The organism is Sphingomonas kyungheensis, assembly GCF_037120395.1.
Classification (GTDB): domain Bacteria; phylum Pseudomonadota; class Alphaproteobacteria; order Sphingomonadales; family Sphingomonadaceae; genus Sphingomonas; species Sphingomonas kyungheensis.
In genome coordinates this window covers 733168-789312 of record NZ_JBBBDM010000001.1, presented here as the reverse complement: position 1 = coordinate 789312, position 56145 = coordinate 733168, and the positions used below count along the sequence as shown (strand labels likewise).

The 56145-nt window shown below is 69.1% G+C and carries 58 protein-coding genes and 1 pseudogene (2 of these 59 cut by a window edge); 11 read left to right on the top strand and 48 right to left on the bottom strand.

The genetic code is table 11. The features are described from left to right. The 8 genes from queE to V8201_RS03715 form a co-directional block, all read right to left on the bottom strand. Window positions 1-297, bottom strand: the 5' end (the start) of a protein-coding gene (queE, locus tag V8201_RS03750; RefSeq protein ID WP_336544498.1) for a 7-carboxy-7-deazaguanine synthase. It extends 336 nt beyond the left edge of the window; the window shows 297 of its 633 coding nt (coding positions 1-297); its start codon is at window positions 295-297; its stop codon lies beyond the left edge, outside the window. A gap of 4 nt (window positions 298-301) precedes the next feature. Continuing rightward, a complete protein-coding gene (gene queC / locus V8201_RS03745; RefSeq protein WP_336544497.1) occupies window positions 302-991 on the bottom strand; it encodes a 7-cyano-7-deazaguanine synthase QueC in 690 nt (229 codons plus the stop codon). 178 nt (window positions 992-1169) lie between these two features. Then, window positions 1170-2078, bottom strand: a complete 909-nt coding sequence (gene hslO / locus V8201_RS03740) for an Hsp33 family molecular chaperone HslO (protein ID WP_336544496.1) — start codon at window positions 2076-2078, stop codon at window positions 1170-1172. A 68-nt stretch (window positions 2079-2146) separates the two neighbouring features. After that, entirely contained in the window at window positions 2147-3064 is a 918-nt protein-coding gene (gene argF, locus V8201_RS03735) for an ornithine carbamoyltransferase (RefSeq protein ID WP_037532921.1), read from the bottom strand. Between the two features lie 43 nt (window positions 3065-3107). Then, on the bottom strand, window positions 3108-4304 hold the full coding sequence (locus V8201_RS03730) for an aspartate aminotransferase family protein (RefSeq protein ID WP_271299221.1): 1197 nt from the start codon (window positions 4302-4304) through the stop codon (window positions 3108-3110). Window positions 4305-4416: 112 nt separating this feature from the next. Then, window positions 4417-5070 (bottom strand): sigma-70 family RNA polymerase sigma factor, encoded by a 654-nt coding sequence (locus tag V8201_RS03725; protein WP_037532917.1) that lies wholly within the window; start codon window positions 5068-5070, stop codon window positions 4417-4419. A 94-nt stretch (window positions 5071-5164) separates the two neighbouring features. Next, complete coding sequence (locus tag V8201_RS03720) at window positions 5165-5302, bottom strand: hypothetical protein (RefSeq protein WP_037533272.1); 138 nt, start codon at window positions 5300-5302, stop codon at window positions 5165-5167. Between the two features lie 408 nt (window positions 5303-5710). After that, window positions 5711-6520, bottom strand: a complete 810-nt coding sequence (locus tag V8201_RS03715; protein ID WP_037532915.1) for a response regulator — start codon at window positions 6518-6520, stop codon at window positions 5711-5713. 267 nt (window positions 6521-6787) lie between these two features. Here V8201_RS03715 and V8201_RS03710 point away from each other — a divergent pair, with 267 nt between their 5' ends. The 3 genes from V8201_RS03710 (at window position 6788) to V8201_RS03700 (ending at window position 8967) form a co-directional block, all read left to right on the top strand. Beyond that, entirely contained in the window at window positions 6788-6955 is a 168-nt protein-coding gene (locus tag V8201_RS03710) for a NepR family anti-sigma factor (protein ID WP_161773120.1), read from the top strand. A 53-nt stretch (window positions 6956-7008) separates the two neighbouring features. Further along, entirely contained in the window at window positions 7009-8556 is a 1548-nt protein-coding gene (locus tag V8201_RS03705) for a sensor histidine kinase (protein ID WP_037532913.1), read from the top strand. Between the two features lie 276 nt (window positions 8557-8832). Then, a complete protein-coding gene (locus V8201_RS03700; RefSeq protein ID WP_037532911.1) occupies window positions 8833-8967 on the top strand; it encodes an entericidin A/B family lipoprotein in 135 nt (44 codons plus the stop codon). Window positions 8968-9057: 90 nt separating this feature from the next. Here V8201_RS03700 and tatC read toward each other — a convergent pair whose 3' ends face one another. The 29 genes from tatC to V8201_RS03555 form a co-directional block, all read right to left on the bottom strand. After that, entirely contained in the window at window positions 9058-9843 is a 786-nt protein-coding gene (gene tatC, locus V8201_RS03695) for a twin-arginine translocase subunit TatC (protein ID WP_336544495.1), read from the bottom strand. Continuing rightward, window positions 9840-10259: a Sec-independent protein translocase protein TatB gene (gene tatB, locus V8201_RS03690; protein WP_336544494.1), complete on the bottom strand. Its 420-nt coding sequence runs from the start codon at window positions 10257-10259 to the stop codon at window positions 9840-9842. The genes tatC and tatB overlap by 4 nt, the downstream gene beginning before the upstream one ends. A 26-nt stretch (window positions 10260-10285) precedes the next feature. Continuing rightward, complete coding sequence (locus tag V8201_RS03685) at window positions 10286-10525, bottom strand: twin-arginine translocase TatA/TatE family subunit (protein ID WP_037532905.1); 240 nt, start codon at window positions 10523-10525, stop codon at window positions 10286-10288. Window positions 10526-10552: 27 nt separating this feature from the next. Next, on the bottom strand, window positions 10553-11131 hold the full coding sequence (gene scpB, locus V8201_RS03680) for an SMC-Scp complex subunit ScpB (RefSeq protein ID WP_037532903.1): 579 nt from the start codon (window positions 11129-11131) through the stop codon (window positions 10553-10555). Further along, entirely contained in the window at window positions 11128-11856 is a 729-nt protein-coding gene (locus V8201_RS03675; protein ID WP_037532901.1) for a segregation and condensation protein A, read from the bottom strand. The genes scpB and V8201_RS03675 overlap by 4 nt, the downstream gene beginning before the upstream one ends. Before the next feature lie 10 nt (window positions 11857-11866). Next, window positions 11867-12868, bottom strand: a complete 1002-nt coding sequence (locus V8201_RS03670; protein WP_336544493.1) for a glycoside hydrolase family 3 N-terminal domain-containing protein — start codon at window positions 12866-12868, stop codon at window positions 11867-11869. Between the two features lie 313 nt (window positions 12869-13181). Beyond that, window positions 13182-13898, bottom strand: coding sequence for an SPOR domain-containing protein (locus V8201_RS03665; protein ID WP_271299226.1), 717 nt, complete (start codon window positions 13896-13898; stop codon window positions 13182-13184). Then, complete coding sequence (gene argS, locus V8201_RS03660; RefSeq protein ID WP_336544492.1) at window positions 13898-15622, bottom strand: arginine--tRNA ligase; 1725 nt, start codon at window positions 15620-15622, stop codon at window positions 13898-13900. The genes V8201_RS03665 and argS overlap by 1 nt, the downstream gene beginning before the upstream one ends. A 123-nt stretch (window positions 15623-15745) precedes the next feature. Next, entirely contained in the window at window positions 15746-16924 is a 1179-nt protein-coding gene (locus tag V8201_RS03655) for a deoxyguanosinetriphosphate triphosphohydrolase (protein ID WP_037532896.1), read from the bottom strand. Continuing rightward, window positions 16921-19029 (bottom strand): SPOR domain-containing protein, encoded by a 2109-nt coding sequence (locus V8201_RS03650; RefSeq protein WP_336544491.1) that lies wholly within the window; start codon window positions 19027-19029, stop codon window positions 16921-16923. Before V8201_RS03650 ends, V8201_RS03655 begins: the two co-directional genes overlap by 4 nt. Window positions 19030-19211: 182 nt before the next feature. Then, the gene (gene ftsZ, locus V8201_RS03645) at window positions 19212-20687 is read right to left on the bottom strand and encodes a cell division protein FtsZ (protein WP_336544490.1); all 1476 of its coding nucleotides are present in this window, start codon (window positions 20685-20687) and stop codon (window positions 19212-19214) included. A gap of 112 nt (window positions 20688-20799) precedes the next feature. Next, window positions 20800-22062 carry a cell division protein FtsA gene (gene ftsA / locus V8201_RS03640; RefSeq protein ID WP_037532891.1) on the bottom strand — a complete coding sequence of 421 codons (1263 nt, stop codon included), beginning with the start codon at window positions 22060-22062 and terminating at the stop codon, window positions 20800-20802. Continuing rightward, window positions 22062-22991, bottom strand: coding sequence for a cell division protein FtsQ/DivIB (locus V8201_RS03635; protein ID WP_051583318.1), 930 nt, complete (start codon window positions 22989-22991; stop codon window positions 22062-22064). The genes ftsA and V8201_RS03635 overlap by 1 nt, the downstream gene beginning before the upstream one ends. Beyond that, entirely contained in the window at window positions 22988-23926 is a 939-nt protein-coding gene (locus V8201_RS03630) for a D-alanine--D-alanine ligase (protein ID WP_037532890.1), read from the bottom strand. Before V8201_RS03630 ends, V8201_RS03635 begins: the two co-directional genes overlap by 4 nt. After that, window positions 23926-24834 carry a UDP-N-acetylmuramate dehydrogenase gene (murB, locus tag V8201_RS03625; RefSeq protein ID WP_200870366.1) on the bottom strand — a complete coding sequence of 303 codons (909 nt, stop codon included), beginning with the start codon at window positions 24832-24834 and terminating at the stop codon, window positions 23926-23928. Before murB ends, V8201_RS03630 begins: the two co-directional genes overlap by 1 nt. Next, on the bottom strand, window positions 24813-25013 hold the full coding sequence (locus V8201_RS03620) for a hypothetical protein (RefSeq protein ID WP_037532888.1): 201 nt from the start codon (window positions 25011-25013) through the stop codon (window positions 24813-24815). The genes murB and V8201_RS03620 overlap by 22 nt, the downstream gene beginning before the upstream one ends. Next, the gene (gene murC / locus V8201_RS03615; RefSeq protein WP_271300892.1) at window positions 25010-26425 is read right to left on the bottom strand and encodes a UDP-N-acetylmuramate--L-alanine ligase; all 1416 of its coding nucleotides are present in this window, start codon (window positions 26423-26425) and stop codon (window positions 25010-25012) included. Before murC ends, V8201_RS03620 begins: the two co-directional genes overlap by 4 nt. Next, window positions 26425-27582: an undecaprenyldiphospho-muramoylpentapeptide beta-N-acetylglucosaminyltransferase gene (gene murG, locus V8201_RS03610; RefSeq protein WP_037532883.1), complete on the bottom strand. Its 1158-nt coding sequence runs from the start codon at window positions 27580-27582 to the stop codon at window positions 26425-26427. Before murG ends, murC begins: the two co-directional genes overlap by 1 nt. Further along, a complete protein-coding gene (locus tag V8201_RS03605; RefSeq protein WP_037532882.1) occupies window positions 27567-28799 on the bottom strand; it encodes an FtsW/RodA/SpoVE family cell cycle protein in 1233 nt (410 codons plus the stop codon). Before V8201_RS03605 ends, murG begins: the two co-directional genes overlap by 16 nt. After that, window positions 28796-30091 carry a UDP-N-acetylmuramoyl-L-alanine--D-glutamate ligase gene (gene murD, locus V8201_RS03600; RefSeq protein WP_336544489.1) on the bottom strand — a complete coding sequence of 432 codons (1296 nt, stop codon included), beginning with the start codon at window positions 30089-30091 and terminating at the stop codon, window positions 28796-28798. The genes V8201_RS03605 and murD overlap by 4 nt, the downstream gene beginning before the upstream one ends. After that, a complete protein-coding gene (gene mraY / locus V8201_RS03595) occupies window positions 30088-31158 on the bottom strand; it encodes a phospho-N-acetylmuramoyl-pentapeptide-transferase (RefSeq protein ID WP_037532876.1) in 1071 nt (356 codons plus the stop codon). Before mraY ends, murD begins: the two co-directional genes overlap by 4 nt. Then, a complete protein-coding gene (locus tag V8201_RS03590; RefSeq protein WP_336544488.1) occupies window positions 31158-32552 on the bottom strand; it encodes a UDP-N-acetylmuramoyl-tripeptide--D-alanyl-D-alanine ligase in 1395 nt (464 codons plus the stop codon). Before V8201_RS03590 ends, mraY begins: the two co-directional genes overlap by 1 nt. Before the next feature lie 37 nt (window positions 32553-32589). Beyond that, the gene (locus tag V8201_RS03585; RefSeq protein ID WP_336544487.1) at window positions 32590-34005 is read right to left on the bottom strand and encodes a UDP-N-acetylmuramoyl-L-alanyl-D-glutamate--2,6-diaminopimelate ligase; all 1416 of its coding nucleotides are present in this window, start codon (window positions 34003-34005) and stop codon (window positions 32590-32592) included. A 10-nt stretch (window positions 34006-34015) separates the two neighbouring features. Beyond that, the gene (locus V8201_RS03580) at window positions 34016-35728 is read right to left on the bottom strand and encodes a peptidoglycan D,D-transpeptidase FtsI family protein (protein WP_037532864.1); all 1713 of its coding nucleotides are present in this window, start codon (window positions 35726-35728) and stop codon (window positions 34016-34018) included. Beyond that, the gene (locus V8201_RS03575; RefSeq protein ID WP_037532862.1) at window positions 35725-36351 is read right to left on the bottom strand and encodes a hypothetical protein; all 627 of its coding nucleotides are present in this window, start codon (window positions 36349-36351) and stop codon (window positions 35725-35727) included. The genes V8201_RS03580 and V8201_RS03575 overlap by 4 nt, the downstream gene beginning before the upstream one ends. After that, the gene (gene rsmH, locus V8201_RS03570) at window positions 36348-37289 is read right to left on the bottom strand and encodes a 16S rRNA (cytosine(1402)-N(4))-methyltransferase RsmH (protein ID WP_037532859.1); all 942 of its coding nucleotides are present in this window, start codon (window positions 37287-37289) and stop codon (window positions 36348-36350) included. The genes V8201_RS03575 and rsmH overlap by 4 nt, the downstream gene beginning before the upstream one ends. A 5-nt stretch (window positions 37290-37294) precedes the next feature. After that, window positions 37295-37795, bottom strand: coding sequence for a division/cell wall cluster transcriptional repressor MraZ (locus V8201_RS03565; protein WP_037532856.1), 501 nt, complete (start codon window positions 37793-37795; stop codon window positions 37295-37297). A gap of 299 nt (window positions 37796-38094) precedes the next feature. Next, window positions 38095-38349: a hypothetical protein gene (locus V8201_RS03560; protein WP_051583317.1), complete on the bottom strand. Its 255-nt coding sequence runs from the start codon at window positions 38347-38349 to the stop codon at window positions 38095-38097. Window positions 38350-38438: 89 nt separating this feature from the next. Then, entirely contained in the window at window positions 38439-39407 is a 969-nt protein-coding gene (locus tag V8201_RS03555; protein ID WP_037532851.1) for a cysteine synthase A, read from the bottom strand. Window positions 39408-39580: 173 nt separating this feature from the next. Here V8201_RS03555 and V8201_RS03550 point away from each other — a divergent pair, with 173 nt between their 5' ends. The 4 genes from V8201_RS03550 to aat all read left to right on the top strand — a co-directional run bounded on the left by V8201_RS03550 (window position 39581) and on the right by aat (window position 42219). Continuing rightward, window positions 39581-39967 carry a hypothetical protein gene (locus V8201_RS03550; protein WP_037532850.1) on the top strand — a complete coding sequence of 129 codons (387 nt, stop codon included), beginning with the start codon at window positions 39581-39583 and terminating at the stop codon, window positions 39965-39967. Window positions 39968-40070: 103 nt separating this feature from the next. Next, window positions 40071-40784, top strand: a complete 714-nt coding sequence (locus tag V8201_RS03545) for a ParA family protein (RefSeq protein WP_037532847.1) — start codon at window positions 40071-40073, stop codon at window positions 40782-40784. Window positions 40785-40820: 36 nt separating this feature from the next. After that, window positions 40821-41435, top strand: coding sequence for a glutathione S-transferase (locus V8201_RS03540; protein ID WP_336544486.1), 615 nt, complete (start codon window positions 40821-40823; stop codon window positions 41433-41435). Between the two features lie 46 nt (window positions 41436-41481). Beyond that, on the top strand, window positions 41482-42219 hold the full coding sequence (aat, locus tag V8201_RS03535; protein WP_037532842.1) for a leucyl/phenylalanyl-tRNA--protein transferase: 738 nt from the start codon (window positions 41482-41484) through the stop codon (window positions 42217-42219). A gap of 35 nt (window positions 42220-42254) precedes the next feature. On the opposite strand, the pseudogene V8201_RS03530 reads toward aat, so the two are convergent. The 5 genes and pseudogenes from V8201_RS03530 to V8201_RS03510 form a co-directional block, all read right to left on the bottom strand. After that, window positions 42255-42488, bottom strand: a pseudogene (locus V8201_RS03530) (DUF2155 domain-containing protein); the annotation flags it as partial. 200 nt (window positions 42489-42688) lie between these two features. After that, on the bottom strand, window positions 42689-43084 hold the full coding sequence (locus V8201_RS03525) for an NADH:ubiquinone oxidoreductase subunit NDUFA12 (protein ID WP_037532840.1): 396 nt from the start codon (window positions 43082-43084) through the stop codon (window positions 42689-42691). Window positions 43085-43153: 69 nt separating this feature from the next. Further along, entirely contained in the window at window positions 43154-43651 is a 498-nt protein-coding gene (locus tag V8201_RS03520) for a DUF192 domain-containing protein (RefSeq protein WP_037532836.1), read from the bottom strand. Continuing rightward, on the bottom strand, window positions 43648-44253 hold the full coding sequence (locus V8201_RS03515) for a cold-shock protein (protein ID WP_037533264.1): 606 nt from the start codon (window positions 44251-44253) through the stop codon (window positions 43648-43650). The genes V8201_RS03520 and V8201_RS03515 overlap by 4 nt, the downstream gene beginning before the upstream one ends. Window positions 44254-44317: 64 nt before the next feature. Then, window positions 44318-44842 carry a regulatory protein RecX gene (locus V8201_RS03510; RefSeq protein WP_373276448.1) on the bottom strand — a complete coding sequence of 175 codons (525 nt, stop codon included), beginning with the start codon at window positions 44840-44842 and terminating at the stop codon, window positions 44318-44320. A 105-nt stretch (window positions 44843-44947) separates the two neighbouring features. Here V8201_RS03510 and V8201_RS03505 point away from each other — a divergent pair, with 105 nt between their 5' ends. Together V8201_RS03505 and V8201_RS03500 are read left to right on the top strand one after the other, a co-directional pair. Next, entirely contained in the window at window positions 44948-46723 is a 1776-nt protein-coding gene (locus V8201_RS03505; protein WP_336544484.1) for a fatty acyl-AMP ligase, read from the top strand. A gap of 371 nt (window positions 46724-47094) precedes the next feature. Further along, entirely contained in the window at window positions 47095-49437 is a 2343-nt protein-coding gene (locus tag V8201_RS03500; RefSeq protein ID WP_051583316.1) for a putative bifunctional diguanylate cyclase/phosphodiesterase, read from the top strand. 4 nt (window positions 49438-49441) lie between these two features. On the opposite strand, the gene V8201_RS03495 is transcribed toward V8201_RS03500, so the two are convergent. Genes V8201_RS03495 through V8201_RS03470 form a run of 6 tightly spaced genes read right to left on the bottom strand, consistent with a single transcriptional unit; the run spans window position 49442 to window position 54628 of the window. Beyond that, the gene (locus tag V8201_RS03495; protein ID WP_037532830.1) at window positions 49442-49786 is read right to left on the bottom strand and encodes a DUF3140 domain-containing protein; all 345 of its coding nucleotides are present in this window, start codon (window positions 49784-49786) and stop codon (window positions 49442-49444) included. Window positions 49787-49845: 59 nt separating this feature from the next. Further along, complete coding sequence (locus V8201_RS03490) at window positions 49846-51225, bottom strand: hypothetical protein (RefSeq protein WP_336544483.1); 1380 nt, start codon at window positions 51223-51225, stop codon at window positions 49846-49848. A 7-nt stretch (window positions 51226-51232) separates the two neighbouring features. Further along, window positions 51233-52627 carry a dihydrolipoyl dehydrogenase gene (gene lpdA, locus V8201_RS03485; RefSeq protein ID WP_037532826.1) on the bottom strand — a complete coding sequence of 465 codons (1395 nt, stop codon included), beginning with the start codon at window positions 52625-52627 and terminating at the stop codon, window positions 51233-51235. Window positions 52628-52651: 24 nt separating this feature from the next. Beyond that, the gene (locus V8201_RS03480; protein WP_336544534.1) at window positions 52652-53002 is read right to left on the bottom strand and encodes an acyl-CoA thioesterase; all 351 of its coding nucleotides are present in this window, start codon (window positions 53000-53002) and stop codon (window positions 52652-52654) included. Window positions 53003-53043: 41 nt separating this feature from the next. Beyond that, the gene (locus tag V8201_RS03475; protein ID WP_037532819.1) at window positions 53044-53244 is read right to left on the bottom strand and encodes a hypothetical protein; all 201 of its coding nucleotides are present in this window, start codon (window positions 53242-53244) and stop codon (window positions 53044-53046) included. Between the two features lie 7 nt (window positions 53245-53251). Then, window positions 53252-54628 carry a pyruvate dehydrogenase complex dihydrolipoamide acetyltransferase gene (locus V8201_RS03470; RefSeq protein ID WP_336544482.1) on the bottom strand — a complete coding sequence of 459 codons (1377 nt, stop codon included), beginning with the start codon at window positions 54626-54628 and terminating at the stop codon, window positions 53252-53254. A 111-nt stretch (window positions 54629-54739) separates the two neighbouring features. Between V8201_RS03470 and V8201_RS03465 the strand changes: the two genes are divergently transcribed. Continuing rightward, window positions 54740-55195, top strand: coding sequence for a universal stress protein (locus V8201_RS03465; RefSeq protein WP_037533255.1), 456 nt, complete (start codon window positions 54740-54742; stop codon window positions 55193-55195). Between the two features lie 49 nt (window positions 55196-55244). Next, a protein-coding gene (locus V8201_RS03460; protein ID WP_037532814.1) for a M20/M25/M40 family metallo-hydrolase crosses the window boundary here: on the top strand, window positions 55245-56145 show its 5' portion. 386 nt of this gene lie beyond the right edge of the window; only the first 901 of its 1287 coding nucleotides appear in the window; it begins with the start codon at window positions 55245-55247; its stop codon lies beyond the right edge, outside the window.

The following is a 56145-nucleotide window of genomic DNA, read 5'->3' as shown; positions in this document are numbered from 1 at the left end:
GTCGACCTGCAACATCGGCTCGCCGCCGGTCAGTACGACGAAACGGTCGCCCTGCCCCGCGCCCCAAAAGCCGATCACCGCCGCGACGAGCGCATCGGCATCGGCGAACTTGCCGCCGCCGAGCCCGTCGACGCCGACGAAATCGGTATCGCAGAAGCGGCAGACCGCGCTCGCCCGGTCCTGCTCGCGTCCGCTCCACAGGTTGCAACCGGCAAAGCGCACGAACACCGCGCGCCGCCCGGCGTTGACGCCCTCGCCCTGCAGGGTGAGGAACATTTCCTTGACCGCATAGGACATCGGATCAGGGCCGGACGGCGTAGACCGTCGGGTCGGCGATACCGGCCTCCTCGAAGCCCTTGGCGCGCAGCCGGCAACTGTCGCAATCGCCGCAATGCACGCCGCCCGGTGCGGGATCGTAGCACGACCAGCTCAATCCCATGTCGACGCCCAGTCGGCTGCCCTCGCGGACGATATCCGCCTTGGTCATATGCTGGAGCGGCGCGTGGATCTTGAACGGCTCGCCCTCGACCCCCGCCTTGGTGGCGATCTCCGCCAGGCCTTCGAAGGCGGCGATGAATTCGGGGCGGCAATCGGGATAGCCGGAATAATCGAGCGCGTTGACGCCGATAAACAGGTCGCGCGATCCCGCCGCCTCGGCCCAGCCGAGCGCGAGGCTGAGGAAGATCGTGTTGCGCGCCGGCACGTAGGTGACGGGGATGCCCTCGCCGACGCCGTCCTTCGGCACGGCGATATCGTCGGTCAGCGCCGAGCCGCCGAAGGCCGACAGATCGAGCGGCAGCACGATATGCCGTTCCGCGCCAAGCGTCGCGGCGACACGGCGCGCGGCGGCGAGTTCGACCCGGTGACGCTGGTTATAATCAACCGACAGCGCGAGCAGGCGATAGCCCGCCTCGCGCGCGCTGGCGGCGGAGATCATCGAATCGAGCCCGCCCGAGACGAGCACGACGGCCAGAGGGGCCTCGTTGGACATGGTCATGATCTCCGCGGCGCTAGGCCAAAGCGGAGCAAAAGAAAAGGGCCGCGGATCAGGCGGCCCTTTTGAAGGAGAGGGACGCGACCAGCATCCCCAAGGAGAAAAGCGTACCGGTAGAAACTGGTACACCCCGTCATTAGGCCGCCCGCCCTAAAAAGAGATTAACGCCGCGGCGTCAGGCGACCGGGCCCGCCTCGGCGGGCACCGGGAATTTGACCGCGCAGAAGGCGCAATCGACGTGGATCAGGCCATTCTCATCGGCCATCTCGCGCCGCTCCTCCGGCGAGAATTTGGCGATGACGCTGGCGATATAGTCCCCGTTGCAGCGGCAGCCGCGCGACAGCGGGGTCGCGGCGAGAACGCGCACGTCGGGTTCCTCGTTGAACAATCGCCAGATCAGCGTTTCGAGCGACAGCGACGGATCGGCAAGTTCGTCGGCGCCCATCGTCTGCCCGAGCGCCTCGACATGCTCCCATTCGGGATGATCGAGCCGCGTGTGCAACCGCTCGCGGCCGACCTCGCCCTCGGGCAGATGCTGGAGGAACAGACCGCCGGCGACCGTGCGCCCTTCCCCGTCGCGACCGATGCCGACGCGGACGAGGCTGGGGATCTGCTCCGACTGGACGAAATAGCTTTGCGCCGCCTCGGCCAGCGTCTCGCCGTCGAGCGGGACGATGCCCTGATAGCGTTCGCCGGTGGCGGCGAGATCGAAGGTGATCGCCAGATAGCCCTGACCGAACAGGGCGAACAAGGTCGGCTGTTCCGGCGCGGCCGCGAGCCGATCGGCGTCGTAATCGATATAGCCGCGCACCTCGCCGCCGCGATAGTCGCAGACCATCAACTGCACGACGCCCTGTTCGGTGCGCGTCTGCATCGTCAGCTGCGCGGTCGGGTCCTTGAGCGTCGAGCCGATCAGCGCGACCAAGGTCAGCGCCTCGGCGAGCAAGGCCTCGATCGCCGGCGGATAGGTGTGCGCGGCAAGCACCGCGTCGAGCGCCGGCCCGAGCCGCACGATCCGTCCGCGCGCCGAGCGGGAGGGAATCGCGAAACCGAGCGCGCGATCGATATCATGGGGTTGTTGCATAAGCGGAAAATGGGGGGTCGATGCGGATCGGTCAACCGCGGGCACTGGCCTGCCCCGCCCCCGCCGCGTCAGCCGATCTGGCCGAACACCCAGCGCAGCACCGCCTTCTGGGCATGGAGGCGATTGCCCGCTTCCTGCCAGATCAGCGACTGCGGACCGTCGATCACCGCGTCGACCACCTCCTCGCCGCGATGCGCGGGGAGGCAGTGGAGGAAGCGCGCATCGGGCTTGGCGCGCGCCATCAGCGCTTCGTCGACCTGATAGGGCATCATCGCCGCGAGCTTGGTTTCGGCATGCGCCTGGCCCATCGAAATCCAGGTGTCGGTGACGATCACGTCCGCGCCCTCCACCGCCTCCTGCGGCGAGGCGACGACGCGCGCGCGGCCCTGTCCCAAGGCGACATCCGCCTCGCTCGGCATGAAGCCCTGCGGACAGGCGGCGACGACGTCGAACTGCATTAGCCCCGCCGCCTCGATCAGCGAGGCGAGCACGTTATTGCCATCGCCGAGCCACGCCATCTTGAGCCCGGGCAGCGCCTTGCCGTCTTCGAGGATGGTCTGGAGATCGGCCATGATCTGGCACGGATGCGATTGATCGGTGAGGCCGTTGATAACCGGCACGGTCGCATGCCGCGCCATGTCCTCGATCTTGGCATGATCGTCGGTGCGGATCATGATCGCGTCGACATAGCCCGACAAGACGCGTGCCGTATCGGCAATGCTCTCGCCGCGACCGAGCTGCATCGATCCCGCATCCATGACGATCGAGCTGCCGCCAAGCTGGCGGATCGCCATGTCGAAGCTGACGCGGGTCCGGGTCGAATTCTTCTCGAAGATCATCGCCAGCACATGGCCGGCGAGCGGCGCGTCGGCATCGGCCCGTCCCTTGGGAAAGCCGGCGCGTGCCGCCTTGCGGTCGATCGCCTCGGCGAGCATCGCGGCGACGCCATCGGCCCCGGCGGCGGTGAGGTTGAGGAAATGGCGCATATCGGTCCTTCCGTCCCTCTCCGGCGGCGGAGAGGGGATCGTCTCAATCGTCGCTGGCGGGGACGAACACCCGCGCGGCGGCGCTCAACTTGTCGATACATTCGCTGACGTGCGCATCCTCGATCACCAGCGGCGGCAGCATGCGGACGACATTCTCGCCAGCCGCGACCAGCAACAGCCCGTGATTGTCGCGGGCATGCGCGACGAACTCGCGCGGCTCGACCCCGGCCTTGAGCTTGAGGCCGAGCATCAGCCCCTTGCCGCGCACGCTGTCGAAGATCTGGTCGTGATTGGGGATCATCTGCTCGAGCGCGCCGCGCAGCCGCTCGCCCATCGTCTCGACCCGGGCGAGGAAACCGTCGGCGAGCATGACGTCGAGCACCGCCTGCCCCGCCGCCATCGCGAGCGGGTTGCCGCCATAGGTCGAGCCGTGCGTACCGATCACCATGCCGCTCGCCGCCTTTTCGGTGGCGAGGCACGCGCCGAGCGGGAAGCCGCCGCCGATGCCCTTGGCGACCGACATGATGTCCGGCTCGATGCCGTAATGCTCATAGGCCCACATCTTGCCGGTGCGCCCGTAGCCGCATTGCACCTCGTCCAGGATCAGCAGCAGGCCATGCTCGTCGCACGCCTTGCGCAGCCCGGTGATGAACTCGGGCGTGCCGACCGAGACACCGCCCTCGCCCTGGATCGTCTCGACCATGAAGCCGGCGGTGGTGTCGTCGATCAGCGCCAGCGCGGCGTCGAGATCGTTGAACGGCGCATAAGCGAAGCCGGGCAGCAGCGGTTCGAAGCCGTCGCGCATCTTCGGCTGGTTGGTCGCCGAGATCGCGCCCATCGTCCGGCCGTGGAAGGCGTTGTTGAAGGTGATGATCGTCGTACGCTGCGGATTGCCTGCGGCATAATGATAGCGGCGCGCGGTCTTGATCGCGCATTCCACCGCCTCGGTGCCCGAATTGGTGAAGAACACCGTGTCGGCGAAGCTGTTTGCGACGATCCGCTCGGCGAGCGCCTCGCCCTGCGGCGAGCCGTAGAGATTGCTGACGTGCATCAGTGTCGCCGCCTGTTCGGCGATCGCCTTGACGAGATGCGGATGGCCGTGGCCGAGCGCATTGACCGCGATGCCTGCCGCCATGTCGAGATAGCGGCTGCCGTCCTCGCTGATCAGATAGCAGCCTTCGCCGCGGACCGGACGCACCCCGCACCGTGGGTAGACGGGCATCAGCGGGGTCATGGTCACGGGACGTCTCCTGTCTCTCGAAACGAGAAAGGGCGGCCCTTGCATGGACCGCCCGATCTCGTCTTACCGGTGGCGACCGGGCCGGGTCAACACCCGCCCGACGCGCGCGTCGTCAATGACCGCGGCTGAGTTCGTCGACCTCACCCATGATCGTATCGAGCGCGGTCTTGTTGACGTCGGTCTCATGCTCGCGACGCGACGGCAGCGAGCCTTCGCTGAGGATCGCCTCCAGCGCGACGCGACCGCGCGCGACTCGGCTCTTGATCGTGCCGACCGCGACCTGACAGATTTCCGCCGCTTCCTCATAGGCGAAGCCGCCGGCGCCGACGAGGATCAGCGCCTCGCGCTGCGGCTGCGGCAGATGGAGCAGCGCGCGCTGCATATCGCCCAGTTCGACATGGCGGTCCTGGCTCGCGGGCGCGGCGAGGATGCGGTCGGCGACGAGATCGTCCCACTCGCCCTTGAAGCGCGCACGCCGCATCTGCGACAGGTAGAGATTGCGCAGGATGATGAAGGTCCAGGCGCGCATATTGGTGCCGGCCTGGAACCGCTGCCGCGCCGCCCAGGCCTTGAGCAATGTTTCCTGCACCAGATCGTCGGCGAGATCACGGCTGCCCGACAGCGAACGGCCGAACGCGCGCAGGTGCGGAATCACCTGGGCGAGCTGTTTCTTGAACTCCGGATCAGACAGCGCGACATGTTCCACCGGCGCCACGGGTGCGTCGTCGTCTTCGTAATCATCGGTACGCGTAGCGGGCTGGGTCATGCAATTCCGTTCAAAGCCGGGGACATCATCGCCGCCTCGAGGGGCAAGATAAGGGTCCGCGCCGGCAAATGCCAGTGAGACGGGGTGAGCCGTTTTACCGCAAGATAAGAAAGGCGAAGATCACGATGATCAGGACGAGCGAGATCGCCAGGACGTAGCGGGTAACCCCCGGTGTCGACCCCGCCCGCGCTTCGGTTTTGGAGACATGGATGGGTTCATCGGGATCAGCCATGAACGTCAAACACATGACATCCGTTTTGGGTCCGAAACTTTCTGCGGCGGCGGCCTGCCGGCGCTCCCGCCAAATCTGGACGCCTGCGAAAAGCTCGACGTCACCCCAGACGAGCCGTCACTCCGGATCTGGTCCGAGGTCCACCGCGTCGCACAACCAAAGGCTTATGCTCCTGCGGAACCGTGGATGCCGGAACGGGCTCGGCATGACGGAGGGCGTTGCGTAGAGGTATCGCCGAGGCGGAAGCCAAGGCCCTCCGCTCACCGCCTGCCGTCGTTCGGCTTGACCACCGTATTTCCGCCTGCGCGCGAATACGGGTCCTGAGAGTGCCACCCTTTGCAGAGATCTCGTCTGCGAAGAAGCACACGTGGACGGAGCAAAGCCCCGACCACGCGCACCTCACAATTGTCAGACGGCCGCCTGCGGCACCGTCGCTTCGTCGAAGAACAGCGCCTGGCTGATCGCCGCCTTCACCGTCGAACGCTGGAACGGCTTGGTGATCAGGAAGGTCGGCTCGGGCCGTTCGCCGGTGAGCAGACGCTCCGGGAACGCGGTGATGAAGATCACCGGCACTTCGAATTCGGCGAGGATGTCCTTGACCGCGTCGATCCCCGAACTGTCGTCGGCGAGCTGGATGTCGGCGAGCACCAGACCCGGGCGATCCTCCATCGCCAGCGCCACCGCCTCGTCGCGGGTGACGGCGACGCCGGTGACTTCGTGACCGAGATCGCGGACGATCGTCTCGATGTCCATCGCGATGATCGGCTCATCCTCGATGATGAGCACGCGCGCGCGCGTCTGCTTCTCGATCTCGGCGAGCGCTTCCGACACGAGCGATTCGACTTCGCTGGTATCGACCTCGATCAGATAGGCGGCATCCTCGGGCGTGAAACCTTCCATCGCGGTGAGCAGCAGCGCCTGACGCGACAGCGGCGTCATCCGCGCGAGGCGCGCGCGGGCGACCGCTTCGGTGCCCTCGGCATCGCTCTGCGAGGTCTGCTCCTCACCATCGGAATTGGCAGAGGCCCAGATGCCCTGGAACATGCGATACAGGCCGAGCCGCGGATCGACGTCGCGGGGAAACTGGTCCGGCGCCGCGACGATCGCTTCGAGCGTGGCACGGACATATTTGTCGCCCTGCTGCTGGCTGCCGGTCAGGGCCCGGCCATAGCGCCGCAGGAAGGGAAGGTGCGGTGCGAGTTGCTGTCCAAGCGACATGGGTGGTGATCACTCCCTGAAGATTTGCCCGAGGGGGCTGAGAATCGAGCGGACGCCTGATCTGTGCGGGCGGCGACCGCTTTGCAACGCTGTTTGTCGAAGAGCCCGGCGGCTACGGTGGCCGCCTGGAAAATTCGCGCTATGATGGAACTAACGAAGGCGAATTTGGTTTCATCGCCGTTCGAATGGGTCCGTCGCAGCCGCGAGGGCCGTGTTCATCCGTAATGCGTCGATTGCCCGGCTTCAGCGGGCCACCAGGGGGACAGGTTGGAATTGCCCAGCGACAAGGACAAGAAAACGTCGTCCAAAAAGTCTCCTGCGAAGGTCCAGAGCAAGGATCGTGATATGGGCGCAGCGCTTCGCTCCGCCTATCAGCGGACGATTGACGAAAGCGTTCCGGACGAGATGCTCGACCTGCTGAACAAGCTCGCCTAACAGCGGGCATGGCCACCTCGCACGCCGCCGCCTCCACCACACGACGCGCGGCGATGGCCCCGGTGTCGGCGCTGTCGCGCTTCCCGACCGGCGCCAAGCTGTTCGTCATGCTCAGCGTCGCGCTGCTGCTGCTCGCGCTGATCGCGATCGGCGCCACCTTGCAGACCGGGCGGACCGCGGACGCGGAGGCGCGCGCACGACTGCGCATCGCCGCCAATGAAAGCGCTCGCAGCATCGCGATCGAGCTGATCGGCGACATGACCGCGTTGCGCGTCGCGGTGAATGCCTTGGAAGCCGATGCGGGGGATGCGCCGAGCTGCGCCCGTGCGCAGGGCGTGTTCGCGCAACAGGCGACGACCGGCACGCGCTTTTCGATCATCGACCGGCGCGGCCGGCTGTTGTGCGGCGAGGCTTTCCATTCCGACGTGCCGATCGACACCAGCACTGCGGTCGGCGCGGCGATCGTCCCCGATCAGGGCCTGATCCTGTCGGTCGCCGGGCCGCGTCGCGGGCCGAGCGCGCGCGTCTTCTTCCCGCGTGCCTTCCTCACGCGCCTCGCCACCCCGACCAGCCGGGCGGTGCCGCTCGCCAGCGCGCTGGTTCACGACGACACGACGCTCGAACTCGCCGCCATTCCGGACCTCGGCCCGCTCGACCGGCTCGATACGGTCGAGACCGATCTCGGCCTCGGCGGACTGACGTTGCGGACCAGCACCCGCAGCGCGCCGATCACCTCGTCCTTCCTCGTCGCGCTGATGCTGCCGCTGTTGATGTGGGCGGCGGCGGCGGGCCTGTCGTGGTTCATCGTCGACCGGCTGCTGATCCGTCCGCTGCGGCTGCTGCGCGCGAGCGTCGCCGCCTATACGCCCGGCGAGGTGATCGATCCCGGCAAGCTCGGGCCGCTCCCCGCGCAGGAGATCCGCGAGCTCGGCGACACCTTCCGCGCGATCAGCCGCACCGTCGCGCTGCACGAGGCGGGGCTCGCCGAAGCGGTGGTGCGGCAGACCAAGCTGACGCGTGAGGTGCATCATCGCGTCAAGAACAACCTGCAGGTCATCTCCAGCCTGATCAACTTCCACGCGCGCGGTGCGCCCAGCGCGGATGCGACTGCGGCCTATGCCTCGATCCAGCGCCGCGTCGATGCGCTGGCGGTGGTGCACCGCAATCATTTCGCCGAGATGGAGGACAATCGCGGGCTCAACCTGCGCGCGGTGATCGGCGAACTCGCCTCCAACATCCGCGCCACCGCGCCGGAGGGCGCGTCGAGCCTGTCGATCGCGCTCGACGTCGACCCCTATCTGGTCAATCAGGACGTCGCGGTCGCGGTCGCCTTCCTCGTCACCGAGACGATCGAACTGGCGATGAACTGCGACCGGGCGGCGCAGATCCGCGTTGCCGTCAAGCCGGGCGACGATACGCAAAAGGCCAAGCTCCGGGTGGTCAGCCGCGCCTTCGTCGCCAGCGAGGCGCTCGAAACGCTGCTCTCGACCCGCTACGGCCGCGTGATCGAAGGGCTGTCGCGGCAGCTGCGCGCGCCGCTGCATCACGATCCGATGACCGGCGCCTATGAGATCGCGATCGCCGTCCTGGGACGCGACTGAGAGCGGAAAAAAATAATCGTCCGGCCGCGCGATTTATTGCGGAACCAAGCCCGCGGGTCAGGGTTGAGCAGTACGGATCGCGACTTTATGCCCCCCCGCTTTCGCGATCCACGACATAGGCCCGAAAGCGCTCACCCTCCCCCCCCCCGGTGATCGCTTTCGGGCCTTATCCTTTTCTACCCAGTGCCGCTGTTTGTTGCCGCCATCGGTTCCGCGTCCGGAACGAATGGCGCGTCCGATCATTCGAGCTAGCGGTATTCATGCCCAGGAGGTTTTATGCGTAAGGTTCTCGGAATGGTGGTGGTCGCGGGTGCGCTGATGGTCAGCGCCTGCAACACGGTCGAAGGCGTCGGCAAGGACGTCAAGTCGGCCGGCAGCACCGTCGCGAAGACTGCCGACGACGCCAAGTAAGCAAAACCCGTTCGGGTGAACGAGCCCCCGTCGGTCATCCGGCGGGGGCTTTTTCGTGGCTGCGATCGGCGGCGCGCGACGCGCCCGCCGTCAGACCTCGACGATGTCGGTGCCCGCCTCGCGCGCGCGTTTGCGCTCGGTGAACCAGATGCCGATGATCGCGATCTCGTAGAGCAGGATCAGCGGCACGGCGAGCAGCACCTGGCTCATCAGATCCGGCGGGGTGAGCACCGCGGCGACCGCGGTCGCGCCGACGATCGCGTAGCGGCGCGCGCCGATCAGCTGCTTGCGGGTGACGATGCCGGCGCGTTCGAGCAGCATCAGCAGTACCGGCAGCAGGAAGGCGATGCCGAAGGCGAAGAGGAACTGCATGACGATCGACAGGTAATTGCCGATCGCCGGCAGCGCCTGCTGATGCACGCCGCCGACATCGCCCTGGAAGCCGAGCAGGAAATGCAACGCCATCGGGATCGCCATATAATAAGCGAGCGCCGCGCCGCAGATGAACAGCACCGGGGTCGCCAGCAGGAACGGCAGCAGCGCCCGCCGCTCCTTGCGGTAGAGACCCGGCGCGACGAACTGCCAGAGCTGGTTGGCGATCACCGGGAAGGAGATCATCACCGCGGCGAAAAAGGCGACCTTGAGCTTGACGAGGAACGCCTCGAACAGCTGCGTGTAGATCACCGTCTTCTGCCCGGCGTGGAGCAGCGGCTGGACGAGGAAGCCGAAGATGTCCTCGGCGAACCAATAGCTCACCCCGAAGGCGACGACGATCGCGGCGATGCAATAGAGCAGCCGCCGGCGCAGTTCGATGAGATGGTCGAGCAGCGGCGCGCGGCTGGCGTCGATCTCGTCTTCGACGACCGGATCGCTCATGACGGCGTCACGTCGGTCGGCGGCGTCGAAAGATGCGGCGCCGGCCGCGGCTCGGTGGCAGGCACGACGACGGGCTTTTCGACCATCACCGGCGCATCATGCTCCTGATGGTCGGGCGCGGCGTGATCCGGCAGCGGCGTCGCCGGCTCAGCGGCGGCAGCGGATTCCGCGTCGGAGGTGGCGGGATGCTCGGCCATGATCCGCGCATTCTCCGCCGCCCAGCGCTTCTCCATCTCTTCCAGCTCGGCCTCGCGCACCATATTGTCGAAACCCTGGCGAAAGCTGCGCGACACACCGCGCGCCTTGCCGACCCAATAGCCGACGACGCGCATCGCCTTGGGCAGGTCCTTGGGGCCGATCACCACCAGCGCCACGATGGCGACCAGCAGGAACTCGCTCGAATCGATGTTGAACATCGGATGCGGTCAGGGGATCGCGGGAATTAGCGGTCGTCGCGGACGCGCTCGCCGTCACGATCGAACGCCGGCTCGGCGGCCTTCTGCGCCTCGATCCGCGGCGCCGGCTTGGCAGGACCGTCGCCGTCTTCCTCGGCCATGCCCTTCTTGAAGTTCTTCACGCCCTTGGCGACATCGCCCATCAGGTTGGAGAAGCGGCCACCGCCGAGCAGCAGGATCGCGACGACGGCGAGGACGAGCAGATGGATCGGGCTGAAGCTGCCCATGGCGTATCTCCTAGAATGTCCCCTTATCTAATCGCTATCCGCCGCCTTTGCCACCTCCAATGCTTCCTCGAGCGCGAGGTCGACGGGATCGAGCAAGCCGGCGGCGCGCAGATCGTCGATCCCGGGCAGATCGCGGCGGCTGGAGAGGCCGAAATGGGTGAGGAAGTCGGGCGTCGTCGCATAGAGCAGCGGCCGGCCGGGCAGTTCGCGCCGCCCCGCCGGGCGTACCCAGCCGGTCTCCATCAGCACGTCGAGCGTCCCCTTGGCGGTGGCAACCCCGCGGATCGCCTCTATCTCGGCGCGGGTGACGGGCTCGTGATAAGCGATGATCGCCAGCACCTCGATGCCGGCCCGGCTCAACCGGCGCACCTCGTCGCGGTCGCGGCGGAGGAGATGGGCGAGGTCCGCCGCCGTCTCGAAATGCCAGCGCTCGCCCCGCCGCACCAGGGCGATGCCGCGCCCGGCATAATCGCGTTCGAGCTGTGCCAACGCGGCACGGACGTCGACGCCGCCGACATAGGCGCGGATCGAATCGACCGACAGCGGCTCGGCCGCGGCGAACAGCAGCGCCTCGACCGCGCGCACCGCATCGTCGGGCGGGGTCATCGCACCGCGCGGAGCAGGAGCGGCGCGAACGGCGCCTGCTGGCGCAATTCGACCCGTCCCTGTTTGGCGAGTTCGAGCGCGGCGAGGAAGGACGAGGCGAGCGCCGACTTACGCAGCCGCCCCGATCCATCGGGCAAAAAGCTCTCCAGCGTCGCCCAGTCGAGCGTCATGCCGACCAGCCGCGCGACCCGCGCCAACGCCGCTTCCAGGGTCATCACCTCGCGATCGGCGACGACATGCATCACCGGCCGGGTCCGCGCGCTCACCCGGCCATAAGCGGCGATGAGGTCATAGATCTCCGCCCGCCATTGCGCATGGCGGATCGTGCGCAGCCCCTCCGGCGCGGCACGCGGAAAGACGTCGCGGCCGAGCCGATCGCGCGCCATCAGCCGCGCCCCCGCCTCGCGCATCGCCGCCAGCCGTTCAAGACGCAATTGCAGGCGCAGCGCGAGTTCCTCGGGGTCGGGCTCCTCGTCGTCGGCGACGCGCGGCAGCAACAGCGCCGACTTGAGGTAGGCGAGCCACGCCGCCATCACCAGATAATCGGCGGCGACCTCGAGTTGCAGCGTCTGCCGCTGCCGGATGAAGGCGAGATATTGCTCGACCAGCGCGAGGATCGACAGCTTGCGCAGATCGACCTTTTGCGCGCGGGCGAGCGACAGCAGCAGGTCGAGCGGCCCTTCCCATCCCTCCAGATCGAGCGTGAGTTGCTCGGGCTCCGCCATCGCCGCCGGATCAGACCAGGGCGAGGAAGGCGTCGCGGCGCGCGATCAGCTCGGCGAAATCACCCTGGCCCGGCGTCACGCTCGCCATCGCGCGGTCGAGGCGGCGACGCGCGGCGTCGGTGATCTCGGGCAGACGGTCGGCGATCGCGACCATCTCGTCCATCCGCGCCCAGCAGTCGAGCACGAGGTCGCAGCCCGCGGCGATCGACGCCGCCGCCTTGTCGCCGGCGCTGCCCGACAGCGCCTTCATGTCGATATCGTCGGTCATCAGCAGCCCGTCGAAGCCGATCGCGCCGCGGATCACCTGCTCGATCACCACCGGCGACAGCGTCGCGGGACGCTCGCGGTCCCACGCCTCGAACACGATGTGCGAGGTCATTCCCATCGGCGCGTCGGCGAGGGTGCGAAACGGTTCGAGGTCGATCTCCAACTCGTCGGCGCTGGCGGTGACGGTGGGCAGCAGATGATGGCTGTCGACCCGCGCACGACCATGACCGGGCATATGTTTGACGACGCCGACGATTCCGGCCGCGGCCAGCCCCTCCAGCATCGCGCGGCCGAGCGCGGCGACCGGCATCGGGGCGCTGCCATAGGCGCGGCAGGCGATCGCCTCGGTCGTGTCGGGCTGCGCGACGTCGAGCAACGGCGCGCAATCGACGGTGATGCCGACCTCGGCCAGCATCAGCCCGAGCGCCTCGCCATTGGCGCGCATCGCCTGGATCGCCGACATCGGCGCGACCTCATAGAGCGCGGCGAAGGCGGGTCCGGCGGGGAAGGCGGGCCAGTGCGGCGGCCCCATCCGCGCGACGCGTCCGCCCTCCTGATCGATCAGGATGGGCAGATCGTCCCGCCCGGCGAGCGCCCGCAGCGAATCGGTCAGCGCGCGCAACTGGGCGCGATCCTCGATGTTGCGCTTGAACAGGATATAGCCGGCGGGCGCCGCCGCGGCGAAGAAGGCGCGCTCGCCGGGGGTGAGAACCGGACCGGCGAGACCGAAGATGACGGGCTTCATCGTCGCTGGTTAGCGCGCGCAGGCGGAAGAAGCGAGTGGGGGTTCGGGGGAGCGGCGCGACGCCCCTGCCCCACTCGACCGTAAATCGCGACGGCAGCGAGCCGGCCGGCGGGATCGGAGGAGGGCCGTCCCGACCACCACACCACCCCGGCGGAGGCCGGAATCTAATTGGGTGAACGCCGAGGAAGCCCGGCGACGGTCATCCAGCTGGGCCCCGGCCTCCGCCGGGGCGGTAACGAAATCGAGAAGACTAGCGCCATCGCCACGCTGGCGAAGAGACATCATCCTCCCGCATGATCGCCACGCCGCCCCGTCAACTTGCGACGAAGCAGCTTTCCCCGGCGACGCGCAGACGGCCGCAGATGTCGGCCGCCTGGTTGGCGCTGCCGGCGTTGACGCGCAGGCGGTAGAGCGTGCGGCCACCGGTGGCGACCGACTGGACCGACTTGCCGAGCGGCGCGAGGTAGCTGAACCGCTTGGAGAAGCCGTCCCACGCACTGTTCGCGAGCGCTTCGCTGGGATAGGCGCCGAGCTGGACGAGCGAGCCGCCGCCGCCGCTGGCAACCGGCCGCGCCTGGACGCTGACCGGCGGCGCGGCGACGAGCTTGCCGCTCGACGCCGGCACCTGCGCGACGGCGTTGCTGCCGCCCGGCCCCGCCGGCTTGGCGCTCGGGGTGACGCGGTGGCCGTCGATCGGCTTCTCGGGGACCGCCGACAGGTCGATCGAGCCATTGCCCGCCTTGCCGGCGCTGGTCGCGATCGCGGCATCGCCCTCGCCCTTGACCTTGAGGCCGCCCGGTTCCTCCGGACGCACCTTATAGTCGCCCGGCTGCGCGGCGATCAGCTGACCGTCGGCGGAGGCGCGCATCTGCACCTTGTAGATGCCGAAGATGATCGCGGCGAGCGCCGCCAGGCCGACGACGACGAGCGCGATCGTCTTGCCGATGGGGGCGCGACGCTCCTCATCCGGCTCGACCGTTTCGAGCCACGGCAGCCGATCCTCGTCGCGTAACTCCAACCCGTCCCCCATCACTTCATCTCCGAAACCGCGACAACACCCATGATGCTGAGACCGTTACGAATAATCTGTGCAATCGCCGTCGCCAAGGCGAGACGCGCAGCGGTGACGGCGGCGTCGTCGGCGACCAGGAAGCGGCGCTCGGGCCGGTCGTTGCCGACATTCCAGGCAGCGTGGAAGGCAGCAGCTAAGTCATACAGATAGAAGGCAATTCTATGCGGTTCGCGCGCTGCCGCGGCGGTTTCGACGATGCGTGGGAATTGCGCGGCGAGCTTCACCAGCGCCAGCTCTTCCGTATCAAGCCGGGACAGGTCGGCCGCCTCCGCAACGATCCCCGCCTCTTCGGCGCGGCGGTGCAACGAGGCGACGCGGGCATGGGCATATTGGACGTAGAAGACCGGATTGTCCTTCGACGCCTCGACCACCTTGGCGAAGTCGAAGTCCATCTGCGCGTCCGACCGGCGGGTCAGCATGGTGAAGCGGACGACATCCTTGCCGACCTCGCGCACCACGTCGGCAAGCGTGACGAAATTGCCGGCGCGCTTCGACATCTTGACCGGCTCGCCACCGCGCAGCAGCCGCACCATCTGGACGAGCTTGACGTCGAAGCGCGTCTTGCCGCCGGTCAGCGCCGCGACCGCCGCGACGATCCGCTTGACGGTGCCGGCATGGTCCGCGCCCCAGATGTCGATCAGCTGGTCGGCGCCCTGCGCCTTCTGGAAATGATAGGCGAGATCGGCACCGAAATAGGTCCACTGGCCGTTCGACTTCTTGATCGGCCGGTCCTGATCGTCGCCGAAGGCGGTCGAGCGGAACAGCGGCAGCTCGACCGGCTCCCAATCCTCGGGCGTCTCGCCCTTGGGCGCTTCGAGCACGCCGTCGTAGACGAGGCCGCGCGCGCGCAGCTCCGCCTCCGCCGCCTCGGGCTTGCCCGCCGCCTGCAAGTCCGCCTCGGACGCGAACAGATCGTGGTGGATGCCGAGCAGCGCGAGATCGTCCTTGATCATCACCAGCATCGCCGCGACCGCGCGGGTGCGGAACAGCGCGAGCCATTCGCTCTCCGGCGCGTCGACGTAGCGATCGCCATATTCGGCGGCCAGCGCCTGACCGACGGGGACGAGATAGTCGCCGGGATACAGGCCTTCGGGAATGGTGATCGTCGCGCCGAGCGCCTCGCGGTAGCGCAGGTGCACCGAGCGCGCGAGCACGTCGACCTGCCCGCCGGCGTCATTGACGTAATATTCGCGGATCACCGTATGTCCGGCGAATTCGAGCAGGGCGGCGAGCGCATCGCCGACCACCGCGCCGCGGCAATGGCCCATGTGCATCGGCCCGGTCGGATTGGCCGAGACATATTCGATGTTGACCGTCACCCCCTGCCCCTGCGTCGAGCGGCCGTAATCGTCGCCCGCCGCCCGGATGGTCGCGAGCTCGTCGCGCCAGGCGGCGTCGGTAAGCCGCAGGTTGATGAAGCCAGGGCCGGCGACGCTCGCCTCGGCGACCTCGGGCAGCTTGCCGAGTTCGCCGGCGAGCGCCTCGCCGAGCGCGCGCGGGTTGAGCCCGGCGGGCTTGGCGAGCACCATCGCCGCATTGGTCGCGAGATCGCCATGCGACGCGTCGCGCGGCGGCTCGACCGTGACGTTGCGGCGATCGATCCCCTCCGGCAGCGTGCCGGCGGCGGTCAGCGTGTCGAGGGCCGCGGCGACATGCGCGGCAAAGCGGGTGTAAAGCGTCATCAGCGTCCGTTCGGTGGAAGGGGATCGCTCTAGCTTAGTCGCGGGGATGGTTCAAATGCGGGCGTTATCGCGTGCGTCGGCGCGGCTCTTCGCCCGGCACCGGGCTGACCCATGACAGCGGTCCTAGAAGCCTTCCGGCAGTGCGATGTCGCCGATCAGCGCACGATAGCGGGAAATCGCATAGCGGTCGGTCATGCCGGCGATGAAGTCGGCGATGTGGCGGCTTCGGTCGGGTTCGGCATTAGGCACCTCCTCCGCCCATTCGGGGCTCATCGCGCTCGGGTCGTCGCGATAAACGGCGAACAGGCCGGCGACGATGCCATGCGCCGCCTCCGCCGCGGCGAGCTGGCGCGGATGATGGTAGAGATTGGCGTACATGAAGCGTTTGAGGTCCCGCTCCTCCTCGCGCATCGTCGCGGAAAAGCCGCAGAGTGCGACGCCCGCCTGACGGACGTCGTCGGCGCTGGTCACGCCCGAGGCGGCGATACGGGCGCGCGTCTCCTCGATCAGGTCGTTGACCATCGTGCCGATCTGGCTGCGGATCAATTCGCTCGCCAGCCGCTTGGGCGCGACGTCGGGGAAGCGTGCGCACGCCGCCCGCCAGCCGCGCGCCACCACCGGTACCTCGAGCAGCTGGTCGAGCGTCAGCAGCCCGGCACGCAGACCGTCGTCGATATCGTGATTGTCATAGGCGATGTCGTCCGCCAGCGCCGCGACCTGCGCCTCGAGACTGGCGTGGCTGGTGAGATCGAGCGGGAAGTCGGCGTCCGCGGCGCGCAGCGCCCAGCCGGGATGCCGCACCGGCCCGTTATGCTTGGCCAGTCCTTCAAGCGTCTCCCACGTCAGATTGAGCCCGTCCCAGCGCGGATAGGGCCGTTCGATCCGCGTCAAGGTGCGCAGCGTATGGCCGTTGTGATCGAAGCCCCCGGCCTCGGCGAGCGCCGCGCGCAACGCATCCTCGCCGGCATGGCCGAACGGCGGATGGCCGATATCGTGCGCCAGACACAGCGCCTCGGTCAGATCCTCGTTGAGCCCGAGCACGCGCGCGATGGTGCGGCCGATCTGCGCGACCTCGAGACTGTGGGTCAGGCGGACGCGAAAGTGATCGCCGTCCGGTGCCATGAACACCTGCGTCTTGTGGCGCAGCCGGCGGAAGCTGATCGAATGGATGATGCGGTCGCGGTCGCGCTGGAAATCGTCGCGTGGGCCGCGCACCGGCTGCGGCGCGATCCCGTTCTGTTCCTCGTGAAGGCGACCTCTGCTGCGCGCCGGGTTGGAAGCCCAGGGCGCGCGCACGCTCACTTGCCCGATGATCCGCCGCTGCCGAGCCGGCTCACCACCTGCCCGGCGTCGCTGGTGAAGGTGAAGGTCGACACGCCTTCCTTCTTGAGCTGGTTGACGAAGCTGCGCGCCTCCGCATCGGTCTTGAACGGGCCGACGAGGACGCGATTGGTCGCGCGCAGCGGCGTCGTCCAGGCGCTGCGGCTGCCGAACACCGCCGGCGCCTTGGCCTTGACCGCGCTATAGGCCTTGGCGAGATCATTCTCGTTCGCGCCGCCGGCGACCTGGACCCAGATCCGTGCCGGATTGGCGCGGGCGAGCCGCTTCTCCTCGGCAGCGGCCTTGCGCTCCTCCGCCGCGGCCTTGGCGTCGGCGGCCTTCTTCTCGTCGGCGAGTTTCTTGGCGGCGAGCGCCTTCTTGTCCGCCGCGGCCTTGCGGTCGGCGGCGCGCTTGTCGGCCACGGCCTGCGCCGCGAGCGCGCGCTCGGCGGCGGCGTCGCGCTCCTCCTTGGCCTTGGCTTCGGCGAGGACGCGCGCGGCGGTGTCGGCGGGCGGCACCGTCGCTGGCGCGGCGCGGGCCGGCTCGACCACGCCCAGTTCCGACGCCGGGATCGACAGGCCGGCGACGATCCGCGCGAGCACGCTGTCCGCCTCGGCGCGCGAGGGCGGCGCGGTGAAGTTCGGCGCGGCTGCCGGGGTCGTCGCCGGTGTCGAGGCGGTTTGCGTCGTCGCCGTCGCAGGCGCGCTGACGAAGCCGGGTGCGGGTGTCGGTTTGATTGACGCAACCGGTGCTGGCGACGGCGTGACGGTCGCGGCCGGCGTGCTCGTGAAGCCCGGCGCGGGGGCGTTCGTCACCGCGGTGGCGGTGGCCGGCGTCGCGGCTTCTGCGGCGGCCGGCGTATAACTGGTGGCGGGCGCGCGCGTTGGCGACGGCACCGCGGCGGGCAGCGTCGCGCGCGGCTGCACCGCCGCGAGTTGCACCGGTGCGGTGGTCGTCGCGGGGGTCGGCGTCGGCGTCGGGGTAGCGCTGCGCACCGGAACGGCCGGCGCGTTGCCGGCATAGGTCACCGGCGCGCGCGTCGTCGTCGGCAGCGGCTGGATGCGGGTCAGCGCGGCGGCCGCCTGCTGGTAGCTCGGCGGCGGCGCGACCGCAGCAGCCGCCACAGGCGCCGGCGTGGGTGTGGGCGCGGGTGTTGCACTGCGCGCCGCCCGGCTGTTGGCGGCAAGCGCCACCCGCTCGTCACGACCATTGCTGCGGCGGCGCTTGCCGGTCTGCACCGCGGGCGCGGGCTGCGCCGCGGCCACCGCGACCGGTAGGACTTCGGGCGCGAGATAGGGCAGCGCCGGCGCGAGCCGCGCGTCGGCGATCCGCTCGGGCGTGCTGTGCACCTCGCCGAAATGGACCGCAAAGGCGCGGTCGGCGGCGGGCAGCGTCGGCAGCCGCTGGAAGAAGGGCAGCAGACCCTGCGCCATGCCCGCCGGCAGCATCGTCGTCGCGATCTTCTCGGCGCCGGCCTGATCGCCGCCCATCGCGAGGATGAAGGCGCGGATGCGCCAGGCGCTGCGATCGGTCTTGCGAAGCAGCGGATCGAGCTGTTCGAGCGCGGCGTCGCGCTTGCCCGAAATGCCGAGCGACAGGGCGTAGCGCTTGACGATCTCGTCGTCCGGGCGCGTCTTGAGCGCGAGCCGATAGTCGCGTTGCGCGCGCTCCTGCTGGCCGATCAGATCGTAGGCGAGGCCGCGATCGCCCGCGAAGCCGCGCGGATCGGCCCCCGCCGCCTCGGCCTGCGCGAAATAGCGCAACGCCTCGCCGGGCCGTTCGGAGCGGACCAGGATCGCGCCCTCGCCAACCTTGATCCGCGGATCGCTCGCCGCGATCTTCTCGGCGCGCGCATAGAGCGAGGCCGCGCCGCTGAGATCGCCGAGCGACAGCGACAGATCGGCCGCGGCGATCAGTGCGTTGAGGTCGCGTGGATTGGCGGCCAGCGCGCGCATCTGCTCGGCGAGCCGGTCGGCATCGGTGGTGCCGGGCAACGCCTGCACCACTTCCTGGGCGGACAGAACGGCAGGCGCTGTCGCCAGCACGCAGGCGGCGGACGCGAGAAGGGCGAGGATCGAAGGGCGCATGGGGTCTGGGCGACTAGAGCCGAGCGGTGCTGAACCGGCAATGTCCGGGCCGCGCCGCCGCGGCGAACGGTGGCTGCGCGGCGACGAACCCTCGCCTGTGGGCGCTGCGGGGGGATGGGACCAGCCCGACGCCGCCCCGCCCGATCCCGAACGGATCGGCGGCGCGGAGTCGAGGAACAGCGTTACTGGTTGTTCTGGCGATGCAGGAAGCGCGGGATGTCGATCGGGTCCTTGGCCTCTTCGCCGCTGTCGTCGCGCGCCGGTCCGCGCGCGGCATTGGACATCCGCTCGAACAGCGTGCCGCCGAGCTTGACGCGCGGCTGCGGCGTGACGTCGGGCGTTGCCGCCTCGCTGCCGGGGGCGATATAGCGGCGTGCCGGCTCGGGCGCGGCGGCGCGCGAATAGGGCTCGCTATACGGCTTGGGCTGCGGCGCCGGGGGCACGATCGTCTCGGCACCGAGCACCAGCTCGTCGTCGCTCGCCGCCGGCTCCGGCTTGACCGCGTCGGTCTGCTGGAGGTCGAGCGGCGCGGGCGCCGGTGCGGGCGCAGCGACGGGCGCGGGCGCCGCCGGGGCTTCGGGCGCGCTCGTGCCGGTCGGGCGGAACGAGGTGCTGTCGTCGGTCTTGCGGCCCATGCCGAAGCTGAACGACTTGGTCGCTTCCGGTGCCGGCGCGGCAGCGCCCGGCTTGACCTCCGAATCGATGCCGGTGGCGACCACCGACACGCGGATGCGGCCTTCCAGCTCGGGATTGAACGCCGAGCCCCAGATGATGTTGGCATCGGGATCGACCAGATCGCGGATGTGATTCGCGGCTTCGTCGACTTCGAGCAGGCGCATGTCGTCGCCGCCGGTGATCGAGATGATGACGCCCTTGGCGCCCTGCATCGACACGCCGTCGAGCAGCGGGTTGGCGATCGCCTTCTGCGCCGCCTCGAGCGCGCGATTGTCGCCGCTTGCCTCGCCGGTGCCCATCATCGCCTTGCCCATCTCCTGCATCACCGAGCGGACGTCGGCGAAGTCGAGGTTGATGAGGCCGGGCATGACCATCAGGTCGGTGATGCCGCGCACGCCCTGCTGCAGCACCTCGTCCGCCATCTCGAACGCTTCCTTGAAGGTCGTGTTCGCATTGGCGATCAGGAAGAGGTTCTGGTTGGGGATGACGATCAGCGTATCGACGTACTTCTGCAGCTCCTCGATGCCGCCGTCGGCACTCTTGGCGCGGCGGTTGCCTTCGAAGCTGAACGGCTTGGTCACGACACCGACGGTAAGGATGCCCATGTCGCGCGCCGCCTTGGCGATCACCGGCGCCGCCCCCGTACCGGTGCCGCCGCCCATGCCGGCGGCGATGAAGCACATGTGCGCGCCCTCGAGCCGCTTGGCGAGGTCGTCGATCGTCTCTTCCGCCGCGGCGCGGCCGATCTCGGGCCGCGAACCGGCGCCGAGGCCCTGGGTGATCTTCGCGCCGAGCTGGATGCGGTGCGGCGCGATCGACGACTTGAGCGCCTGCGCATCGGTATTGGCGACGAGGAAGTCGACGCCCTGCACGTCCGCCCGCATCATGTTGGCGATGGCGTTGCCGCCGGCGCCACCGACGCCGATCACGGCAATACGGGGGGTCAGTTCGTCGACCTCGGGAGTGATGAATTCGATGCTCATGGCCTAACTTTCTCCGCCCCATCCGGGAAAACGCGCCGGGACACTGATTTAACCTTTTGCCTCAACGACTCATGCGGTGCCACTGAAAACGCGCCTAAGCCGTCATCGGCGTTCAATAATTTGCCCGCGCCGCCTGGATGAGCTTGCGCATCATGCCCATGCCACGCTGGCGATGAACCGTAGTTTGCTGGGGCGCGACCCCGCGCAGATCGATCGGATCCGCCGCCGCGTAGAAGGCGAGCCCGGCCAGCGTCGCGAAGGCCGGGCCGCCATGCGCCTCGGGCAAGGCGGTCAGCCCGCGCGGGCGGCCGATCCGCACCGAGCGGCCGAGCGCCTGCTGCGCATAATCGGCGATGCCCTTCAACTCGGCGCCGCCACCGGTCAGCACCACCTGCCGCCCGACCGGCCCTTCGAACTTCAACTGGGCGAGCGATTTGCGAATCTCGTCCATCTGATGCTCGAGCCGCTGGCGGACGATGCCGATCAGCTGCGCCTTGGTGATCTGCATGCCGCCGTGCACGTCGTCCTCGGCGGCGATCGGCATTACCGGGATCATCTCGTGATTGTCGCGCGGGCTCGCATTGGCGGAGCCGTGGAAGCACTTCATCCGCTCGGCCTGCGCGCGGCGGGTGCCGAAGGCGGAGGCGATGTCGTCGGTGATGTCCTGCCCACCCATCGGAATCGAGCAAAGGCCGACGAGCATGCCGCCCGCGAACAGCGAGACGTTGGTGATCCCCGCCCCCAGCTCGACCAGGGCGACGCCGAGTTCGCGCTCCTCGTCGGACAGGCAGGCGAGCCCGGTCGCGACCGGCGAGGCGATGATCGACTTGACCTCGAGATGCGCCGAGCGGACGCACAGATCGAGGTTGCGCACCGGCGATCCGTCCGCCGCGACGACGTGGATGTGGACGCCGAGCCGGTCGGCATGGAGGCCGAGCGGCTTCTTGACGCCGGTCAGCCCGTCGAGCGTGTAGAGCGCCGGCTGCGCGTGCAGCACCATCCGCCCCTGCGGGTCGATCGAATTGCGTCCGGCCGTGAGCAACGCGTCGATGTCCTGCTGTTCGACGCGATGGCCGCCCAGTTCGAACTCGACCTCGGCGACGTCGCTGACCAGCCCGCCGGCGGAGAAGCCGACCCAGACGTTCTCGATGTTGATGCCGGCGATCCGCTCCGCCTGCTCGACCGCCTCGCGCACCGCCGCCTCGGTCGCGCCCATGTCGGCGATATAGCCGCGCTTGACGCCGCGGCTCTCGCGCTGGCCGGTGCCGAGCACGATCAGCTCGCCGCCGTCGCCCTTCTGCGCGATCATCGCCGAGACCTTGGACGACCCGATGTCGAGCGCCGTGATCAAACCTTCCGGTGCAACCTTCGCCATTACCCCTCAGCCCCCGCTCGCGTGTTGGTCGTGTCGGTCGATGGTGTCGCCACCTCGCTCGGGTCCGGCACGTTATGCGCCATGCTCGCCCCCGGCTTGCGTGCGACCAATTTGCTCGGATCGCGCATGTCGAACCGGATCCAGCCGCGCCCGAGCAGCGGCCGTGCGCCGTCCAGCTCGGCGAATTTGAGCAGTGCCGCGGGCGCGCCATCCTCGGGCAGCGCGAGCGTCTCGCCGCTGTCGAAGGTCAGGTCCCAGCGGCGGTTGCCGATCCAGGTCGCCGCCTTGACGCGCGGCTTGAGCGCGGGCGCGGCGGCAAGCAGCGCCTGATAGCCCGCCTCCTGCCGGTCCGCGCCGGGGCCGATCACCAGCGGCAGGTCGGGAATGGCGTCGGGCCGAACCGGTTCGAGCAGCACGCCGTCCTTGTCGATCAGCGTCAACTGGCCATTGTCCTGCCACACCGCCGCCGGGCTGCGCTCGACGATGTCGACCAGCAGCGTATCGGGCAGCCGGCGCGAGACGTGCGCGTCGGCGATCCAGCCGTAGCGCAGCAGCTTCTGGCGCACCGCCTCCAGATCGACGAGCGGCATCGCGCGGCTCTGCTGATCGAGCGCGACCGCATAGACGCTCATCCGGTCCATCCGCTTGAGGCCGGTCACCTCGATCTGCTCGACGCGGAAGCCCGCCTGCCCCGCCCCTTCGGCGATGGCGGAGCCGATCATGCCGGGGATGCCGATCCACGTCACCGCGGCGAGCGCGAGCGCGATGCCGCCGCCGGTGATCGTCCAGGTCGCCGCCTTGCGGATCGTCTCCTCGCTGACCGGCACGGCGGCGACGGCGCGCTCGAACAGCGACGCCTTGCGCACCGGCTGCTTGCGCCGGCCGGTCGGCCGCTTGGGCGGCGGCCCGCGTTTGATCGTCCGGCTCATCCCGCACGGACCTTGAGCGCGCCGTCGCGCAGCGCCTCGTCGACGATCGCCTGGACGAGCTCGGCATAGCTCATGCCGATATGCCGCGCCTGTTCGGGGACGAGGCTGAGCGGCGTCATCCCCGGCTGGGTATTGACCTCGAGCAGGAACAGGCCGTCGACGCCGCGTTCGTCGTCCCAGCGGAAATCGGAACGCGACGCGCCCTTGCAGCCGAGCAGGCGATGCGCTTCGAGCGCGAGGCTCTTGCAGGCGTCGGCGATCACATCGGGAATGTCGGCGGGGCAGACGTGTTCGGTCAGGCCGTCGGTATATTTGGCGTCGAAATCGTACCAGCCGGTCTTGGGCTTCAACTCGGTGACGCCGAGTGCCCGCTCGCCAAGCACCGCCGTGGTCAGCTCGCGGCCGCGGACATAGGGTTCGGCGAGCAATTCGCTGAATTCCTGCCACGGACCGGCGACGTCGCGCCCGATCGGATTGCCGTAATTGCCGTCGTCGGTGACGATCGCGACGCCGACCGACGAGCCTTCGTTGACGGGTTTGAGCACATAGGGCCGCTGCAACGGATCACGCTCGAAGATCTCGGCGGAGCGGACGATGCGGCCGCCGGGCATCGGCACGCCGGCGGGGACGAGCACCTGCTTGGTCAGCACCTTGTCGATCGCGATCACCGACGTGGCGAGGCCCGAATGGGTATAGGGGATGCCCATCAGGTCGAGCATGCCCTGCACGCTGCCGTCCTCGCCCGGCGAACCGTGCAGCGCGTTGAAGACGAGATCGGGCTTCGCCTCGGCGAGGCGCAGCGCGACATCGGCCTGCATGTCGATCCGGGTGACGCGATGGCCGAGCGATTCGAGTGCGTCGGCACAGCCGTTGCCCGATTGCAGCGACACCGGCCGTTCGGCGGACCAGCCGCCCATCAAGACCGCGATGTGCATCACTTCGCCACCCCGACCCGCTGAATTTCCCATTCCAGCGTCACCCCCGAATGCGCCTTCACCTTGTCCCGTACCTCTTCGCCCAAGGCCTCGATTGCCGCCGCGCTGGCGGTGCCGAGGTTGAGCAGGAAATTGCAATGTTTCTCCGACACCTGCGCATCTCCGCGGGTGAGCCCGCGACAGCCGGCGGCGTCGATCAGCGCCCAGGCCTTGTGGCCGGGCGGGTTCTTGAAGGTCGATCCGCCGGTCTTCGAGCGCAGCGGCTGCGACGCCTCGCGCTCGGCGGCGATCCGGTCCATCTCCGCGGCGATCGCGGCGGGTTCGGCGGCGTGGCCGCGGAAGGTCGCGGCGACCACCACCGCGCCGGGCGGCAGTTCGCTGTGCCGATAGGTATAGCCGAGCTGGCCAAGCGACAGCGTCCGGCGTTCGCCCGAGCGCAGCACCACCTCCGCCTCGACCAGCACGTCCTTGACCTCGCGGCCATAGGCGCCGCCGTTCATTCGCACGAAGCCGCCGACCGTGCCGGGGATCGAGCGCAGGAATTCGATCCCGCCGATCCCGGCATCGCGCGCCGTCGACGAGACGAGGATACCGCTGGCACCGCCGCCGCAGCGCAACGTCGTCGCGTCGATCCGCTGCACCTGCGCGAACGCCTTGCCGAGCCGCACCACCACGCCCGGCACGCCACCGTCGCGCACGATCAGGTTCGAACCCAGCCCGAGCGGCATCACCGGCACCGCCGGGTCGCAGTCGCGCAGGAAGGCGGCGAGATCGTCGGCATCCTGCGGCTCGAACAGCCATTGCGCCGCGCCGCCCGCCTTGAACCAGACGAGCGGCGCCAGCGGCGCGCGCTCGGTCAGGCGCCCGCGCACGGCCGGCAGGTCGATCACCACGGGCCGACGCCCCATAGTCGCGTCCACGCCTGGAAGGCGGCGAGATTGGCCTCGGCGGCCTTGCGCGTCGCCTCCTGCGCCTGGACGAGCGCCTCGCCCGCGCCGACCGCCTGGCCGCTCGCCTCGAGCGTCTTGCGCTGCGCGTCGAGCATCTGCTTCTGCAGGGTGATCCCCGCGTCGAACCAGTCCTTCATCGCCGCTCTCCGATCGCCTTGGCCAGCCCCGCCGCCCATTTGGTGATGTCCCCCGCGCCGAGGCAGACGATCATATCGTCCGCCTGCACGGTCGCGGCGAGCTCCTCCGCCAGCGCGGCGGCATCGGCGACCGTCGCCGCAGAGCGGTGGCCGCGGCGCTTGAGGCCGTCGACCAGCGCCTGCGCGTCGACTCCCGCGACCGGCGCCTCGCCTGCGGCATAGACCGGCGTGACGAGGACGCGGTCGGCATCGTTGAACGCGGTCTGGAAGTCTTCCATCAGATTGCCGAGCCGCGAGAAGCGATGCGGCTGGACGACCGCGATCACCCGCCCCTTCGCGCCCTCGCGCGCCGCGGCGAGCACCGCGCGGATCTCGACCGGATGATGGCCGTAATCGTCGATGATCGTAACGAAGCCGCCGTCGACCGCGACCTCGCCGACCTTGGTGAAGCGGCGCTTGACCCCGCCGAAGGCGGAAAAGCCCTGCTGGATCGTCGCATCGGGGATGCCGAGCTCGAGCGCGACACCGATCGCGGCCAGCGCGTTCTGGACGTTGTGGCGACCGGGCATCGGCAGTTCGATCCCCTCGATCGTGCGCACGCTGCCGTCGCGCTCGCGCACCACGCAGGCGAAGCGGTTGCCGCCCGGCACCGGCGTCACGTCGACGCCGCGGATATCCGCCTGCGCCGAGAAGCCATAGGTGACGACGCGGCGGTCGCGCACCCGCGGCAGCACGTTCTGCACCTCGGGGTGATCGAGGCAAAGCAGGGCCGCGCCGTAGAAGGGCACGTTCTCGACGAATTCGACGAAGGCGTCCTTGACCGCGTCGAAGCTGCCATAATGATCGAGATGTTCGGGATCGATATTGGTGACCACCGCGATCGTGCCGTCGAGGCGCAGGAAGCTGCCGTCGCTCTCGTCCGCCTCGACCACCATCCAGTCCGACGCGCCGAGCCGGGCGTTCGAGCCATAGCTGTTGATGATGCCGCCGTTGATGACGGTCGGATCGACTCCGCCCGCGTCGAGCAGCGCTGCGACCATCGAGGTGGTCGTCGTCTTGCCGTGCGTCCCCGCCACCGCGACGGTCGATTTGAGGCGCATCAGCTCGGCGAGCATCTCGGCGCGGCGGACGACGGGGATGCGCTTCTCCAGCGCCGCCTCGACCTCCGGATTGGAGCGGGTGATCGCGGTCGAGACCACCACCACCGCCGCGTCGGCGACGTTTCCGGCGGCATGGCCGATCGACACGGCGATGCCCTTGTCGCGCAGGCCCTGCACGACATAGCTTTCGGCGACGTCGGAGCCCTGCACGGTATAGCCGAGGTTCTTCATCACCTCGGCGATGCCCGACATGCCGATGCCGCCGATCCCGACGAAGTGGATCGGACCGATGTCGGTGGCGACGCCGCGGATCATGCGAATGCCTCCTGCCGCGGGGCGGCCTTGCCGACCGGCAGGCGCGCGCGCGGCGAATCGAGGCTCTCGACCAGATCGGCGAGGTCGCGCACCGCATGCGGGCGGCCGACACTCTTCGCCCGCGATGCGGCATTTTCGAGCGCGAGCGGGTCGAGCCCGAGCTTCTGCATCTGCTTGGCGAGTTCGACCGCGGTGAACTCCGGCTGCGGGATCGTGCGCGCGCCACCGGCGCGGGTGATCTCACGCGCATTGGCGGTCTGGTGATCGTCGGTCGCGCCGGGCAGCGGCACCAGGATCGCCGGCCGTCCCGCCGCGGTCAGTTCGGCGATCGTCGACGCCCCGGCGCGGGCGATGACGAGATGCGCCCAAGCGAGCTGTTCCGGCATGTCGGGCAGATAGGTGGCGAGCTCGGCCGGGATCTGATGCTCGGCATATTGCGCGCGCACCGCGTCGATATCCTCGATCCGCGCCTGATGCGTCACCTGCAGGCGGCGGCGGAAGGTGATCGGCAGCATCGCCAGACCGTCGGGCACCACCTGGCTGAGGATGCTCGCCCCCTGGCTGCCGCCGGTGACGAGGACGCGGAAGATGCCGTCCTCCTCCAGCAGCGGATAGGGCCGGTCGCGCAGCGCGAGCACCGCGTCGCGCACCGGATTGCCGACGAGATGGACCTTGCCCTCGTGCTTGGCGGCGAGCCGCTCGGTCGTCGCATATGAGGTGGCGATCGCATCCACCTTGCCGGCGACGAGGCGATTGACGCGGCCGAGCACCGCATTCTGTTCGTGTACCGCGGTCGGGATCTTGTCGGCGAAGGCGGCGAGCAGCGCCGGCATCGCCGGATAGCCGCCGAAGCCGATCACCGCCGCGGGCTTGAACGTCCGGTACAATTCACGCGCCATCGCCCGGCCGCGCAGCATCTCGCGCACCGCCGACGGCCAGCCCTGCGGCCGCTTCGCCTGGAAGCGCCCGGCCGGCAGCACGTGCGTCTGGATACCGTCGAACAGGCCGGGGAAGCGCACGCCGCGCTGGTCGCTGATCAAGGCGACGCGATGGCCGCGACGCGTCAGTTCCTCGGCCAGCGCCGCGGCGGGGACCATATGCCCCCCCGTGCCACCTGCGGCGAGGACGTAATGCTTGCTCAATTGGATCCCCATCTCACCACATACGGGCTGCGCGTCAGGAACGGATTGCGCCGCGTGAATGCGAGCAGCAGCCCCATGCCGATCGACAGCGCGATCATCGACGATCCGCCATAGCTGATGAACGGCAGCGTCATGCCCTTGGACGGCGCCAGCCCGGTATTCACCGCCATCGACACCAACGCCTGCGCGCCGAATTGCACCGCCAGCCCCGAGGCGGCAAGCAGTTTGAACTCGTCCTGCTCGTCGAGCAGCTTGACGAACACGCGCACGACGATGGCGAGGAAGACGATGGCGATGATCGCGCAGGCGATCAGCCCGAATTCCTCGCCGATCACCGAATAGATATAATCCGTATGCGCTTCGGGCAGGCCGAACTTGACCGTGCCGCCGCCGGGTCCGGTGCCGGTCCAGCCGCCGCTGGTGATCGTCGCATGCGCGGCGTTGGTCTGGAAATGGTCGCTCGCCCCCTCGCCCTCGACGCTCGGGAACAGGAAGGCGTCGATGCGATTGCGCGCGGTGCCGTAGAACATGTAGGCCGCCCCCAGCCCGATCGGGACCAGCGCGATGATCCCGCCGAGCACGCGCATCGACGTGCCGGCGATCATCAGCAGCGCCATCCATACGGTGCAGAAGATCACGGTCTGGCCGAAATCGGGCTGCATCATCAGCAGCACCGCGATCAGCCCGGTCAGCGCGCCGGTGATCGCCACCGTCGGCAGCTCCGGGTCCTTGGCCTTCAGCGACAGCAGCCAGGCGACGGTGACGATGAACAGCGGCTTGAGGAATTCGGACGGCTGAAACTGCGCGAAGCCGTAACCGACCCAGCGCCGCGCGCCGTTGATGCTGTTGCCGACGAAGGGTGTCAGCGCGAGGCAGGCGATCAGCACGATCGCCCCGCTGATCGCCAGCCGCCGCGCGAGCGGCACCGGCAGCATCGACACGCCGAACAGCACCGGCAGCGACACGCCGACCCAGATCAGCTGCCGCCAGAAATAATAGAGCGGGGTGAACTGGTGATGCTCGCCCGAATAGCGCACCGCGGTGGCGGGGCTCGCCGCGGCGACCGCGACCAGCCCGATCGCGATCAGGAACAGGGTGAGCAGCAGCAGCATCCGGTCGATGTCCCAGAACCAGGTGCCGAGCGGCGACCGATCGCCGCGGCCGCCGCGCCGCTTGACCTTGGCGATCAGGCTGTCGCGTGGAGCCTCGGTCGTGCCGGCACTGGTCATGCGAGAGCCTCCACCGCAGCACGGAACGCGGCGCCGCGCTCCTCGTAATCGCGGAACTGGTCGAAACTAGCACAGGCCGGCGACAAGAGCACGATATCTCCCGCCCGCGCCGCTGCCGCCGCCTGCGCGACCGCGGTGGCGAGATCGCCGCTCTGCGTCACCGCCGGAACCCGTCCGTCGAGCAGCAACGCGAACAGCGCCGCCGCCTCGCCGATCGTATAAGCGGCGGCGATCCGGTCGAAATAGGGAGCGCAGGCGTCGAGGTCGTCGCCCTTGCGCTTGCCGCCGACGATCCAGTGAACGCGATCGAACGCGCCGAGCGCCGGGGCGGCGCTTTCCGGATTGGTCGCCTTGCTGTCGTCGACGAAGCGGACGCCGTCGCGGATCGCCACCGTCTCCATCCGGTGCGGCAGGCCGGTGAAACTGGCGAGGCCGGCGTCGATCGCCGCCTCCGCCACGCCGAGCGCCTTGACCGCGGCGATCGCGGCGAGCGCGTTCTGCGCATTGTGCGGACCCTGCAGCGCCGGCCAGCGCGACTGATCCATGCACACGCCCGGCGCGATCTTGGTGAGATGCTCGCCGCGCGCCGACAGGCTTCGGGCGATGCCGGCGGAGGCGGCGTCGCCGATGCCGATGATCGCGTCATGCTGCGGCGACTGCATCGCGAACAGCCGCGCCTTGGACGCGGCATAAGCGTCGAAGCCGTCATAGCGGTCGAGATGGTCGGGGGTGATGTTGAGCAGCACCGCCACCTCGCAATCGAGCCGCTCGGTCAGGTCGAGCTGATAGCTCGACAGTTCGAGCACGTAGACGCCGCCCTCGGCGAGCGGCTGTTGCGCGAGGACCGGCAGGCCGATGTTGCCGCCCATCAGCGTCGGCACGCCCGCGCCGGCAAGGATATGGTGGACGAGCGCGGTAGTGGTCGACTTGCCGTTGGTGCCGGTGATGCCGACGACGCGGTGCGGCGGCAGGTCGCCGCGCGCTTGCGCGAACAGCTCGATATCGCCGATCACCGGCACCCCCGCCGCGCGGGCCCGGGCGACGAGCGGATGCGTGTTGAGCGGCACGCCGGGCGAGACGACCAGCCCCGCCGCCCCGGTCAGGTCGAGCAGGGCGATGTCGTGGACGATGACGCCGTCGATCTCGCCGGCGCGCGCGCGCGCGGCCGGATCGCTGTCCCAGCCGACGACGAAGGCACCGCTCGCCGCCAGCGCGCGCGCGGTGGCGAGGCCCGAGCGGGCGAGACCGAGCACCGCATAGCGGCGGCCGGCGAAGGCGGGGCTGGTGATCACCGCAGCTTCAACGTCGACAGGCCGGCGAGCGCCAGCACGAGGCTGATGATCCAGAAGCGGATCACCACCGTCGGCTCGCTCCAGCCGAGTTGCTCGAAATGATGGTGGATCGGCGCCATGCGGAAGACGCGCTTGCCGGTGCGCTTGTAGAAGAACACCTGGATGATCACCGACAGCGCCTCGACGACGAACAGGCCGCCGACGATGCCGAGCACGATCTCGTGATGCGCGACCACCGCGATCGTGCCGAGCGCGCCGCCGAGCGCGAGGCTGCCGGTATCGCCCATGAACACCGCCGCGGGCGGTGCATTGAACCACAGGAAGGCGAGCCCCGCGCCGATCACCGCGCCGCAGAAGATCGCCAGCTCGCCTGCCCCCGGCACGTGCGGGATGCCGAGATAGGTGGCGAACTTCACGTTGCCCGCGAGGTAGACGATCAGCATGAAGGCGACGCTGGCGATGATCACCGGCATCGTCGCCAGGCCGTCGAGCCCGTCGGTAAGGTTCACCGCATTGCCGAAGGCGACGATGGTGAAGGCCGCGAACAGCGGGAAGGCATAGCCGAGATCGAGGTACAGCCGGTCGGTGAACGGCAGATAGAGGTGCGGCCCGTTCTGCCCCATGATGATCCACGAGGCGATGCCGGCGATGGCGAATTCGAGCAGCAGCCGGGTACGACCGGAGACGCCGGCGGTGCTGGCTTTACGCACCTTGTCGTAATCGTCCATGAAGCCGATCGCACCGAACCCCAGGGTCACGAACAGGCACGACCAGACATAGGGGTTGCTGAGGTCCATCCAGATCAGGATGGCGAGGCTCATCGCGGTGAGGATCATCAGCCCGCCCATCGTCGGCGTGCCGCGCTTGGCGAGATGCGTCTGCGGCCCGTCGGCGCGGATCGGCTGGCCCTTGCCCTGGCGGACGCGCAGCCAGCCGATGAAGCGCGGGCCGATGATCAGGCCGAGGAAGAGCGCCGTGGCGACCGCCGCGCCGGTCCGGAAGGACTGGTAGCGGATCAGGTTCAGCAAACCGGTGAACCCCAGATGCTCGGCGATCCAATACAGCATTACGTTCCGATCCCCCGCGATCGTTCATCGCCCGCGGCGGCAAGACCCGCGATCACCCGCGACAAGCCGACCCCGTTCGATCCTTTGACGAGCACCGCATCCCCGGCGCGGGCCAGGGCGTGCAACCGGCCAAGCGCGGCAGCGGCGTCGGCCACATGGACGACTTGTGTCCGTCCCTCAAGGGCCTTGGCCAGCGGCGCCATCGCTTCACCGACCAGGACGGCCGCTTCGACCTGCGCGGCGAGCACCGGTTCGGCGAGCGCGGCATGATAACCGGCGGACGCATCGCCGAGCTCGCGCATCTCGCCGAGCACCGCGATATGCCGGCCCGGCTCTTCGGCGAGGACCGCCAGCGTCGCCCGCATCGAGGCGGGATTGGCATTGTAGCTCTCGTCGATGACGAGCAGGTCGCCGCCGTCGTGCGGTGCGAGGAAGCGCGCACCGCGCCCGGCGAGCCCGCCCAGTTCGGCGAGCGCGAGACCGGCGCGGGCGAGATCGGCCCCCGCCGCATCGACCGCGGCCAGCACCGCGAGCGCGTTCGACACCCAGTGCATCCCCGGCTGCGACAAGGTGAACGACAGCTCCCGCTCGCCGAGCCGCGCGGTGACGAACGAGCCGCCGGTCGGCAGCCGCATCGCCTCGATCGCGCGGACGTCGGCGCCCTTGGTGAGACCGAAGGTGACGGTGCGCGCCGCATAGGGCGCGGCGGCGGCGATCAGCCGGTCGCGATGGGGGCTGTCATAGGGCACGATCGCGGTGCCGCCGGGTTCGAGGCCGCGGAAGATCTCGCCCTTGGCGTCGGCGATCGCGCTTTCGTCGGGGAAGAATTCGGTATGCGCGGGCGCGATCGCGGTGACGATGGCGATATGCGGGCGGACCAGCCGGGTCAGCGTGTCGAGTTCGCCGGCATGGTTCATCCCCATCTCGAACACGCCGACGCGCGTGTCGCGCGGCATGCGCGCGAGGCTGAGCGGGACGCCGGTATGGTTGTTGTAGCTCTTCACCGAGCGATGCACCGCGCCGGGCAGCGAGCGGTCGAGCGCGGCGAACAGGGCTTCCTTGGCGCTGGTCTTGCCGACCGATCCGGTGACGCCGATCACCGTCCCCGCCATCCGCGCCCGCGCCGCGCGGCCGAGATCGTTGAGTGCGGCGAAGGTATCGGCGACTTGGACCTGGGGGTGCTCGCTCGCCGCGGAGACGATCGCCCCCGCCGCCCCTTGCGCGAACGCCTGCGGCAGGAAGCGATGGCCGTCGGTGCTCTCGCCGGTCAGCGCGACGAACAGATCGCCGGGGCCGACCTCCCGGCTGTCGAAGGCGACGCCGGTGACGGCGAAGTCGGACGAGGCGGTACCGACGGTCGCGGCGGCGATCTCGGCGGCGGTCCAGAGGGTCATCCGATCCTCCCCGGCACGCGGAGGATTGTCACCCCGCTCACGCCGCATACTCCCGCGCCACCGCGACGTCGTCGAACGGCAATTCCATGTCGCCGACGATCTGGCCCTGTTCGTGGCCCTTGCCGGCGATCAGCACGATATCCTGCGCTCCCGCCTCGCGGACGGCGGCGGCGATCGCTTCGCGGCGATCGCCGATCTCGCGCGCCTTGGGCGCGCCTTTCAGGATCGCGGCGCGGATCGCGGCGGGGTCCTCGGTGCGCGGGTTGTCGTCGGTGACGATGGCGATATCCGCCTGCATCTGCGCCACCTGCCCCATCGTCTCGCGCTTGCCGGGATCGCGGTCGCCACCGGCGCCGAAGACGACGATCAGCCGCCCGCCGGCATGCGGCTTGAGCGCGGCGATCGCCGCCTCCAGCGCATCGGGCGTATGGGCATAGTCGACATAGACCGGCGCGCCGCTGCGCGCGATCGCGGCGCGTTCGAGCCGGCCGCGCACCGGCTGCAACCGCGCGAGATCGGCGATGGTGCGCGCGACGTCGCCGCCGGTGGCGATCACCAGCCCCGCCGCGACGAGCGCATTCGCCGCCTGATAGCCGCCGATCAGCGGCAAGGGCACCCGATGCGTCCGCCCCTCTGCCTCGATCACCAGCCCCTGGCCGAGCAGGGTGGGGTCGCGGCCGACCAGCCGCAGCGTCGCGCCGCGTTCGCCGACGGTGATGAGCGTGTTGCCGCGCGCCTGTGCCAGATCGATCACCCGCCCCGCCTCGACATCGTCGGCCCAGACCACCGCCGTCCCGGCCGGATCGAGCACCTCGGAGAACAGGCGCAGCTTGGCGGTGAGATAGGCGCCCATGTCGCCATGGTAATCGAGATGGTCGCGGCTGAGGTTGGTGAAGGCCGCGGCGGCGACGGTCAGCCCCTCGGTGCGATATTGGGTCAGGCCGTGGCTCGACGCCTCGAAGGCGAGATGCGTGATCCCCTCCCGTGCGAGGCCGGCGACGTTGGACAGGAAGGTGACGACATCGGGCGTGGTGAGGCCGGTGGTGACGCGCTCGTCGGCGGTGGTGACGCCGAGCGTACCGATCGATGCCGCCGACGCGCCGGCCATCCGCCACAATTGCCGGGTCATCTCGACGGTCGAGGTCTTGCCGTTGGTGCCGGTCACCGCGACCGCCACCTCCGGGAAGGGTGCGAAGAAGGCGGCGGCGGCGCGGGCGAACCGCTCGCGGGGATTGTCGTCGACGATCGCCACCGCGCCCTCGACCGGCACGCCGGGGCGGGTCACGACCGCGACCGCGCCGGCACGCACCGCGTCGCCGATATAATCCTCGCCATTGACGCGTGCACCCTGGAAGGCACCGAAGACGGTGCCGGGCGCGACCTTGCGGTGATCGATCGCGAAGCCGGTGACGATCGCCGCCTCGTCGCCGCCGGTCAGTGCGCCCAGTCTCACGCAGCCCTCCTTAATTGCCCGTGACGGGCTTGCGCGTCGGGTCCTGCCAGATCAAGGGCATGAGGTCCGACACGTCGATGTCCGCCCGCTCGTCCGGCACCACGCCGAGCATCGCACCGACGCGCGAGATGGTCCGGCCGACCACCGGTGCGGCGTTCCATGCGGCAGTCTTCCACCCTCCGGTCTCCTTCGTGCCAAGCGGCGAATCGAGCATCGCCAGCACGACATAGCGCGGAGCGTCCATCGGGAAAGCCGCGGCGAACGTCGCGACGTTGCGCGAATGGTCGTATCCGCCCGCCACCGCCGCCTCGGCGGTGCCGGTCTTGCCGCCGACGCGATAGCCCGGCGCCTCGCCCTTGCGGCCGGTGCCGCGCAGCACGATCAGCCGCAGCATCTGGCGCATCCGCGCGCTGGTCGCCTCGCTGATGACGCGGCGGCCGACCGGCGCCTGCCCCGGCGCGACCTTGAGCAGCGTCGCCGGCCGCCAGATGCCGCCGTTGACCAGGGCGGCATAGGCACTGGCGAGGTGCAGCGGCGTCACCGCGATGCCGTGGCCGTAAGCGGTGGTCATCGTCGTCGTCCGCGCCCAATAGGTCGGCATCAGCGGACGCCCCTTCTCGCGCAGCTCGATGTCGGGCTTGGTGTCGAAGCCCAGTTTGCGGAACATCGTCTGCATCTTCTGCGGGCCGATCTCGTCGGCGATGCGCGCGGTGGCGATGTTGCTCGAATAGATCAGCGTCTCGGGCATCGACAGCCAGCGCTTGGGATCGCCGCGCTCGTCGTGGATGGTGAAGCCGCCGACTTTCAGCGGATGCGTCGCGTCGAACTTGCGGTTGAGCCCGATCGTGCCGGTATCGATCGCGGTGGCGACGGTGATCGGCTTGAAGGTCGATCCCAGCTCGAACACGCTCTGCGTGGTGATGTTGCGCAGCTCTTCCGAGCCCGCCATGCCGACGCGATTGGGGTTGAAGGTCGGCAACGACACCATCGCGATCACCTCGCCGGTGGCGACGTCGAGGACGATGCCGCCGGCGCCGCGCGCGGAGAAGGTGTTCATCGCGCGGCTGAGCTCGCTCTCCATCGCCGCCTGGACGCGCACGTCGAGCGACAGCGCGACCGGCTGACCCGCCTTGGTCGGATCGAGCAGCCGTTCGTCGAGCACGCGCTCCATCCCGCTCATGCCGTGGCCGTCGGTGGAGAGGAAGCCGAGCGCATGGCTCGCCATCGTCGATTGCGGGTAGAGCCGCTGCGTCTCGCGCGCGAAGACCAGCGCCGGCTCGCCGATCGCATTGACCTGCTCGACCAGCGCCGGGCTGGCGCGGCGCTGGAGATAGACGAAGCTGACCGGGCGGGTGAGCTGGCCGTAGAACCACGTCTGATCGCCACGATCGGGCATCAGCGCGGCGAGGCGGGCGGCGATCTCCATCTTGTCGCCGATGATCTGCTTGGGGTGGACCGCGATCGTCCAGGCGTCGATCGTCCGGGCGAGCGGCGCGCCGTTGCGATCGACGATATCGCCGCGCGCGGCGAGCGCAGCGACGCGCGCCTCCGCCTCGCCGCCCGACATCAGCCCGAGCATGACCAGCCGGCCGATCACCAGAGTCACCGCCGCGGCGAACAGCATCAGCAGCATCATCAGTCGCATATGCGACGTCGCCACCAGCGCATGACGCTGGGTGGCGTTACGCCGCTGCTGTGCGGGCCGGGCGACGATGACGGTCAACGCTTGCGTGCCTCCGCGCGGGCGCTGCTGAGGATGTCGCCGAGCGTCGTGTCGGAAAGCAGCTTGCGGTCGAGCATCGCCACCGCCTGCGGCCGCACCTTGGCGACCGCCGCCTTGGCGCGCGCCGCCTCGGTCAGCTTGGCAAGCATCGGCGCACTTTTCTCGACGGGGGCGACCTTGATGACCGCGCGCTTGGCGGCGGGGAGCGCGGCGGCGACCTGGATGACGGCGGGCGCCGGCGTCGCAGCGGGAGCGGCGACGTTGACCGTGGCGAGCGACGGCACGACCAGCGCCGCCATCTTGGTGCCCGGCGCGGGCGTGCCGATGCGCGTCACGTCGAGACTGGCGAGCGCGCTCTCGTCGGTGACGAACTGGCCGGCGACCGGGGCGGCGAGCGCCAGCGTTTCCCCGTTCCACTTTTCGAGCTGCGCGAGATTGGCGCGCGTCTCGAACTCGGTCTCAAGCGCGCGGATGTCGCGCTGCGCGGTCTCGATCCGGCGATCCATGATGTCGAGCTTCTTGCGCTCCGCCGCGACCTGCAGCGAGACCAGATAGAAGCCGAGGACGATGGCGACGCAGCCACCGAACCACCCGATCCCCTTCAGCCGATACGCCGCCGTCATGCCGTCACCTCCGCCTGATTGCCGTGGGTCCATGCCGGCGCCGCCGTCCGCCGTGCGGTGCGCAGCGTCGCCGACCGCGCCCGCGGGTTGCGCGCGACCTCCGCCTCGCCGGCGCGGATGCCGCGACCGACCGATTCGAAACTGGGCGCGACGCCGCTGTCGGCGAGCGGCAGATGCCGCGACCCGCCCGGCGCCTTGCCCGACCGGTCGCGCAGGAAGCGCTTCACCAGCCGGTCCTCGAGACTGTGGAAGGTGACGATCGCCAGCCGCCCGCCCGGCTTGAGCACGCGCTCCGCCGCGGCGAGACCCTGGGCCAGTTCGTCCAGCTCCCGATTTACATGGATGCGGATCGCCTGGAAGCTGCGCGTCGCCGGATCCTTCTTGTCGTGCGGCCGGTGGCCGAGCGCCTTGCGCACCACCTGCGCAAGTTCGCCGGTGCGGGTCAGCGGCCGCGCCGCGACGATCGCGCGGGCGACGCGGCGCGACTTGGGCTCGTCGCCATATTGGTAGAGCACGTCGGCGATCGCTGCCTCGTCGGCGGTGTTGAGGAAGTCGGCGGCGCTCGGGCCGTCCTGGCTCATCCGCATGTCGAGCGGGCCGTCGGCCTGGAACGAGAAGCCCCGTTCGGCCTGGTCGAGCTGCATCGACGACACGCCGATATCCATGGTCAGCGCATCGACCGGCGCGTCGAGCGCCGCTTCGAGCATCGAGAAATCGCTGTGCACCAGCGTCAGCCCGGGGAGCGCCGCGGCACGGCCGGCGCGGATCGCATCGGGGTCGCGATCGAAGGCGACGACCTCAGCGCCCGTCGCGAGGATTGCGCGGGTGTAGCCGCCGGCGCCAAAGGTCGCGTCGACGATTCGCTCGCCCGGCTGCGGCGCCAGCGCGGCGACCACCTCGTCGAGCAGCACCGGGATGTGCGGGGCATCGCTCGCCATGTCGCTCACAGGGCGATCCCCTTTTCCTGGCAATAATACCGGCAGGCGGCGACCATCTGCGGGGCGATGTTGGGCGTCGACAGCAGCGTCTTCGGGTCCCAGATCTCGATATAGTCGAGCGTCCCCCAGAAGAAGGCGTGCGCCCCGATGCCGGCATAGAAGCGCGGAAAGCCCGGCATGATGAAACGTCCCGATCCGTCGAACGGCACGGCTTCGCCATTGGCGCCGCCACGCTTGATGTTGTGGTCGATCTTGCCGTCGGGACCGCGCGACAGCGCGACCCGCTCGTTGAGCTCGCGCTTGAGCTCGGCAAGATAGGCGGGATCATAAGCGATCAGACAGGGCTGATCCTCATGCGCGGCAATGATCACCGTGCCGCCGTCCTTGCCGTCGGCGCGCGGTGCATTGTCGGCAAGCGTCGATCGAAGCGCATTGGGGATGGCGACGCGACCCTTGTCGTCGACAAGGGCAAGTCCGCTTCCCTGATAATCGCCCCTTTCCGACACGCCTGTCTCGCACCCTGACGTGCACAGCTCACCGTTCCGGCAAACGACCAAAATCGTCCGCCAGCCCGCTGCGATGAATCGCAACCGGTGATGCCTGCCCCGTTGACGCTGTTGGTATCAACAGCCCCTTGGGGACGCAACGGGATTTTTGGGGAAAACCGGGGAACGCGCCCCGGTTCGTCGCTACGCGGGCGGGGGCGCACCCGCGCGCACGTAGACGCATCGATCGAACATCGACGAAATAACATTGAGTGTCATTAGCTTCGCCGAAATCCCCGAAATTCCCCGGCGGCGGGGCATCAGTGCGGCGCTTGCGCGTTGCTGGTCGAAGGCGCGACGCCCAGTTCGGCGAGCGGCTCGCCCGAAGCGCCGGCGGCCGCCGCGGCGGCGGCACCGGCGTTGGTCATCGCGATATTGGCGACGACATCGGCCTGCGCCGATCCGGCGGCGGCGATCGGCCGCTCGCGAGTCGCGGAGCCGAGGATCGCGCTGGCGACGACGATCAACAGCACGACGGCGACAAGGCCGATCACGCCGACCTTGATCCGTTGCATCGTCTGCTGAGTGTCTCGCGCGGCTCTCATCCTACCGCGCCGCTGTAACGCTTCGTCACCGCTTTGTCGAACAAGCGGTTCGGATCAATTCAGGAAAGACCTTTGGCGGCGCGCCACGCGGGATCGTAGAGCGTCGACAGGTAGCGAAAGCCGGTGTCGCACAGGATGGTGGCGATGCGCCGGCCCGGGCCGAGATGCTCGGCGAGCCGCACCGCACCGGCGACGTTGATCCCCGAGGACAGGCCGAGGCACAGCCCCTCCTCGTCGAGCAGCCGCCGCACCCAGCGATAGCCCTCCGCATCGGAGATGCGGAATTGCGTGTCGATCGGCGCACCGTCGAGATTGGCGGTGATCCGCCCCTGGCCGATCCCCTCCGCCACCGACGATCCCTCGGCGCGCAGCTCGCCATGCGCATAATAGTCGTAGAGCGCCGCGCCGTGCGGATCGGTCAGCGCGATACAGATGCGCTCGTCCTTCGCCTTGAGGCCGAGCCCGACCCCGGCGATCGTGCCGCCGGTGCCGGCGGCGCAGGTGAAGCCGTCGATCCGCCCGTCCATCTGCTGCCAGATCTCCTCGGCGGTGCCGACGATATGCGCGCGGCGATTGGCGACATTGTCGAACTGGTTCGCCCACAAGGCGTTATCGCGCTCCTCGGCGATCCGGCGGCTGGTGTGGACGAAATGATAGGGGCTGGCATAGGGCGCGGCGGGGACCAGCACCAGCTCGGCGCCGAGCGCGCGCAGCGTATCCATCTTCTCGCGGCTCTGCGTCTCGGGCATGACGATGATCGTGCGATAGCCCTTGGCATTGGCGACGAGCGCCAGCCCGATGCCGGTATTGCCCGCCGTGCCCTCGACGATCGTGCCGCCGGGGTGGAGCAGGCCGCGCGCCTCCGCATCCTCGACGATGCCGAGCGCGGCGCGATCCTTGACGCTCGCCCCGGGGTTGGCGAATTCGCATTTGGCGAAGATGTCGCAGCCGGTCGCCTCGCTGGGCCCGCGCAGACGGACGAGCGGGGTGTTGCCGATCAGGGCGAGCGTATCGGGCGTGGTGTGCATCGTCGCTAGATGGCGTGGGACGGCGTCAGCGGCAAGCGCAGCTGAGCTTGGCCGCGAGCAAGATCGGCACGCAGGTGCGGCAGCCCGGCCCGTCGCAATTTACCCTGCCTTTGCATGAACGTGGGTCATCTTGCTTGACGCTTGTTGCTGCATGCGCGAAGCGTCGCGCCGCTATGAAGAGCCCCCTCCTCCTCTCCGCCACCGCCGCGCTGCTCGCGCTGGCCGCCTGCAACTCCAAGCCCAATTCGGCCGAAGTGCTAGACTCGAATCCGGACCCGATGGCGAATGCGCTCGCCAACCGCGGCCCGGTCGAGCTGCCGCCCGCGATCAAGGCGGACAAGACCTTCCGCTGCAAGGACAACAGCCTGCTGTACGTCACCCTGTTCGAGGGCGACAAGCTGGCGCTGATCAAGACCAAGAAGGACGGCACGGCCACCCGCCTGACCGCCGCGACCACCGGCGAGCCGCTCACCGCCGAGGGCGGCTGGAAGCTGACCGGCGATGCCAAGACGATCACCGTCACCCAGCCCGGCAAGCCGTCGCAGAGCTGCAAGTCCTGATCTTCGCCTGACTCTTTCCGAAGCCGGTGGCTGAGCCGCCGGCTCCGGTCCTCCGCATGACGCGGATGTTGCCGATTTATGTCCATTATGGTATCGGCGGCTGATGGCGACCATTGCGATCTACAGTTCCAAGGGCGGCGTCGGCAAGACGACGTTGTCGGTGAACCTCTCCTATTGCAGCGCGGCGATCTCGAAGCGCCGTACCATCCTGTGGGATCTCGATCCGCAGGCGGCGAGCAGCTGGGTGCTCGGACGCACGCCGGTCGGCGATGCCGCGCGCGCGCTGTTCACCAAGGACGCCAAGCCGCAGGCGCATGCCCGGCCGACCGACTATCCGCTGCTCGACCTGATCGCCGCGGATGAATCGCTGCGCACGCTCGACGTCGTCCTCCACGATATTGGCAAGCGCCGCCGGCTCGACCGGCTGATCGAGGGCGTCGGCGATTACGACCATGTCCTGCTCGATTGCCCGCCCGGCGTGACCGAGACGAGCGAACAGGTGATCCGCGCCGCCGACCTGATCGTGCTGCCGGTGATCCCCTCGCCGCTCGCGCAGCGGGCGCATCTCGAAGTGGTGCGGCATCTCGGCGGCAAGGTGCCGGTGCTGCCGGTGCATATGATGGCGGACCGCCGCCGCCGCCTCCATGCCGAGGCGCTCGCCGCGCATCCCGACTGGCCGGTGATCCCGATGGCAAGCGCGGTCGAGGCGATGGCGGAGCATCGTGCGCCGGTGGCGACTTTCGCGCCGCGCACCGCCGCGGCCAAGGCGTTCGCCAAATTGTGGACGGCGATCGAATGTCGGCTGCGCACCGTCTAGAGGAGACGGACGACGAGGTTTTTCGAAGGAAGTGCGATGCGTCTGATCGGCCGGCTCGATTCCCCCTATGTGCGGCGCGTCGCGATCGCGATGCGGCTGATGGGCCTCGCCTTCGATCACGAACCGCTGTCGGTGTTCCGCGACGTCGAGGCCTTCGCGGCGATCAACCCGGTGATCAAGGCGCCGACGCTGGTGACCGACGACGGCACGGCGCTGATCGATTCGACGCTGATCCTCATGTATCTCGACAGCCTCGTCCCCGCGGACCGACGGTTGCAGCCGGAGGCGGCGGACGCGCTGCTGACCGTCCAGCATGCGGTCGGCCTGGCGCTCGCCGCCTGCGAGAAGACCGTGCAGATCGTCTACGAGACCCAATTGCGCCCGGCCGACAAACAGCATGCGCCGTGGCTCGATCGGGTGCGCGGGCAGGCGCAGGCCGCCTATGATCTGCTCGAACAGGCCTATCGGCCCGTAGACGACTGGCTGCTGCCCGACCGGATGACGCAGGCGGACATCACCGCCGCGGTCGCGTGGCGCTTCACCAACGGCATGCTCGCCGATCTCCTCGCGCCGGACCGGTATCCCGCGCTTGCGGCGCTGTCCGCGCGCGCGGAGGCCACGCCGGTGTTTCAGGCGCTGCCGTTCGGCTGAGCCCCTCCCCTTGCACCGCCGCGGCGGCTGCGCCACCTCAGCACGGATGGAGATGCTCGATCCGAAGACCGTGCTCGGCGCCTATGCGGTCGGCGTGTTCCCGATGGCGGATCATCGCGATGCGGCGAGCGTCTATTGGGTCGAGCCGCGCAAGCGCGCGATCCTGCCGATCGACGGGCTGCATCTGTCGCGATCGTTGCGCAAGACGATCGCGCGCGACCGCTTCCGCGTCACTGCCGATACAGCGTTCGAACGGATGATCCGCCTGTGCGCGGCGAGCGCGGCGGACCGGCCGGAGACGTGGATCAATTCGGGCATCGAGCGGGCCTTCGTGGCGCTCCACCAGCTCGGCTTCGCGCATGCGATCGAATGCTGGGAGGGCGACGAGCTGGTCGGCGGCCTCTACGGCCTCGCGCTCGGCCGCGCCTTCTTCGGCGAATCGATGGTCAGCCGGCGCACCGATGCCTCGAAGGTCGCGCTCGCCTGGCTCGTCGCGCGGCTCAAGGCCGGCGGTTTCACCCTGCTCGACTGCCAGTTCCAGACCGCGCACCTCGCCTCGCTCGGCGCGGTGGAGATCGACCGCAGGGATTATTGCGCGTTGCTTGCCGCGGCGCTGGACGGCACGATCGGCGCGTCGGGGATCGTGTCGCCGCTGGCCGCGACGCCATCAGGCGACTTCTTCGCGCTCGACCGTTTGGCCGCCGGCGCGCCGCCATCGAGCGATACGGTGTCGGGGCCGGTCGCCGGCCACGACATTGTGCAGCTCTTGGTCCAGACGTCATAGACCGGGTGCTGGACGACGTTGAGCGACGGCCGCTCCTTGTACAGCCAGCCGGAGAATGCACGACGCCAATGCCGGTCGCTGCCGCGCACATCGAGCTGGACGAAGGCGCCGGTGAGCTGATCCTGTTCCCAGGAGGCAGTCTGTTCGCAGGCGCGCAGCCGGACGATCGCATCGCCGACGCGGGTCGCCTGCCCCGGCTTGAGCGTCACCTCGCGGCTGACGCCGTTCCGCTTGTTGAGCAGGCCGATCACCGCGATCCGTTCCGCCATCGGCGTGCCGCCGGTCGGCAAGGTGACGTCGCTGGTCGCGACGGTCTCGATCGCCTCGCCGCGGTTGCCGTCAGACGGTGCGAAATCCTGCACCGCGACGGGGCGATCGGAATCCTCCGACGGCCGCAGCGCGCGATAGCCGAACACCGCCGCCAGCCCCAGCACCACCAGCAGCACGCCGGCGGCGAGCCAGCGTCGCATCACCCTTCGGGCGTCCACGCTTCATAATCGCCGGTTGCTGCGGCGCGCTTGCCGCCCTTCTCCAGCGCACCCGACGGGCGATAGGCCAGCGGCGTGCCCGTCATATTGGGCATCGCCGGCTTCTGCCACGGACGCGCCGGGGGCATCGCGCGATCGGGGATGTCGTCGATCTGGTGATGCAGCCAGCTGAACCATTCCGGCGGCACGCGGCTCGCGTCATTGGCGCCGTCGTAGATCACCCAGCGGCGCACGCGGCCGCTGCCGTCCTTGCCGCCCTGATAATAGACGTTGCCGAGCGAGTCGGTGCCGACCTGCGTCATGCCGCGCAGACCGTAGAGCATCGTGCCCCAGGACGCGCCATTCCACCAGGTGAAGGGATTGAGGTTGATGCCCATGATGCGCCTGCGCTTACCCGTTGCCGCCCTGCCCTTCAACCGCGGATCGCATCGCGGCGGCGGGCGGCGTCATTTGGCCCAGGCGACCCGATCGCCCTCGGCGATGCCGAGATCTGCGGTGCGGCCGCCGACGAGTTCGAGCACCGCGGCGATCGGCTCGCGCGACGACACCGGCGCTTCCGAGAAGGGCACGGTATTTTCGGCGATCGTCGCGATCGTGCCGTCGGCGCGGATGAACAGGATGTCGAGCGGCGTCGGCGTGTTCTTCATCCAGAAATTGGCGACCCGCGGCGCGCCGCCTTCGGGCGGATAGGGCCAGAACAGCATGCCGCCGTCGGGCTTGAGATCGGTGCGGTACATCAATCCGCGCGCCTGCTCGGCGCTGGTCGTCGCCCGCTCGACGTCGAAGACGTGCGCGCCCTGTGCACCGGTGATCGTGACGGCCAGCGTCCGCTTCGCCGCAATCGCTGCCGGCGGGCCGGAGAAGACGCCCTGCTGAACCGCGACGCCGGCCGCGCCGACGCCGAGCACCGCCACCAACACCAGCGCCGCCTTGCCGCCGATCATGAGGCGGCGTCGACCTCGACCGCGAGCGGCCCCTTGCGCCCGGCGACGATCCGCGCGCGCAGCCGCTGGTCGGGCTCGATCGCTAGGATGCCGGCGCGACGCAGCGTCTCCATATGCACGAAGACGTCGCTGCCGTCGCTATAGCGGACGAGGAAGCCATAGCCCTTGAGCCGGTTGAACCATTTGACCTCGACCGCCTCGAACGGGCCGGCGTCGTCGATCAGCGGCACCGGATCGACGCGATCGGCGGGACGCGGCGCACGGGGCCGCTCCTCGACGGCGTTCGACGTATCGACGGTGAGCACCTCGCGCGCCTGATAGCCGCGCCCGCGCTGCACGGCGAGCGTGGTGACGCGCGTGCCTTCGGGCAGGCTGCGCCGGCCATGCGACTGAAGCACCGAGAAATGGATCAGCACGTCGCCGAAGGCGCGATCGTCCGCCACTGCGAAACCGAAACCGCGCGTCACGTCGAACCATTTGATGACGCCCGACACGACCGTCGCCGCCTCGCCCGGATCGGTGGCGGCGGACAGAACCGCACGATCGCCGGGCATCACCCCGTCGTCGCGCTCGTCGCCCTCCCATTGCGGCTCGCTACGCATCACTGCACCCCTGTTGGCGCTACGCTAGCACGGTTCATCGCTGCTGCAATTGCGAAAGGAGGGTTTACCCGGATTCTCGCAACTCGGCTTCGTCCCGACATGCGACAATCTTGCGCGCGATTTCCATCGCATGGCCGGCGCGCAGCAAGGCCGCGAGCTGCTTGTCGCGCGCGCCCCGGTCGGCAGGCGGTGGCCCGAACGGGCCGATCCGCTTCCGCCGCGCAAAGGCCAAAGCGGTCGCCATCGCCGCCTCCCCGCCCGCCGGCGCGAGGCCGGCGCTCTCCGCCTCGCCGATCCCCGCCTGGCGTAGCGCCATCGTCACCCGCCGCGCGCCGAGGCCGCGCCGGGTGAGTGCCGCCGCCTTGCTCTCGGCATAGAGATGATCGTTGACATAGCCCAGGTCGGCCATCCGCTGTGCCAGCGCGGCCGGATCGGCGGCCTCGCCCTGCCAGCCGCGCTCGCGGATCTTGCGCTGGAGATAATCGGCTAGCCGCCCGCGCGTCGTCGCGAACCGCTCGACATAGCGCAACGCCATTCGCTCCAGCGCGGCGGTGTCGAGCGGCGGAAGCGGACGACGTTCGTGCCTCATGGCCATGTTGTTGCCACACTGGCACCGGATTTAGAACGATGATCGTGCGTTAAAGCGCATAGTGACGATGGTTTCGCCGGTTTGGCGACTGAACAGGAATACGTGATGACCGAGCAGTCCGCGCCTTCGCCGACGCCCCAGCCGACGGCCACGCCGACGCTGGACGCCCTGCCGCGCCGGTATGCCGACTTCGATACGCTGGGCGAGGCGCTCGATTACGCCGCGCGTGGCGTGCGCGGCCTCAACTTCCACGATGCGCGCGGCATGTTGACCCGCCCCTATCCCTTCGCCGAGCTGCGCCACGACGCGATCGCCATGGCCTATCGGCTGATCGCCGCGGGCGTACGGCCGGAGGACCGCATCGCGCTGGTCGCCGAAACCGGTCCGGAATTCGCCGCCTTGTTCTTCGGCACGATCTACGCCGGCGCCTGGCCGGTGCCGCTGCCGCTGCCGACCTCGTTCGGCGGGCGCGATTCCTACATCGAGCAGCTCCGCGTTCAGCTCGCGAGCTGCGAGCCCAAGATGCTGATCTTCCCGCCCGAACTCGCCGCGATGGCGGCCGAGGCGGCGCAGCTCGCGGGCACGCAGGGGATCGACTGGTCCGACTTCGCGCGCGCCGACGCGCCGGCCGTGACGCTGCCGCAGGCGGAGGGCAGCGCGATCGCCTATCTGCAATATTCGAGCGGCTCGACGCGCTTCCCGCACGGCGTCGCGATCACGCATCATCAATTGCTCAACAATCTCGCCGCGCACAGCCACGGCATGGAGATCGCAGCGGAGGGCACCGATCGCTGCATCAGCTGGCTGCCCTGGTATCACGACATGGGGCTGGTCGGCTGCTTCCTGTCGCCGATCGCCAACCAGGTGTCGACCGACTATCTCAAGACCGAGGATTTCGCCCGGCGTCCGCTGGCGTGGCTCGACCTGATCAGCCGGCACGACGGCACCGCCCTCTCCTATTCGCCGACCTTCGGCTACGACATCTGCGCGCGGCGCATGTCGAGCCAGACCAAGGCATCCGACCGGTTCGACCTGTCGCGCTGGCGCGTCGCGGGCAACGGCGCCGACATGATCCGTCCCGACGTGATGCAGGCGTTCGTCGACGCCTTCGCCGACGCCGGCTTCAAGGCGAGCGCCTTCCTGCCGAGCTACGGCCTCGCCGAGGCGACGCTGGCGGTTTCGCTGATGCCGCCGGGCGAGGGCATCCGCGTCGAGCTGGTCGAGGAGACGCAATTGTCCGGCGGCGGCGAATCGCTCGCCGCCAACGATGGCCCGCGCCCGCAACGGTTCCGCGCCATCGTCAATTGCGGCAAGCCGGTGCGCGACATGACCGTCGAGATCCGCGAGGAGGACGGCACTCCGCTGCCCGATGGGGCGATCGGCAAATTGTGGTGCAAGGGGCCGAGCGTGATGGTCGGCTATTTCCGCGATCCCGAGGCGACCGCGGCGTGCATGAGCGACGGCTGGCTCGATACCGGCGACATGGCCTATATGTCGGAGGGCTACATCTACATCGTCGGTCGCGCCAAGGACATGATCATCGTCAACGGCAAGAACCATTGGCCGCAGGACATCGAATGGGCGGTCGAGCAATTGCCCGGCTTCAAGGCGGGTGACATCGCCGCCTTCGCGATCACCACACCGGGCGGCGAGGAGACGCCGGCGGTACTCGTCCAGTGTCGCAGCAGCGACGAGGCCGAGCGCCAGCGGCTGCGCGAGGAAATCCGCGAACGGGTCCGCTCGGTGACGGGGATGAACTGCGTCATCGAACTCATTCCGCCGCGCACGCTGCCGCGCACCAGCTCTGGCAAGCTCAGCCGCGCCAAGGCGCGCAACCTGTATCTGAGCGGCGACATCAAGCCGTACGCAATCGCCGCCTGAGCGCGGCCGCGCTCAGGCGCGGGCAGAGGCCGTCCGTCCGTGTGCCGTGCCGGAGTCGCGCCCTGCCGACCCTCTGCTGGCCGGCGAATCCATGGAGCGCGGCCGAGCAGCCCGCTTAAAGCCGGGGCGGAGCCGGTGCGGATCGTCGGGCTCCAGCCCGCGCGGCGACCGATCACGCATCCGGGCTTCGATGCCGACGCATTCCCCAAGGCGCGTTGCCTATGGGGGTTCGACCGGACGCAGCGCGATCCCTCCCCGCTGCAATGCCCGCGTTACAACCAGAATTCCCTGAAACGGATAGGTCAGAAGCCGATACGGTTCTAACACTCCGTCAACCCTCGCGCGCCTATCACCACGGCGTGACCCGAGAGATGATACCCGCCGCGGATCCGAGCGTGATCCGTTTCGCCCATTTGCTGGGGCTGCGTGACGGCGACGATGCCGCGCATTGGGCGCGAATCCGCTCGGCGCAGCTCGATGCGGGGCGGCAATTGGCGCTGCTGATGCTGGGCGCGAATCTGCTCGGCGCGGCGGCGACGGTGTCGCTGTTCGCGCGCCAGGTGCCGGGCTTGTGGCTCGGCGGCTGGGCGCTGCTCGTCGGCACGGTGGCGGTCGCGGTGGCGATCCGGCGGCTCGGCACGCGTCATCGCGACGGCGGCTATGCGTCGCAATCCGATCTGCGCGCCACCGCCGGCGAAGGCGTCGCGCTTGCCATTGCCTGGGCGATGCCGTGCCTGGTGTTCACCCAGCCGGGGTCGAACAGCGCCTATGTGCTGTGGATGATCCTGTCGGTGCTGATGACCGCGGGCGCGGTGGCGATGGCGCCGCTGGCGCTGGCGACGATCGCCTTCCTCGGCGGACTCGGCCTGTCGGTGACGATCAAGCTGGTCATGAACGGCAGCTTCGCCGCGGCCGGCGCGACGACCGTGTTCACGGTGATGCTGATCGCGATCTGCCTCAATCGCGCGCGCTCGCTGGTGGTGATTCGGGTCGGCCAGATGGCCTTAGCCGAACGCGACGAGACGGTGAGCCTGCTGCTGCGGGAATTCGAGGAGACCAATGCCGACTGGCTGTGGGAGACCGATGCCGCCCGCCGCGTCGTCCGCGCCTCGCCACGGTTCGCCTATGCCTGCGGGCTTGATCCCGTGACGATCGAGGGCATGCCCTTCCTCCAGGTGCTCGCCGGACCAAGCTGGGAGACGGGCGATTTCGCGCCGGGGCTGCGCCATCTCGCCGATAAGCTGAAGACGCGCGAAAGCTTCCGCGACCTGCGGCTGTCGCTCAACGTCGAAGGGCAGGAACGCTGGTGGGAGCTCGCCGCCAGCCCGCGCTTCGACGAGAATGGATCCTTCTGCGGCTTCCGTGGCGTCGGCTCCGACGTCACCGAACAGCGCGCCTCCGACGACAAGATCAACCGCATGGCGCGGTTCGACACGCTGACCGGGCTGCCCAACCGGCTGATGGTCAACGAAACGCTCGCCCGCGCGATGAGCGAGGCGGACAAATGGGGCGGCCGCTGCGCCTTCATGATGATCGATCTCGACCGGTTCAAGGCGGTCAACGACACGCTCGGCCACCCGGTCGGCGACCGGTTGCTCAGCCGCGTCGCCGAACGGCTTGGCCAGTTGATGAACGACAACACCAATTGTGGCCGGCTCGGCGGCGACGAATTCGCGGTGGTGATGCGCGACGCGACCGACACGCGCGCGGTCGAGAGCCTCGCCCAGCGGATCATCGAGACGCTGTCGCGCCCCTATGAGGTCGACGCGCATACCCTCTATATCGGCGCCTCGGTCGGGCTCGCGATCGGGCCGCGCGACGGCCGCACCGCCGAGATGCTGATCCGCTCCGCCGATCTCGCGCTCTATCGCGCCAAGGACGCCGGCCGCGGCGTCTACCACGCCTATGAGCCCGAGCTGCACGTCCAGGCGGAGGAGCGGCGCGTGCTCGAAATGGCGCTGCGTCAGGCGCTCGACAAGGGCGAGATGCACCTCCACTATCAGCCGGTGGTCGATGCCGCGACCGGCAGCCTGACCGGTTTCGAGGCGCTGCTGCGCTGGCACAGTCCGCAATTCGGCGACGTCTCGCCCGCCAAGTTCATCCCGCTCGCCGAGGAGGCACGGCTTATCCAGCCGATCGGCGAATGGGTGCTGCGCACCGCCTGCGCCGAAGCGGCACGCTGGCCGGCGCCGACACGGGTCGCAGTCAACGTCTCCGCCGACCAGTTGCAGAACCCCGGCTTCGTCGCCGTCGTCACCTCGGCGCTTGCCGAATCGGGATTGTCGGTCGAGCGGCTCGAGCTCGAGGTGACCGAGAGCGTGTTCATGCACGAGGGGCTCGGCGCGACCAAGACGCTCGAACGTATCCTTGATCTCGGCGTGCGCCTCAGCCTCGACGATTTCGGCACCGGCTATTCGAGCCTCGGCTATCTGTCGCGGACGCGCTTTTCCTCGATCAAGATCGACCGCAGCTTCGTCCAGGGCGCGTCGAAGGGCGTCAAGGAGGCGATCGCGATCATCCGCGCCGTCGTCGCGCTGGCGCAAAGCCTCGGGATGGCGACCACCGCGGAAGGCGTGGAGACCGAGGCCGAACACCATATGGTCCAGGACCTCGGCTGTACGAAGGTACAGGGCTACTATTTCGGCCGTCCGCTGCCGGTCGAGGAAGCCCGCGCCGTGGCGAGCCGCCGCTGGGACGAGACGGTGGCCGCCTAGGGGGTCACTTCAGCGGGTCGTGGCCCCAGTTCATCAGCGAATAGCGCCAGTCGCTATGCTCGACGTCCTTGGCCGGCCCGCCCTGGGCGAGGTGGCGGTGCACGTAGCTCACCACCTTCTTCATATGCTTGTAGTCGTCGTCGCTGCGATCGGCCTTCTTGGTGCGCTTGATCTCGACGATGCGCCGGCCCGAGGCGTGACCGACGCTCTCGCCCTTGCCGTCCCCGTCCTCGCCCTTCCAGCCGACGCGTTTGCTGTCGTCGGTGTCGAGGAACTTCTCCAGCTCGGCGGGCGCCATGTTGACCGCCTCGTTGAACGTCTTCTCGATCTCGGCGTGATCGTCGGCCATGTCTCGCTCTCCTTCGCCCGGCCCAACGTCGCGAGGCCCGCGACGGTTGCGCGTCCGCGTCAGCCGAGCATCCCGGTATAGGTCTGCGGCGAGAGCGACAGGAGCAGCCGCGCGACGCCGCCGATCACGATCACCGCGACGAGCAGCAGCACAAGGGCCCGCGGCCAGCGCCTCGGCCCGAGCAGCACCCAGCCGATCAGCGTCGCCGCCAGCGTCCACAGATGGTAGCGCAGGTCGGAGGCGATGCTGATCACCGCGAAGCTCGCCTCGATTGCCAGCGCCGAGGTGAACAGCGCGCGCGCCAGCGCATCGTCCCGGCGTCGCCAGGCGCAGCGCAGCCCGGCGAGCGCCGCGACCACCCAGACGATCGGCCAGCCGAGCGGCGTCTCCAGCAGCAGCGCGGCGAAGCGCTGCCATCCCGCCGCCGCTTTGCCCGGATTGGCGAAGCCGAGCTGATTGGGTTCGCTGGCGACGGGCGGGGCGGCGCCCGGCCAGCGATAGGGTACCCACAGCCGCTCCGTCGAATTGAGATGCGCAAGGCGATGACCGGCATAAGCGATCGGATGGCGCAGGATCATCGTCGCGAGCCGCACGTACAGCGTCGCCGGCGGCGTCGCGTGCAGCGGCGCCACCAGAGCCTCGCAACGGCGCGGCTCGCCGAGCGGGTCCCAGAAATAGGGGCGGACACACCCCTTGGCGCGCATCGCGGCGAGCGTCGCCGGCGGCAGACCGACCGCCGCGTCACCGCTCGCGACGCCGATCCCGGACAGATCGTAGAGCGCCTGCGTCCGCTCGACGCCGCTGCGCTCGCCATGAAGCAGCTGGTGGTTGATCGGCGCGGCGAGCGCGATCGCCAGCACGACGCCGAACAGCGCGAGCGCCACCCGGCGTAGCCCGGTCGGCCGCGGCAGCAGCATCACGGCCAGCGGCACCACCGCGAAGGGCGCATTGGCGCGGACGAGCATCGCATACCCGCACAGCAGCGCCACCGCCCCGATTGCCCAGCCCGGCATCGCCCGACCGTGCAGCCGCCACCAGCCGGTCACGCCGACCGCGGCGATCAGCGCCGCGGCCATCTGCAGGTCCTTGAGCACCGCGCTCTGCCAGCCGAGCAACGGCGGCCACAGGCCGATGCCGAGCATCGCCAGCGCCGCCGCCCGCCGCCCATGGGCGGCGAGAGCCGCCGCCAGCAAACCGAGCCCGAGCCAATAGCCGCCGAGCTGCACGATCAGCATCGGCGCCGGTCCGCGCGCACCGAACAGTGACCAGAGCCGCGCCATCACCGGCGGATGCCAGTCGTCGTACCGCCCGCCCGTCGCCTGCGCATATTGCGCGAGGCTGTCATAGGCGAGATAGCCCGGCCAGAAGAGCGCGAGCGACAGCAGACACAGAAGCGCCGCCGCGCCACCGAAGCGACGGGCGGCGCGGCTGTCGATCATGCCGATCCTAGAAGTGGAGCGCGCGACCATAAGCGCCGAGCACGCTTTCATGCATCATCTCGCTCAGCGTCGGGTGCGCGAACACCGTCTCCATCAGCTCATGCTCGGTGGTTTCGAGCTGACGTGCGATGACATAGCCCTGGATCAGCTCGGTGACTTCCGCGCCGATCATGTGCGCGCCGAGCAACTCGCCGGTCTTGGCGTCGAACACCGTCTTGACGAAGCCCTCCGCCTCGCCGAGCGCGATCGCCTTGCCGTTACCGATGAACGGGAATTTGCCGACCTTCACCGCATGCCCCGCCTCCTTGGCCTTGGCCTCGGTCAGGCCGACGCTGGCGACCTGCGGACGGCTGTAGGTGCAGCCGGGGATATTCCACGTCTCGAACGGATGCGGGTCCTGGCCGGCGATCTTCTCGACGCAGACGATGCCCTCGTGGCTCGCCTTGTGCGCCAGCCACGGTGCGCCGGTGACGTCGCCGATCGCATAGATCCCCTCGACGTTGGTGCGGCCGAAGCCGTCGACCTTGATATGGCCGCGCTCGGTCTCGACGCCCAGCGCCTCCAGCCCGATATTCTCGGTGTTGGGGACGATGCCGATCGCGACGATCGCATGGCTGAATTCGGTGCTGGTGACCTTGCCGTCGGCGCCCTTGATCGCCGCGGTGACGCCGTTGGCGCCGCCTTCGAGCTTTTCGAGGCCCGATTTGGTGAGGATCTTGATCCCCTGCTTGGTCAGCGCCTTGGTCATGAACTCGCTGACCTCGGCATCCTCGACCGGCAGGATTCGGTCAAGCATTTCGACGATCGTGACGTCCGCGCCCATGTCGTTGTAGAAGCTCGCGAATTCGACACCGATCGCGCCCGATCCGATGACCAGCAGCTTGGTCGGCATCACCTCGGGCACCATCGCATGGCGATAGGTCCAGATACGCTTGCCGTCGGCCTTGGCGAAGGGCAGGTCGCGGGCGCGCGCGCCGGTCGCGACCATGATGTGCTTGGCGGTCAGCTCGATCGTCTGGTCGCCCTGCTTGACGCTGAGCTTGCCCTTGCCGGTGAGCGCGCCGACGCCCTCGAACACCTGGACCTTGTTCTTCTTCATCAGGCCCTTGACGCCGGCGTTGAGCTGGCCGGCGACCTTGCGGCTGCGATCGACGATCTTGGCCAGGTCGAAGCCGACATTGTCCGCCTTGAGCCCGTAGGTCTCGGCGTGGGTCATGTAATGATAGACTTCCGAGGTGCGCAGCAGCGCCTTGGTCGGGATACAGCCCCAGTTGAGGCAGATGCCGCCGAGCCGCTCGCGCTCAACGATGCCGACCTTGAGGCCGAGCTGGCTCGCCCGGATCGCCGCGACATAGCCGCCGGGACCCGAACCGAGGATGAGAAGGTCGAAGGTATCAGCCACGTATATCGTCCTTACCGGGGAGGGTCATGAGTTGGTCGCGGGCAGCGGCGCGACACGGCGCGGCGCCCGGTTTTCGTCGGTGGCGACGAAGACGAAGCGCGCCTGCGTCACCTTGGTGGTGTCTTCGAGATGGCGGGCGCGGCGCCATGCCTCGACCTCGATCGTCATCGACGTATTGCCGACCGCGACGAGCCGCGCATAGACCGACACCTCGTCGCCGACGAGCACCGGCGCATGGAACTTCATCGCATCGCAGGCGATCGTCACCGCGCGGCCACCGGCATGGCGCGATGCGACCGAGCCGGCGGCCAGATCCATCTGCCCCATCAGCCAGCCGCCGAAGATGTCGCCATAGGGATTGGCGTCGGACGGCATCGCGGTGACGCGGATCGTCGGCGACCCTTGCGGAAGTCCGGTCAATTCTGCCTCCTGTCGATCGCCCGGGCACGACGCAGCGGGCCGATGCTCATCAGCACGCTCGCCACCATCGCCCCCGCGCCGCACCACCAGATCGTCTTATAGCCGAGCGGATAGGCCCAGGCGGCGACCCAGGTCAGCGCCGCGGCGGCGACGAGGCCGCCGACGAGGTAGAGCAGCTCGACCGTCGTCCGCGCCACGGCCGCCTCAGGCGAGCATGCCGAGCGGCCGCTCGACCAGCTCCTTGAACACCTTCATCAGTTCGGCGCCGTCGGCACCGTCGATCGCGCGATGATCGAAGCTGCCGGTCGCCGACATTACCGTCGCCACCGCGAGCTGGCCGTCGACGACATAGGGACGCTGCTCGCCCGCGCCGATCGCCATGATCATGCCCTGCGGCGGATTGATCACCGCCTCGAACTGCTTGATGCCGAACATGCCCATGTTGCTGATCGACGCGGTGCCGCCCTGGAATTCCTCGGGCTTCAGCTTGTTGTCGCGCGCGCGGCCGGCAAGGTCCTTCACCTCGGCCGAGATGGTCGACAGGCTCTTCGTATCGGCGCCGACGACGATCGGCGTGATCAGACCCGACGGGGTCGACACCGCGACCGAGATATCGGCGCGCTTGAAGCTGATCAGCTGGTCGGGGGTGAACATGACGTTGCACTTGGGCACCGCGATCAGCGCCTGCGCCAGCGCCTTGACCAGCATGTCGTTGACCGACAGCTTGACGCCGCGGCTCTCCAGCGCAGTGTTGAGCTCGCCGCGCAGCTTGAGCAGCGCGTCGAGCCGGATGTCCACCGTCAGGTAGATGTGCGGCACGGTCTGCTTCGATTCGGTCAGGCGGCGCGCGATCGTCTTGCGCATGTTGCTGAGCTTGGTCGCCTCGTGCGGGATGTCCGGCACGGCGGCGGGCTTGGCCGGCGCGGCAGCCGCGGGCGCGGCCGACGTGGCGGCCGGAGCGGGCGCAGCGGCAGCGGCAGCGGCAGCGGCGGGCTTGTGACCCTCGACGTCCGCCTTGACGATGCGGCCGTTGGGGCCGGAGCCGGTGACGCCGCTCAATGCGATGCCCTTGTCGGCGGCGATGCGGCGGGCGAGCGGGCTCGCCTTGACGCGGCCGCCATTCCCCTGCGGCGCGGCTGCGGGGGCGGCAGCAGCCGGAGCGGCACCGACGTCGGCGGGCTTGCCGTGATCCTCGGCCTGGGTGATCGTGCGATCGACCGGCTTGGCCTCGCTGCCCGTCTTGTTCGGATCGGTGGGATCGGGGCGACCCTTGAATTCGGGATCGGTCGGTTCGGGCGTCTCCGCCTTGGTCGGTGCCTGCACCGATGCGGCATCCTCACCCTCTTCGGCGAGGATCGCGATCACCGCGCCGACCTTCACATTGTCGGTGCCCTCGGCGATCAGGATCTTGGCGATCGTGCCCTCGTCGACCGCCTCGAACTCCATCGTCGCCTTGTCGGTTTCGATTTCGGCCATGATGTCGCCGGACTTGACGCTATCGCCTTCCTTGACGAGCCACTTGGCGAGCGTGCCCTCTTCCATCGTCGGCGACAGCGCGGGCATCTTGATCTCGATCGACATGCAGGTCCTCTTGCCTGGGGAGCAGGCCGCTCCCTTCGCGCCCTGAGCGCGGGGGGTCAAGTCTTGCGCGTGGATCGCTCCCACGGCACGTAGCGGAAAAGGGGCAAAATGATGCGTATCTACCTGGTCGTGGTCGATGAGAGCCCGGAAGCGGAGATCGCGCTGCGCTTCGCCGCCCGGCGCGCGGTGAAGACGGGCGGCGGCGTCGAGATCCTGACGCTGCTGCCGCCGCAGGAATTCATCGCCTTCGGCGGCGTGCAGGCGACGATCGAGGAGGAAGCGATGCAGCATGCCGAGGGGCTGGTCGCCGCCGCGGCGGGGACGCTGATCGAGGAATCGGGGCTGCGCCCGGCGATCACCGTGCGGCAGGGCGACGGCCCCAAGATCATCCGCGAGATGATCGCCGCCAATGCCAATATCGCCGCGCTGGTGCTCGGCGCCGCGCCGGCGGGGGCACCGGGCAAGCTGGTCAGCCATTTCGCCGGCTCCGATGCCGGCGCGCTGCCGGTGCCGGTGATGATCATTCCCGGCTCGCTCAGCCGCGAGGCGATCGACCGGTTGAGCTGATCCTGCGCTAAGCGCTTGAGCGCGTGCCGTTGTCGCGTCACACTAAGCCATGATCCTTGCCGCTTTGCTCGCCGCCGCCGTTGCCGGCCCCGCCCCCGTCCCTGCGCCCAGCCCGACACGCCTGAAGGCGAGCGTCAGCGCGCTGGTCGGCTTCGGCACCCGCCACACTTTGTCGTCGGCGACCGATCCCAAGCGCGGCATCGGCGCGGCGCGCACCTGGGCCGCCCAGCAATTCGCGGCGATCGGCCGCGACTGCGGCGGCTGCATCACCGTCGAGCGAATCAACCGCCGCTTCGACGGCCCGCGCGCGCCGAACGGCGTGATCGTCGAGGACGTGCTCGGCATCCAGCGCGGGCGCGACCCCAATCGCGTCATCATCATCGGCGGCCATATCGACAGCCGCGTCACCGACGTGATGGACGCGACCAGCGACGCGCCCGGCGCCAATGACGATGCCTCCGGCGTCGCGCTGGTGCTGGAGACCGCGCGGCTCCTGTCCAAGCGGCAATTCGACGCGACGATCATCTATGTCGCCTTCTCCGCCGAGGAACAGGGATTGTGGGGCGCCGAGCTGCTCGCCGACACCGCGGCGACGCGCGGCTGGCAGGTGACCGCGATGCTCAACAACGACATCGTCGGCAACAGCATCGGCCAGGGCGGCGTGCGCGACGCCGGCCGCGTGCGCGTCTTCTCCGAGGGCATCCGCGCATCCGAGGACCTGCCGCAGGCGATGCGCCGGCGCGGCGAAGGCGGCGAGGACGACGGCCCGAGCCGCGCGCTCGCCAAGACGATCGATACGATCGCCGACGGCATTCCCGGCGGCTTCGACGTGGTGATCGATCGCCGTCCCGACCGGTTCGGCCGCGGCGGCGACCACGAACCCTTCCTCAAGCGCGGCTATCCGGCGGTGCGCTTCTCGGTCGGTGCGGAAAACTGGGATGCGCAGCATC

Coding starts and splice junctions, on each gene's coding strand:
- queC (WP_336544497.1), bottom strand. CDS start 991: ATGTCCAACGAGGCCCCTCTGGCCGTCGTGCTCGTCTCGGGCGGGCTC.
- hslO (WP_336544496.1), bottom strand. CDS start 2,078: ATGCAACAACCCCATGATATCGATCGCGCGCTCGGTTTCGCGATTCCC.
- argF (WP_037532921.1), bottom strand. CDS start 3,064: ATGCGCCATTTCCTCAACCTCACCGCCGCCGGGGCCGATGGCGTCGCC.
- V8201_RS03725 (WP_037532917.1), bottom strand. CDS start 5,070: ATGACCCAGCCCGCTACGCGTACCGATGATTACGAAGACGACGACGCA.
- V8201_RS03720 (WP_037533272.1), bottom strand. CDS start 5,302: ATGGCTGATCCCGATGAACCCATCCATGTCTCCAAAACCGAAGCGCGG.
- V8201_RS03715 (WP_037532915.1), bottom strand. CDS start 6,520: ATGTCGCTTGGACAGCAACTCGCACCGCACCTTCCCTTCCTGCGGCGC.
- V8201_RS03705 (WP_037532913.1), top strand. CDS start 7,009: ATGGCCCCGGTGTCGGCGCTGTCGCGCTTCCCGACCGGCGCCAAGCTG.
- V8201_RS03700 (WP_037532911.1), top strand. CDS start 8,833: ATGCGTAAGGTTCTCGGAATGGTGGTGGTCGCGGGTGCGCTGATGGTC.
- tatC (WP_336544495.1), bottom strand. CDS start 9,843: ATGAGCGATCCGGTCGTCGAAGACGAGATCGACGCCAGCCGCGCGCCG.
- tatB (WP_336544494.1), bottom strand. CDS start 10,259: ATGTTCAACATCGATTCGAGCGAGTTCCTGCTGGTCGCCATCGTGGCG.
- V8201_RS03685 (WP_037532905.1), bottom strand. CDS start 10,525: ATGGGCAGCTTCAGCCCGATCCATCTGCTCGTCCTCGCCGTCGTCGCG.
- scpB (WP_037532903.1), bottom strand. CDS start 11,131: ATGACCCCGCCCGACGATGCGGTGCGCGCGGTCGAGGCGCTGCTGTTC.
- V8201_RS03675 (WP_037532901.1), bottom strand. CDS start 11,856: ATGGCGGAGCCCGAGCAACTCACGCTCGATCTGGAGGGATGGGAAGGG.
- V8201_RS03670 (WP_336544493.1), bottom strand. CDS start 12,868: ATGAAGCCCGTCATCTTCGGTCTCGCCGGTCCGGTTCTCACCCCCGGC.
- V8201_RS03665 (WP_271299226.1), bottom strand. CDS start 13,898: ATGGGGGACGGGTTGGAGTTACGCGACGAGGATCGGCTGCCGTGGCTC.
- argS (WP_336544492.1), bottom strand. CDS start 15,622: ATGACGCTTTACACCCGCTTTGCCGCGCATGTCGCCGCGGCCCTCGAC.
- V8201_RS03650 (WP_336544491.1), bottom strand. CDS start 19,029: ATGCGCCCTTCGATCCTCGCCCTTCTCGCGTCCGCCGCCTGCGTGCTG.
- ftsZ (WP_336544490.1), bottom strand. CDS start 20,687: ATGAGCATCGAATTCATCACTCCCGAGGTCGACGAACTGACCCCCCGT.
- ftsA (WP_037532891.1), bottom strand. CDS start 22,062: ATGGCGAAGGTTGCACCGGAAGGTTTGATCACGGCGCTCGACATCGGG.
- V8201_RS03635 (WP_051583318.1), bottom strand. CDS start 22,991: ATGAGCCGGACGATCAAACGCGGGCCGCCGCCCAAGCGGCCGACCGGC.
- V8201_RS03630 (WP_037532890.1), bottom strand. CDS start 23,926: ATGCACATCGCGGTCTTGATGGGCGGCTGGTCCGCCGAACGGCCGGTG.
- murB (WP_200870366.1), bottom strand. CDS start 24,834: ATGGGGCGTCGGCCCGTGGTGATCGACCTGCCGGCCGTGCGCGGGCGC.
- V8201_RS03620 (WP_037532888.1), bottom strand. CDS start 25,013: ATGAAGGACTGGTTCGACGCGGGGATCACCCTGCAGAAGCAGATGCTC.
- murG (WP_037532883.1), bottom strand. CDS start 27,582: ATGGGGATCCAATTGAGCAAGCATTACGTCCTCGCCGCAGGTGGCACG.
- V8201_RS03605 (WP_037532882.1), bottom strand. CDS start 28,799: ATGACCAGTGCCGGCACGACCGAGGCTCCACGCGACAGCCTGATCGCC.
- mraY (WP_037532876.1), bottom strand. CDS start 31,158: ATGCTGTATTGGATCGCCGAGCATCTGGGGTTCACCGGTTTGCTGAAC.
- V8201_RS03590 (WP_336544488.1), bottom strand. CDS start 32,552: ATGACCCTCTGGACCGCCGCCGAGATCGCCGCCGCGACCGTCGGTACC.
- V8201_RS03575 (WP_037532862.1), bottom strand. CDS start 36,351: ATGACGGCGGCGTATCGGCTGAAGGGGATCGGGTGGTTCGGTGGCTGC.
- rsmH (WP_037532859.1), bottom strand. CDS start 37,289: ATGGCGAGCGATGCCCCGCACATCCCGGTGCTGCTCGACGAGGTGGTC.
- V8201_RS03560 (WP_051583317.1), bottom strand. CDS start 38,349: ATGCAACGGATCAAGGTCGGCGTGATCGGCCTTGTCGCCGTCGTGCTG.
- V8201_RS03555 (WP_037532851.1), bottom strand. CDS start 39,407: ATGCACACCACGCCCGATACGCTCGCCCTGATCGGCAACACCCCGCTC.
- V8201_RS03550 (WP_037532850.1), top strand. CDS start 39,581: ATGAAGAGCCCCCTCCTCCTCTCCGCCACCGCCGCGCTGCTCGCGCTG.
- V8201_RS03545 (WP_037532847.1), top strand. CDS start 40,071: ATGGCGACCATTGCGATCTACAGTTCCAAGGGCGGCGTCGGCAAGACG.
- V8201_RS03540 (WP_336544486.1), top strand. CDS start 40,821: ATGCGTCTGATCGGCCGGCTCGATTCCCCCTATGTGCGGCGCGTCGCG.
- aat (WP_037532842.1), top strand. CDS start 41,482: ATGGAGATGCTCGATCCGAAGACCGTGCTCGGCGCCTATGCGGTCGGC.
- V8201_RS03525 (WP_037532840.1), bottom strand. CDS start 43,084: ATGGGCATCAACCTCAATCCCTTCACCTGGTGGAATGGCGCGTCCTGG.
- V8201_RS03520 (WP_037532836.1), bottom strand. CDS start 43,651: ATGATCGGCGGCAAGGCGGCGCTGGTGTTGGTGGCGGTGCTCGGCGTC.
- V8201_RS03515 (WP_037533264.1), bottom strand. CDS start 44,253: ATGCGTAGCGAGCCGCAATGGGAGGGCGACGAGCGCGACGACGGGGTG.
- V8201_RS03510 (WP_373276448.1), bottom strand. CDS start 44,842: ATGAGGCACGAACGTCGTCCGCTTCCGCCGCTCGACACCGCCGCGCTG.
- V8201_RS03505 (WP_336544484.1), top strand. CDS start 44,948: ATGACCGAGCAGTCCGCGCCTTCGCCGACGCCCCAGCCGACGGCCACG.
- V8201_RS03500 (WP_051583316.1), top strand. CDS start 47,095: ATGATACCCGCCGCGGATCCGAGCGTGATCCGTTTCGCCCATTTGCTG.
- V8201_RS03495 (WP_037532830.1), bottom strand. CDS start 49,786: ATGGCCGACGATCACGCCGAGATCGAGAAGACGTTCAACGAGGCGGTC.
- V8201_RS03490 (WP_336544483.1), bottom strand. CDS start 51,225: ATGATCGACAGCCGCGCCGCCCGTCGCTTCGGTGGCGCGGCGGCGCTT.
- V8201_RS03480 (WP_336544534.1), bottom strand. CDS start 53,002: ATGCCGTCCGACGCCAATCCCTATGGCGACATCTTCGGCGGCTGGCTG.
- V8201_RS03470 (WP_336544482.1), bottom strand. CDS start 54,628: ATGTCGATCGAGATCAAGATGCCCGCGCTGTCGCCGACGATGGAAGAG.
- V8201_RS03465 (WP_037533255.1), top strand. CDS start 54,740: ATGCGTATCTACCTGGTCGTGGTCGATGAGAGCCCGGAAGCGGAGATC.